Here is a 55,673-nt window from a genome sequence, read left to right as displayed (position 1 = left end):
CACTGGAGATCCCCTGCAGTCCGCACAGCGGCATCTCGCTGGAAGCGCTGGAACTGGCCGCGCAGACCTATGACAGCATCAAGGCGGTGGTGGTGGTGCCGACCCTGCAGAATCCGCTCGGCAGCATCATGCCCGACGCCAACAAGGCGGCGCTGGTGCGTTGGTGCGAGACGCGCGGCATCGTGCTGATCGAGGACGACTGCTTCTCGGCGCTGGCCGACGGCGAGACCGGCCCGGCCGCGGCCAAGTCCTGGGACCAGAGCGGCAACGTGATCTACTGCGCGTCGCTGCACAAGTTCCTGGCGCCAGGCATGCGCCTGGGCTGGATCGCGGCAGGCCGCTGGACGGCGCGCGTGGCCATGCTCAAGTTCAGCCAGTCGCGCCCCAACGAGGTGCTGGCCCAGCTCGCGGTGGCCGATTTCATGGGCAGCGGCGCCTTCGCGCGCCACCTGCGGCGGCTGCGCGACCAGTTGCGCATCCAGCGCGAATGGATGGCCGAAGCCATCGCCGGCGGCTTCCCGGCCGGCACCCGCCTGTCCACGCCGGCCGGCGGCATGCACCTTTGGGTCGAACTGCCGGCCGGCATCGATTCGGAAACGCTGTTCGAACTGGCATTGCGCCAAGGCATCCATGTGGCGCCCGGTGTGATGTTCTCCAACTCCAACCGCTTCGACCATTTCCTGCGCGTCAACTGCGGCGCGCCGCGCTCGGCGCTGCTGGAAGACGCGCTGCGGCAGCTGGCGGCGGTTGCCAACGGACTGGCGGCAGCGCGGCCGGAGCCCGCCCCGAATGTGACGCTTACATGATCTGGAGCAAGGCAGGGCATCAGGGTTCACCCTAGCATCGAGGGCATTCCTTGCATCAACCCGATCCGACGCCATGCCGCACAATGCCCCGGACCAGCCCTACTCCCTCGACGACCTGCGCACGCTGGCGCGACACCTCACCGATGGCTCCCTGCTGCAGACCACGACCCTGCTGCTGATCGCCGAGATCGAGCGCGGCGGCCGCCCCGCGCCGGCCCGCGCCAGCCGCGGCCGGCCCGACTGAGTCCCGCGCTGCCTCCCTGCCCGGCGGCGACGCGCAGCGGCCGGCACCGGTCCGATTTTTGCAACAGCGCTCCCAAATTCCCGTCCCCTGCCCTATGCTACGGCGCTGACGCGCCTGCCTGCCCGGCCGGTCACCGGGCGCCGGCCTTCCGGCCTTCTGCGGCACGCGTCCGACGGGACCCTTTGGAAGCCGCTCACATGACAGCCCAGACAACAACAACTACAACCTTCACCAGCGCCGACACCGACATCGACACTCGGATCGACGACACTCGGATCGACGACGACTACCTTTCCCTGTTCCAGCTCGCGCCCGTATCGCTGTGGCTGGAGGACTTCAGCGCCGTCAAGGCGCGCTTCGATGCACTGCGTGCCGAAGGTGTCGAGGACCTGCGCAGCCACCTGCGCGCCCACCCGAAGGAAGTCGCGCACTGCTCGGCGCTGATCCGTGTGATCGCGGTCAACCGCCGCACCCTGGAACTGTTCCGCGCGGCCGACCTGGCCGACCTGGTCGCCAATCTCGACACGATCTTCCGCGACGATATGTTCGACCAGCACGTGGAGGAACTGGGCCAGCTCTGGGATGGGCAGGCGCACTTCTCCAGCCAGACCGTCAACTACTCGCTCGACGGCGAACGCCTCGACATCCGCCTCGAAGCCCGCGTGATGCCCGGGCACGAAGACGACTGGTCGCGCGTGCTGCTGTCGATCGAGGACGTCACCGCGCGCCAGCGCGTGGAGCGCGACCTGCGGCGCAGCCAGCAATACGCGCTCGGCCTGTTCGAGCACTCGCCGGTGTCGCTGTGGGTGGAGGATTTCAGCGCGGTCAAGATGCTGCTCGACGAGGTGCGCGGGGCCGGCATCACCGACTTCCGCACCTTCCTCAACGTCCACCCCGATTTCGTGCAGCGCTGCATGCAGGAGATCCGCGTCATCGACGTCAACCAGCAGACCCTGCAGATGTTCGGCGCGCCATCCAAGGAGGTGCTGATGGCGCGCCTGGGCGACGTGTTCCGCGACGACATGCGCATCCACTTCGCCGAGCAGCTGATCGACCTGTGGCACGAAAAGCTGTGGCAGCAGCGCGAGGTGATCAACTACGCGCTGGACGGCCGCTCCGTCGACGTCTTCATGCAATGGTCGGTGTTCCCGGGCCGTGAGGCCGACTGGGACCAGGTGCTGGTGTCGCTGACCGATATCACCGCGCGCAAGAAGGCCGAGGCCTATGTCGAATTCCTTGGCAAGCATGATGTGCTGACCAAGCTGTACAACCGCGCCTTCTATGAGGACGAGCTGGCGCGGCTGGGCCGCAAGGGTCCCTGGCCGGTCAGCGTGATCGCGCTCGATCTCAACGGGCTCAAGCAGGTCAACGACCTGAACGGGCACGGCGACGGCGATGCACTGCTGCGCCGTACCGGCGAGGTCCTGAAGAAGGCCGTGGGCGAGCAGGCCTGCATCGCCCGCGTCGGCGGCGACGAGTTCATGGTGCTGCTGCCCGGCGCCGACGAACGCAGCGCTCACCTGATCATCGAACAGATCACCCAGGTCCTGGAATTGAACAACCAGTTCTACCCGGGCGCGGCGCTGTCGCTGTCGCTCGGCACCGCCACCTGCGCGCAGGGCGAGCGGCTGAGCGATACCGTCAAGGCCGCCGACGCACAGATGTACGCCGCCAAGCGGGCCTACTACGAAGCCCAGGAGACCGATCGCCGGCGCAATTGAAGGAGCGGCCCCTCAGTCGGGCGAGCACTCGCCGCGCAACAGGGCCCACTCTTCGCACTGCTTGCCGTTGGGGAAGCTGCAGGTACCCGCCTGGCCGGCGGCGGAACTGACGATCTGGAGGGTGCCACCCCGCTGTGCGCAATTGGCCGAAGCCGGATTCGGCATGCCGATCGCGGCCGGCCCCCCCGGCCGGCCGGCCGCTGCCGGGGCCACCGTCGCAGCCGTTGCCGCTGGCGGCGGCGGTGCCGCCCGGACCGGAGCCGCGCCGGGAGCCGGCGCCGTACCGCCGCAGGAGGCCATTGCCAGGGCAGCGGCAAGGGTCAGGTAGGAACGCATGCAAGGGGCTCCGCAGCGGCCCGGCGCAGGCGGGCGCTCAGTGGATAGGGATAGGACAAGGATCCGGCCGCGGCCGCTTTCGCTGCGGCACGCAAGCCGTGCGCCGTCCCGCGGCGCGCGCGGGACGGCCAGCCTTACAGATAGACGATCAGGGCAATGCCGGCCACGATCAGGCCGAACTTCACCACATAGTAGAGCGGCCGGCTCCAGGCCTTGAAGCGGCGGCGGTACTGGCCGCCCAGCCAGACGATGCGGAACAGTCGGTTGATCATGCCGGTCTGGTCCGTTTCCTCGTTAGGCGAGCTTGCCGCCGTCATCAGCTTGCGGCCCAGCCAGCGGTTGACCCGCGCCGCCCAGCCGAAGCGCATCGGGCGCTCGACGTCGCAGAACAGGATCAGGCGATTGGCCTCGCTCTTGTTCTCGGCCCAGTGCAGGTAGGTTTCGTCGAACACCACGCCAACGCCATCGCGCCAGCTGTGGCGCTCGCCATCGACTTCGATGAAGCAGCGGTCGTCATTGGGCGTGGACAGGCCCAGGTGGTAGCGCAGCGACCCGGCGAACGGATCGCGGTGCGGGTTCAGCTTGCCTCCCGGCGGCAGTTCCGCGAACATCGCCGCCTTCACGCTCGGCAGCTCGCGCAGCAGCGCGACCGTGCGCGGGCACAGCGTCTCGGCCGACGGGTGGTTCGCCTCGTACCACTTCAGGTAGAAGCGCTTCCAGCCATATTTGAAGAAGGAATTGAAGCCCGCGTCATCGTTCTTCTCGGCGGCCTTGATCTTGCGCATGGCCGCCAGCGCGAGCCCCTCGTCGCGGATCTCGGGCCAGGCCGCGCGCAGTTTCTCCAGCTCGGGAAACTGCTCGACCGGGATGTAGGGCGTGCGCGGCACGCCCGAGAAGGCATACATGAAGCAATTCAGCGGTGCCACCACCGCCGAGTGGTCGAGCAGCTGGCGCCAGATGCGCAGGCGCACCTTGCCGCGGAAATGTACGTACAGGATCGCGCCCAGATAGCCCGCGACGATAATCCACTTGATCACCCGAAGTCCTCCAAAGCCACCGCCGTAACGGCCGTGCCACCCGAGCGGAGGCCGAGCCGCCCCGGGGGCGAAAGACCGTATTCTAGCGAAATGCGGACGGACGGACAGGTGCGGCGCCCGCGCCGCTTGATGGGTGTCAACGATAGCATCGGCCGGCGCCCCACCCACCGCACCGGCGGCGTGCGCGGCCGTGAGCGCTCAGTCGTCGCCGCGGGCACGCCGCGCGATGCGGGCAATCAAGGCCTGGGCGTCCTGGGGGGTTCCCTGCAGCGTCAGCAGGCGGGCGTTCAGCACGAGGTTCTCCAGCACCAGCTTGGCCGTGGACGCCCACATGGTGGCAAGGATGGCTTCGAGGGGCAGTCCGGATGCCTCCATCTCGGTCGAGCGCTCTGCCACCAGCCGGCACACCAGCGCGCGCAGCGCATCGTCATCGAAAGGAAGATTGGCGTAGTCGATCGGGTCTTCCTTCTCGACTTCCTCGATCAGCTGCAGCAGCATGTCTTCGGTCATCAGCAAGCTCCTTGCTCGATGCGCCGGCGGTCGCGACGCGACCCGGACGGTGCGCGGGGGCACGGCCGCGCCCCCTGCGATCGACGCTAAAGCAAAGGGCCGGGGGTGTCAATGCGCCACCCGGACCTGGGGAAAATCCTCAGGCCTCTGCCTCGCGCAGGCATTGAACAAAGCGGTGTATGCTGCGGTCATACGTCCCATTCAGTCCGGGAATAGCGTCCATGACCAAGCGTCTGTTATCTGCCATGCGTCAGTACGCATGGTTCAGGGGGGTGAAGCATCATGTGGTCCAAGGCGTCGAGGCGCTGGCGGACCTGCTGAAATCCCCCTCTGCGGCGGCGCGTGCCGTTGCCGCCATCATCGCCGAGACCGAGCACGGCGTGCAGGTCTGGGTTTCGTATCTGGGCAAGCCGCTGGATCCGCACACCAATTATGTGCTATGGCCGGAGCGGCGCCTCAAGCCCGCCCGGCGTCGCGTCGCCGCCATCCCGGTGCGCCCGCAGCGTCCTCCGCACTAGGATCTCCCCACCAGCAGGCCACTCAGGCGTCGGCCCAGCGCCGCAGCAGGTTGTGATAGACACCGGTCAGGCCGACTACCGCCGCCTCCTGCTGCCCCAGCGCCTGGCCGACGCGCTGGATCTGCGTGTCGAGATCGAACAGCAGCGCACGCTGGCCATCGTCGCGCACCATGCTTTGAATCCAGAAGAACGATGAAATCCGTGCGCCCCGCGTGACCGGCGTCACGTGGTGCACGCTGCTGGCCGGATACAGCACCATATGGCCCGCCGGCAACTTGACGCGCTGCTGGCCGAACGTGTCCTCGACCACCAGTTCGCCGCCGTCATAGTCTTCCGGAGCGGTCAGGAACAGGGTCGCGGAGAGGTCGCTGCGCACGCGGAAGCTGCTCCCGCGCAGGTAGCGGATCGCGTTGTCGACATGGTTGCCGAAAGTGCCGCCGCCTTCATAGCGGTTGAACAAGGGGGGAAACACCTTGAGCGGCAACGCTGCGGAGAAGAACAGCGCATTGGCGGACAAGGCCTCCTCGATCAACGCGCCGGCCTGGCGTGCTGCCGGAGAGCCCTCGGGCAGCTGCAGGTTGCGCTTGGCCAGCGCCGACTGGAAACCCGATGTCGCATTGCCATCCTGCCACGGCGCCGCCACGATGATGGCGCGGCATTGCGCGACCTGTTGCGGGGACAGCACTTCGGGAATCTGCAGCATCATGACGTCGATCACCTTGCAAGTAGCGGGAAACGGGCCTGCACGGTGTGAAAGACACCTCTCCGGACTGGCCAGGGTGCCATTGTAGGGGAAGATCAGCCTCAAAGAAAATGCGAATCATTTCTATTTGAGGCTGAGCAAATGCGAGCCAATGCGATCACGTGCGCTGCCTGCAAGCGCATCGCGGGTGCGCGATGGGCAGCAACCCCGTTACCGGGATCGCGAAATCGAAGACCTGCCTGGGAGATTGGCCGAATCGGCCGTCTTGCCGCCTCAATGCCGCCATGCGGGCAACTTCGAGGGAACTGAAGGGAAACTGGTTGCGGGGGCAGGACTTGAACCTGCGACCTTCGGGTTATGAGCCCGACGAGCTGCCAACTGCTCCACCCCGCGTCTGAAGGAGATGCATTATGACCCATTCCGCAGCGCAATGCAAGAGCTTTCGCACCAGACCCGTGCCGGCCAGCCGTGCGGCTGCGCCGGTTTGGCGCACCGCCGCACCGAACCCGATTCAGGCGGACTGGGCCACCCGGTATTGCGAGTCTCTCCCAAGCGGACTCGGAGCAAAACAGGCAGCGCATTCCTGCAGAAGGAGAGGCTCGACGCGGTAGTGCCGCGTCACTCGCCACCCTTCGATCATTACTCCAGTGGCCCGAGGAGGCGGTCGACCAAGCCATAGCCGGCGACAAAGGCCGCCACCTCGGCGGCGTGCCGGGTGGCAAACCCGCCCGCCCCGCTCGACAGCAGATCGGTATCGCCCGCATCCGAGGGATCCGCACCCTGCTGGCAGACACGCGCCTCATAACCCCACAAGCCGCCCTGCCCTTCCGCTGCCTGCGGCCCCGGACCGGCCTGGCGACGCAACAGCGTACGGACATAGACGTCCATGCTGCGGTAGGCCTCGACACGCCAAGCGGTCTCTCTCATCGGGCTGCCTCCTGCTGCGGGGGATCGTGACTCGCGAAGCGTTCAGGCGGTCCGCGAAGGCGGACGACGACAGCCGCAGCAACGCGGACGGCCGCCACGCATCGCGTGTGCGAACAGCATGCTAGTGCCCTGATTCTTCAATACGTGGAATGACCCGGTCTGCCGGGAAGTCGCGCGGGGCCAGGAACGGAGCGTTGCGAGGCTTGGAGCCTGACGAGCACTCGCGACGATGCATTGCATTGGGCGGCTTCGTCTTCTCGACAGAAACGACAGAAACGTCACCAGCGGATTTGTGATCCAGGACACTTGCAGCCTAGTAGTCCGCGCTGGACTGCGCAAGACATGCGGGATGGCCCGCGCGCGGCGGGACACCATGCACACGGCGTCGCAATGCAAAAAGGGCTTCCGTTTCCGGAAGCCCTTTCTTCTCATAGGTGGCGCGGCTGGCAGGATTCGAACCCACGACCCCTTGGTTCGTAGCCAAGTACTCTATCCAACTGAGCTACAGCCGCACGCGAGAGAAAGATTATATCGTACTTTTCATTTTTGTGAACCCCCTTCACTCACTTTTTTGCCGGGCTGGGCCTGGGCATCCTCGCTTCCTATAATGGGAGCCCAAGCGATGTGATCCGAACATGAACAAGGCGTTTGTCAAAGAGTCGTCCGGCGATGACGATGACGACCTGCCGGAAGGCGCGGCACCGCTGCCGCCCGGCACCAAGAACTACATCACCGCGCAAGGCTACCAGCGGCTGCGCGATGAGTTGATGCACCTGATCGACGTGGATCGGCCCGACGTGGTCCAGATCGTGTCGTGGGCGGCGTCGAACGGCGACCGTTCCGAGAATGGCGACTATCTTTACGGCAAGAAGCGCCTGCGCGAGATCGACCGGCGCATCCGCTTCCTGACCCGCAGGCTGGACAAAGCCGAAGTGGTCGACCCCTCGCTGCAAGGCGACAACGACCAGATCTTCTTCGGCGCCACCGTCACTTATCTCAATGGCGCCGGCGAAGAGAACACCATCACCATCGTCGGCATGGACGAGGTGGATCTCGACCAGCATCGCGTCAGCTGGATCTCACCGATCGCCAAGGCCTTGATCAAGGCCCGCGAGGGCGACACGGTGCCGCTGCGCACACCCAACGGCGTCGAACAGATCGAAGTGCTGGAGGTCCGCTACCCGCCGCGCCGGAGCGCCGGAGAGGCGGGCACGGCCTGAGCGCGCCGCCGCGCGGCATCGCCTGGCGCACCAAGCGCCGGGCGGCATGCCGACTCAGTTGTCGTTACGGTCGCGGAAGATGCGGATCACATCCGGGTCGCGCCGCAACGCCCGCATCACGTTGGCCAGGTGCAGGCGGTTCTGCACCTGGATGATGAACTGCATGTAGGTCGCTTCCTGGTGGATGACGTTCTGCTCCATCGCCACGTGCGCGACATTGGCATCGGCCGCCGTCAGGTCGGCCGCCACGCGGGCGACGATACCCTTGACGTTGCGCACCATGACCTTGATGGAGACATCGAAGGAACGCGTGGTCTTGTGCGCCCACATGACATCGATCCAGTGCTCCGGATCCTTGCTGTGCAGCCGCTTGGCAACCTTGCAGTCCTGCACATGGATCTGCAGGCCTTCGCCCTTGCCCAGGTAGCCGACGATGGAGTCGCCGGGAATCGGCCGGCAGCAGGTCGAGAAAATCATCGACATGCCTTCGTCGCCGGTCACCGCCACCGCCGGCGCTTCTTCGCCGGCAAAGGTCTGTACCGCCGCCATCAGCGAGCTGTCGGTATCGCCTGACAGTTCCTGCAGCAGGATTTCCATGCGCTTGGCCACCACGGCCGGCACGCGGCGCCCCAGCGCCAGGTCGGCGAAGATGTCCTCGCGCTGCTTGTTGCCGGTCCACTGGATCATGCGCTCCCACACCATCGCAGGCACCGCCTTCAGGTCGATGCCGAGCTGGCGCGCGGCCTGCTCCAGCAGACGCTCTCCCAGCTGAATGGCTTCGTCGAGCTTGGTGGTCTTCAGGTAGTGGCGGATCGCGGCGCGCGCCTTGCCGGTGCGAACGAAGGCCAGCCAGGCCGGGTTGGGCTTCGAGTACGGCGCCGTCACCACCTCGACGATATCGCCGCTCTTGAGCTCGGTGCGCAGCGGCAGCAACTCGTTGTTGATCTTGACGGCGACGCACTGGTTGCCCAGGTCGCTGTGCACCGCGTAGGCGAAGTCCAGCGCGGTGGCGCCGCGCGGCAGCGCGCGGATATGCCCCTTGGGCGTGAAGACATAGACCGCGTCCGGGAACAGGTCGATCTTGACGTGCTCAAGGAATTCCTGCGAGTCGCCGGTCTGGCTCTGGATATCGAGCAGCGACTGCAACCACTGGTGTGCCTGCTGCTGGATCTCGTTGGCCTGCTCCGGCTGGTGCTTGTACATCCAGTGCGCGGCCACGCCGGCCTCGGCGATCTGGTGCATCTCGCGGGTGCGGATCTGGAATTCCACCGGCGTGCCGAACGGGCCCACCAGCGTGGTATGCAAGGACTGGTAGCCGTTGATCTTGGGGATCGCGATGTAGTCCTTGAACTTGCCGGGCATGGGTTTGTACAGCGAGTGCAGCGCGCCCAGCGCCATATAGCAGTGCATCTGCGTCTCGACCACCACCCGGAAGCCGTACACGTCCAGCACCTGCGAGAACGACAACTGCTTGTCGTGCATCTTGCGGTAGATGCTGTACAGCGTCTTCTCGCGCCCGGACAGCTCGGCCACGATGCCGGCATCGGCCAGGGACTTCTGCGCGGCCTCCAGGATGCGCTTGACCACTTCGCGGCGATTGCCCCGCGCCGCCTTGACAGCCTTTTCCAGCGTGGCGTAGCGGAACGGCGAGCCGACCTTGAACGACAGCTCGAGCAGTTCGCGATAGGTGGTGTTCAGGCCAAGACGGTGGGCGATCGGCGCGTAGATCTCCATCGTCTCGAGCGCGATCCGGCGCCGCTTCTCCGGCGGCACGAAATCGAGCGTGCGCATATTGTGCGTGCGATCGGCCAGCTTGACCAGGATCACACGGACATCGCGCGCCATCGCCAACAGCATCTTGCGGAAGCTCTCCGCCTGCGCCTGCTCGCGGCTCTGGAACTCGAGCTTGTCGAGCTTGGTGAGGCCGTCGACCAGTTCCGCGACCTTGGGACCGAAGCGCTCGGCCAGCTCGCCCTTGGTCACGCCCTGGTCTTCCATCACGTCGTGCAGCAGTGCCGCCATGATGGACTGCACATCCAGCCGCCAGTCGGCGCACAACTCGGCCACGGCCACCGGGTGAGTGATATAGGGCTCGCCGCTCTGGCGATACTGGCCGAGATGGGCCTCGTCGGAAAACTGGAAGGCTTCCCGCACCAGGGCCTGGTCGGCAGGCTTCAGGTACGACAGCTTCTCCATCAGACGGGTGATGGAGATGACCTGCTGGCGGGGAGGAACGGCCGGCTGGGAGGTCGGGCCGAAAAAGTGGCGGTAGGACTGCTCCAGCACCGCATCGATGAACAGGGCGTCGGCGGCGGCCGGGGCGGCAGCCCCTGGCGCGGGCGCGGCCGGCGCCGTCGCCTGGCTCGCCTCCTGCTGGCGCGCCTTGGCCTGCGCGATCGGCGGGACCACCGCGCGTTCGCCCACCACGTTACCGCCGAGCGGATCCGGCAGGTTGGGCGCCCCGGTACGCGCCGTCACCGGGCCCTGGCCCGGCGTGCCGCGCTTGCGGCCCGAGACGGAAGCGCCATGGGCTTCCGTCTCAGTGAGCGCTTCGCCACGCGCGCCGGCCGGCGCCACGCCGGTGCCGGGCACTGCTGATACGTGGGAAGGCTGGGAAGAAGACATCGAGGCGGCCTCCGGGATCCGGCTGGGTACGCGCATGCACCAGACTGAGTGTTACCGCAGGCCGCCCTGGCGATCAGGTCGGGACCTTCTTCAGCATCTCGATGCCGACCTGGCCGGAAGCAATCTCGCGCAGCGCCACCACGGTGGGCTTGTCCTTCGCCTCCACCTTGGGGGTATGGCCCTGCACCAGCTGGCGTGCCCGGTACGTGGCCGCAAGCGCGAGCTCAAAGCGGTTCGGGATGTGTTTCAGACAATCTTCGACGGTAATACGCGCCATATCAAATCTACCTTGGGACTAAACCTATGCGATGTCAGCCATTTTACAGCACGCGGGCGCAAGCGTTGCCAGCGCGCCCGCTCTCAGTGGATGCCGAGCTCGACAAAGAGGCCGCTGTGGCGCGCCTTCTGCGCCGAAAAGCGCAGACGGGTCGCGCGAACGACGCTGCTGAGCTCTTCGAGCGCCTGCTCGAATACCTCATTGATGATCACGTAGTCGGACTCGCTGGCATGCGCCATCTCGCTGCCGGCGGCCAGCAGGCGCCGCACGATGACGTTCGGCTCGTCCTGTCCGCGCTTATTCAGCCGCTCTTCCAGCGCCGTCAGCGACGGCGGCAGGATGAAGATCTCGACGGCATTGGAGAAGCGCTTGTGCACCTGCTGCGCGCCCTGCCAGTCGATCTCCAGCAACACGTCGTTGCCCTGCGCCATCTGCTCCTCGATCCACACGCGCGAGGTGCCGTAGTAGTTGCCGTGTACCTCTGCCCACTCGAGGAAATCGCCGCGCGCGCGCGCTGCGCGGAAGGCGTCGATACCGGTGAAGTGGTACTCGCGGCCATCCTGCTCGCCGGGGCGCGGCGCGCGCGTGGTGTGCGAGATCGACAGACGGATGCTGGGGTCGCGCGCCAGCAGCGCGTTGACCAGCGTGGACTTGCCCGCGCCCGATGGCGCCACCACCATGAACAGGTTGCCCGGATAGGCGGTGTCGAGAGTACTGGTGGTCGATTCGTTCATGATGATCCGATGTTGCCTGGTGAAGAAGTATTGCCATGCCGGCCGGCTGCCGCGCCGGGCCGGGAAAAACGGGATGCCGGAAGACGGCTTACTCGAGGTTCTGGACCTGCTCGCGCATCTGCTCGATCAGCAGCTTCAGTTCCATCGACGCATCGGCGAGTTCCTTGGCCGCGGCCTTCGAGCCAAGCGTGTTGGCCTCGCGGTTCAGCTCCTGCATCATGAAATCGAGCCGCTTGCCGACCTGCCCGCCCTTGCCCAGGATATGGCGCGTCTCGTTCAGGTGAGCCTGCAGGCGCGACAGTTCCTCGGCGATATCGATACGGATGCCGTAGACCGTGGCCTCCTGGCGGATACGCTCGGTGATCTCCTCGCGGCTCATCGACGGCATGCCGCCCGGCGCCGCCAGGTTGAATGCCTCCTGCAGGCGCTCGGTCAGCTTTTCCTGATGATGGGCGATCAACTGCGGGATGGTCGGCGTCAGGCGCTCGACGATGGCCAGCATCGCGTCGACCCGCTCCAGCAGCGCCGCCTTGAGGGCCTCGCCCTCGCGGCGCCGCGCTTCCAGCAACTGTGCCAGCGCTTCCTTGGCGGCCCCGGTCACGGCCTCGCGCAGTGCATCCTGCGACAGCTCCGGCTCGACCAGCACGCCGGGCCAGCGCAGGATCTCGCCCATGCGCAGCGAACCCGCCTCGCGGAAGGTCTCGGCCACGGTGCGCTCCAGTTCGCGGATCTGCGCCAGCAAGCCATCGTTGAGCGCCAGCGTGGCACCGCCGGCGTCGGCACGCTGCAGGTTGATGCGGCATTCCAGCTTGCCGCGCGACAGCTTGGCCATCAGCATCTCGCGCAGGGCAGGCTCGAATGCGCGGCATTCCTCCGGTGCGCGGAACAGCAGGTCGAGGAAGCGCGAGTTGACGGTGCGGAACTCGACCGAAACGGCGGCCGTGCGGCCGCTGGGCTCTCCCTGTGCGTTCGTCAGCGGCGCGTGGCGCGTAGCCACGCCATAGCCAGTCATGCTGTGGATCATCAGATATTCTCGCGAATGGGCCGGCTCGCGCCGGTGCGGCGGGGTGCCGCGGCACGCCGGGCAAAGCCGGAAAAGACGGCCGCCAGGCCCCTATTTGTATTCTTTACAAGCAAGCGATTAGCCGGGACAATCCGGAGGCAACCCCGTCACCGAAACCTATGACAGAGTCCAAGGGCACGTCACAACCGAAGAGTGCACCGCTGCCCATCGGCACGCTGCTGTCCAATTATCGTATTGTAAAGAAGTTGGCCAGCGGGGGGTTCAGTTTCGTCTATCTGGCCACCGACGAGACCGGCACGCCGGTCGCCATCAAGGAATACCTGCCGGGCGCGCTGGCCCGCCGCAGCCCCGGTGAACTGATCCCGGTGGTCCCGGACGAGAACGCCGCGTCGTTCCGGCTCGGCCTGAAGTATTTCTTCGAGGAAGGCCGCTCGTTGGCCCGCATCTCCCACCCCAGCGTGGTGCGCGTGGTCAACTTCTTCCGCGAGAATGGCACCGTCTACATGGTGATGAACTATGAGATGGGCAAGACGCTGCAGGAACACATCCTGCAGGCGCGCCAGCAGGGCCGCCCCAAGGTGCTGCGCGAGCATTTCATCCGCAGGGTCTTCCATGCCCTGATGAGCGGGCTGCGCGAAGTCCATATCCACAAACTGCTTCATCTCGACATCAAGCCGGGCAACATCTACCTGCGCGAGGACGAGTCGCCGATCCTGCTCGACTTCGGCGCCGCACGGCAGACGCTGACGATGGAGGCCGCGCGCTTCCAGCCGATGTACACGCCCGGCTTCGCCGCGCCCGAGCTCTACGGCAAGCACAGCGAACTGGGACCGTGGAGCGATATCTACAGCCTGGGCGCCACGCTCTACGCCTGCATGGCCGGCATGCCCCCGCAGGAGGCCAACCAGCGTGAGAAGGACGACCGCATGGGCGATGCCATGACCCGCCTGCGCGCCAGCTATACGGGGGGACTGGTCGACCTGGTCGAGTGGTGCCTGCGGCTTGCGCCGGCCGAGCGCCCGCAGAGCGTGTTCCGCCTGCAGAAGGAACTGCGCGAGCAGACCAATGCCCTGAGCGAGCAGGCGCCCGCGCCGGCACCCGCCGCTCCGGAGCCCGCGCCGACCACGCGCCTGATGACGCTGCTGCGCCGCCGCGAAGACCAGGCCGGCCCGGCCACCGAGCCCAAGCGCCTCGGCGGCGGCCGCGACTGACCCACGCTCCCGGAGACGTCCCGACACGCGCCCGGCGCGCATCGCAAATCACATGACCGATGCCCGCCTGGATGCCGCTATCATGAACCAGTGTGCCGGCAAGCGCCGGCAACCCTGACGCCGCCACCCACGAACCCAACCGAAACCAGCCAACATGCGATTTTCCGTTTACCAGGAAAGCCGGAAAGGCGGCCGACGCAGCAATCAGGACCGCATGGGCTACTGCTTCACTCGCGACGCGCTGTTGATGGTGCTTGCCGACGGCCTGGGCGGCCACGCGCTCGGCGAGGTCGCCGCGCAGCAGGCCCTGCAGACCCTGGCCCACCAGTTCCAGGCCCAGGCACGTCCGGCCGTGCGCAATCCGGCCGACTTCCTGCAGGACTCGATCATGCTGGCCCACCGGCAGATCCACCGTTACGCGGAAGCCAAGCGCCTGCCCGACATCCCGCGCACCACGGTGGTCTGCTGCCTGGTGCAGAACGGCCAGATCCACTGGGCCCACGCCGGCGACTCGCGGCTCTACCTGATGCGCCGCGGCCAACTGCTTACGCGCACGCGCGACCACTCCAAGATCGAGAACCTGCTCCAGCAGGAACGCGTGCTGCCGATGCACGTCGCCAACCATCCGGAGCGCAACAAACTGTACAACTGCCTCGGCTCACCCAACCTGCCGCTGATCGACATCGGCGGCCCGGTGCGGCTGGAACCCGGCGACGTGGCCCTGCTCTGCTCCGACGGCCTGTGGGGCAGCCTGGATGAAAAAGTGCTGGTGGATACGCTCAGCCAGCTCTCCGTGGTGCAGGCCATCCCCACCCTGATCGAGCAGGCGCTGCGCCAGGCCGGCGAAGGCGCGGACAACACCACCGCCATCGGCATGATGTGGGAACTGGAGGCGCAGGCCGCCAGCGAGGAAGCGGTGATGACGGACACCCTGCCGCTCAATGCCTTTACTACCTCCATCCTTGAGCACGACGGCAGCGAGGGCGATCTGCTTTCGGAAGAGGAGATCGAACGTTCGATCGCCGAAATCCGTGCCGCCATCGACAAGAGCAGCAATCTGATGCGCTAGTCGCAAGGCGCTGCCCCGCGAGGCTCCGGCCTTGCGGCACGCCGTTCCCGGGCCTGGCGCGGCTCCCGGGCGGACCGGGTTCTTCCACGAGTCCCTGGCGCCGGGCGCCGGGCGCAGCCGCGGCCGTACCTCCGGCACGGGCCGCCCGCGGGCGGTAGAATCCGGGTCTCGATACCGATTCTGAAGACAAGACAACCATGCGACCCAGTGGACGCGCAGCCGAGGCGCTGCGCCCGATCACCCTGACCCGCCAATACACCCGCCACGCCGAAGGTTCGGTGCTGAGTGCCTTCGGCGATACCAAGGTGCTGTGCACCGCCAGCGTGCTGGCCAAGGTCCCGCCGCACAAGAAAGGCAGCGGCGAGGGCTGGGTCACGGCCGAGTACGGCATGCTGCCGCGCGCCACGCACACCCGCTCGGACCGCGAAGCCGCGCGCGGCAAGCAGACGGGACGCACGCAGGAAATCCAGCGCCTGATCGGCCGCGCGCTGCGCTCGGTGTTCGACCTGGGCGCGCTGGGCGAGTACACCATACAGCTCGACTGCGACGTGCTGCAGGCCGATGGCGGCACCCGCACCGCGGCCATCACCGGCGCCTTCGTGGCCGCGCACGATGCCGTGTCGATGATGCTGCGCGACGGCCTGATCACCGCCAGCCCGATCCGCGACTTCGTCGCCGCAGTCTCGGTCGGCATGGTCGGCGGCGTGGCGGTGCTCGACCTCGACTATGCCGAGGACAGCAACTGCGATACCGACATGAACGTGGTGATGACCGGCAGCGGCGGCTTCGTCGAAGTGCAGGGCACGGCCGAGGGCACGCCCTTCTCGCGCGCCGACCTCGACGCCATGACGCGCCTTGCCGAGCAAGGCATCGCCGAGCTGGTGCGCCACCAGCGCGAGGCCCTGGCGCTCGCATGAAGGAGCACGCCATGCAACGCCTGGTCCTGGCTTCGAACAACGCCGGTAAATTGAAGGAATTCAGCGCCCTGCTCGCGCCTTACGGCTTCGACGTGGTACCTCAGGGCCAGCTCGGCATCCCCGAGGCCGAGGAACCGCACGTGACCTTCGTCGAGAATGCGCTCGCCAAGGCGCGCCACGCCAGCCGGCTGTCGGGCCTGCCCGCGCTGGCGGATGACTCCGGCATCTGCGTCGACGCACTTGACGGTGCGCCGGGTGTCTACTCGGCACGCTACGCGCAACTGGCCGGCAAGGAGAAGAGCGATGCGGCCAACAACGCCCACCTGGTCTCGCAACTGGCCGGCAAGCTGAACCGTGGCGCGCAGTACCACTGCGTGCTGGTGCTGGTACGCCACGCCGACGATCCGCGCCCCCTGATCAGCGAAGGCAGCTGGGCCGGTGAAGTCGTGGACACGCCGCGCGGCACCGGCGGCTTCGGCTACGACGCGCACTTCCTGCTGCCCGAGCTGGGACGCACTGCGGCCGAACTGAGCGCGGAGGACAAGAACCGCATCAGCCATCGCGCCCTGGCGCTGGCGGCGCTGACGGAACGCCTCGGCAAGAACGGCCTGCAGGCGGCGCAGCCATGATCCCGATCCGGCCCGTCGCGGCCGACCCGCCCTCCGCATCGCCCGCGACGCCCGACCGGGCCCGGCAGCTCTGGCTGCAGCCCGGCCAGATCGCGCTACCCGCACTGCCGCCGCTGTCGCTATACGTGCACGTGCCGTGGTGCGTGCGCAAGTGTCCCTACTGCGACTTCAATTCGCATGCGGCACCGGGAGCCGAGGGCAGCCACGAGATCCCCGAAGACGACTACCTCGATGCGCTGCGCGCCGACCTGGAACAATCGCTGCCACTGGTGTGGGGGCGCCAGGTGCACACCGTCTTCATCGGCGGCGGCACGCCCAGCCTGTTGTCGGCGCGCGGCCTCGACCGGCTGTTGTCCGACATCCGCGCGCTGCTGCCGCTGGATGCCGACGCCGAGATCACCATGGAGGCCAACCCCGGCACCTTCGAGGCCGAGCGCTTCGCCAGCTACCGCGCCAGCGGCGTGAACCGGCTGTCGATCGGCATCCAGAGCTTCAACGACCGCCACCTCGCCGCGCTCGGCCGCATCCACGGCACGGCGGAGGCGCACCGCGCGGTCGAGATCGCGCTGGCCAATTTCGACAACGTCAACCTGGACGTGATGTATGCCCTGCCCGGGCAGTCGCTGCAGGAATGCGCCCAGGACCTGGAGACGGCGCTGGGCTTCGGCACCACGCACCTGTCCCTGTACCACCTGACGCTGGAACCCAACACCCTGTTCGCCAGGTTCCCGCCCGCGCTGCCCGACGATGACCTCGCCAGCGACATGCAGGACCTGATCGAGGCCCGCACGGCCGAGTCCGGCCTGCGCCATTACGAGACCTCGGCCTATGCGCGGCCGCACCGCGAATCGCGCCACAACCTGAACTACTGGCGCTTCGGCGACTATCTCGGCATCGGCGCGGGCGCGCACGGCAAGCTTTCCTTCGCCAACCGCGTGCTGCGCCAGATGCGCCACAAGCACCCCGCCACCTACATGGCGCAGGCGAAGTCCGGCAACGCCGTGCAGCAGGCGCACGACGTGTCGGCGGACGAGTTGCCGTTCGAGTTCATGCTCAACGCGCTGCGCCTGACCGAGGGCGTGCCGGCCGCCAGCTTCCACGAGCGCACCGGCTTGCCGCTGCACACCATCAGCCGCCAGCTGGCCGCGGCCGAGGCCAAGGGGCTGCTCGAAGCGGATCTGACGCAGATCCGGCCCACGGAACTCGGCCGGCGCTTCCTCAACGACCTGCAGGAGATGTTCCTGAAGGCGTGAGCTGCCTTGGCACGGAAACGAAAACGGCGCCCGAAGGCGCCGTTTTCCTTGCTGCAGCGCCGGCCGGCGTGCGGCATCAGTAAGGCGTGGCCCTGTCGTTGGCGACCTGGGCACGCGCGCCGACACGCAGAGCACTCACGTCGCTCTGGGTCACGGTGGCCAGCCGGCCGTCGTCCAGGCGCACATTGACCCGGTAAGCGGTACTGGTCGAACTGCCCACGCGCTTCTCGACCTGGTTGCCGGCCACCGCGCCAAGCACGGCACCGCCGATGGTGGCGATGGTCTGTCCGGAACCGCCGCCGATCTGGTGGCCGACCAGGCCGCCAGCGGCACCGCCGAGCAGGGTGCCGACGATACCCGAACTCTCCCTCGTATTGGTGAGCGGTTCGATCGACTCCACGCGCCCGTAGAACACCGAGCCCGCCGGCGCCTGGTAGGTATTGCCTTGCGGCTGGCCCTGGTAGCCGGTGGTCTGCGGCGGAGGCGCGCCATAGCCGCCGCCATAGCCACCACCGTAGCCGCCGTAGCCGCCCGGCTGTGCGCAGCCGGCGAGGCCGGCGATAGCGGCCACCGCCGCAATACTGAACCAGATCTTGCCTTGCATCTATGTTTCTCCTCAAGAGCCGGGAGAATACGCTGAGATCCGCGTACCCGTACCCGAGACATGACTAGGAGCACGCCTCGGCGGCCAAGGTTCCGCATGGCCGCCGCGACCTGCCCCGGCCGGCACCGAGGCAGGCCATTACCCCTGCCTGGAACCGCCCTCCCTTGCTATAATGCGCGGCCCGGCCAGCGCCGGCTGCCGCGCTACAATGCGCGTACACTTTCAGGAGACGTGGCCGAGTGGTTTAAGGCAGCAGTCTTGAAAACTGCCGATGGGGTGACCCATCCGTGAGTTCGAATCTCACCGTCTCCGCCACCTTCAAACGGCCCGGGCCAACGCCCGGGCCGTGTCCATTGTAGAGGATGCCGGGATGCCGCCGCCGTGTCGCCCGGCCCCACCTCACGAGCGCGCCTTGCGTTCGGCGGGGCCCGGCGCCATCAGCAGGCCGAGAGCCTGCTGCACCGTGATCCCCAGGCGATAGCCGTGCGCCAGCGCCTGCGCGCAGGCCGGCACGGCATCGGGGCCCGCATGGCGGATCTGTTCCCGGTAGGCTTCGAGTTCGTAGCGCAGGCGCCAGCGGCGGCTCAGCAGATAGCACAAGGGCATCAGGCCGAAGCTGCGCCAGAACTGCCGGACGTGCACCTTTTCGTGGGCCAGCAAGGCGGCGTCCGCCCCCGGCCGCAGCAGGATCAGCGGACCGGGCGCGAACCCGTCGAAGCCGCGCGGGATGCCCCAGCGCGTTTCGACCAGCAGGCAAGGAGGAGACAACAGGACGCGGATCACCGCGCCAGCATACACGTCCCGCCAGGGCGCGGTACACCTTGCGCCGGCGGGAGTGCCTGGCGACCTGAGACGGCTATTCGAGCGTGATCTTGCCGGTTTCGATCACCGTCTTCCAGCGCTGCAGTTCCTGCTGCTCGAACTGCGCGAACTGGTCGGGAGTATTGGCTACCACCTCGAAGCCGCTCTCGCCCAGCTTGTGCCGCATGACCGGTTCGTTGAGCGCGCCCACCAGCGCCGCGTGCAGGCGCGCCTTGACGTCGGCCGGCAGGCCGCGCGGCGCCGCCACGCCCTGCCAGGAGTACACCTCGACATCCTTGACACCGGCTTCGGCCATGGTCGGCACGTCGGGCAGCACGGCGGCGCGCTTGTCGGCGGTGACCGCCAGCGCCTTGAGCTTGCCGGCCTTGATGTACTGCAGCACCGCGTTGATGTTCTGGAAGGACAGGTCGGTCTGCCCCGCGAGCAGGTCAGAGATGGCCGGTGCGCCCCCCTTGTAGGGCACGTGCAGGCCGCTGGTGCCGCTCATCTGCCAGAACAGCGCGGCGGTCAGGTGATCGGAAGAGCCGGCGCCCGAGGTGGCGAAGGCCACCTTGCCCGGATTCTTCTTCATGTAGGCGACCAGGTCGCGCACATTGCCGGCGGGAAAGTCCGTGCGTGCGACCAGCACATTGGGCGCGCGCACGGCGACCGTCAGCAGGTCGAAGTCCTTGGCCGGATCGTAGGCCAGGTGCTTCTGCAGGAAGGGATTGACCGCGTAGACGCCGATCGAGGCGACCATGATGGTGTAGCCGTCGGCCGGCGCCCGCTTGACCATGGTGGCACCGATGGCGCCGGTCGCGCCCGGCCGGTTGTCGACCACGAAGGGCTGGCCCAGCTTCTCGTTGAGCGGGGCCGCCAGCATGCGCGCGATGGTATCGGTGGAACCGCCCGCCGGGAACGGCACGACCACCGACACAGCCTTCTGCGGCCAGGCCGGCGCGGCCGCGCCGGCCGCCGTCGCATGTGCCGCCAGGGCCAGGGCGGTGCCCAGCGCAAGGGCCGAGTGGCGCGCCAGGCGGCGCACGGCCGTGATCAGGCGGCCGTCGGCCCGGCTGCCGGCGCCCAGGTTGGATGCAAGCATATTGTCTCCTCGTTGTGTTCTGTTTCGAGTGGAATGGGAATGCGCAAAGGCGCGGCCGTGCGGCCGCTGCGGATCACCTCACCATGCACGGCGCCTTGTTGTCGAAGCGCCAGCCGGGAATCAGGTACTGCATGGCGGCAGCGTCGTCGCGCGCGCCAAGGCCCAGGCGCTTGTAGCGCGCGTGTGCCAGCTCCAGCTGCGCCATGTCCAGCTCGACGCCCAGGCCGGGCGCGGTGGGAACCTTGACCTTGCCTTCCTCGATCACCAGCGGCGTGCGGGTCAGCCGCTCGCCGTCCTGCCAGATCCAGTGGGTGTCGATGGCCGTGATGCGCCCCGGCGCGGCGGCAGCCACGTGCGTGAACATGGCCAGCGAGATGTCGAAGTGGTTGTTCGAGTGCGAACCCCAGGTCAGGCCCCACTCCGCGCACATCTGCGCCACCCGCACCGAACCCTGCATGGTCCAGAAGTGCGGATCGGCCAGCGGGATGTCCACCGCGCGCAGGCGCACGGCATGGCCCATCTGCCGCCAGTCGGTCGCGATCATGTTGGTGGCGGTAGGCAGGCCGGTGGCGGTGCGGAATTCAGCCATGATCTCGCGCCCGGAATAGCCCTCCTCCGCGCCGCACGGATCTTCGGCATAGGCCAGCACGCCGTGCTTGTCGCGGCAAAGCCGCACCGCCTCCGCCAGCGACCAGGCGCCGTTCGGGTCGAGCGTGATGCGCGCCTGCGGAAAGCGCTCGGCCAGCGCCGTGACGGCTTCCATTTCCTCATCGCCGCGCAGCACGCCACCCTTGAGCTTGAAGTCATTGAAGCCATAGCGCGCATGCGCCGCCTCGGCCAGGCTCACGATCGCCTCCGGTGTCATTGCCGCTTCGTTGCGCAAGCGGAACCAGGCATTGTCCGCGTCGGCCTCGCTGCGGTAGGGCAAGGGCGTGCGCGCGCGGTCGCCAATATAGAACAGATAGCCGAGCATCTCCACCGCGTCGCGTTGCTGGCCTTCGCCCAGCAATGCGGCCACCGGCACCCCGAGGTGCTTGCCGAGCAGGTCGAGCAGGGCCGCTTCCAGCGCGGTGACGGCATGGATGGCGATGCGCAGGTCGAAGGTCTGCAACCCCCGGCCACCTGCGTCGCGGCTGGCGAAGGCGGCGCGGGCACGGTTGAGCACCGCCTGGTAGTGGCCGACCGGCTGGCCGACGACCAGCTCGCGGGCATCTTCGAGCGTCCGGCGGATGCCTTCCCCGCCGGGCACCTCGCCCACGCCGGTATGGCCGGCGCTATCGCGCAGGATGACGATATTGCGCGTGAAGAAGGGGCCGTGCGCGCCCGACAGGTTCAGCAGCATGCTGTCATGCCCGGCGACGGGCACCACGGTCAGCTCGGTGACCACCGGCGTGGCAGGGAAGGAAGCGCCGATGGTGGTGGCGGCGGTGGACTGGGATTCGGGCATGGCGGCCGGGTCTCCGGAAGGGTCGGATCCGCCATGCGGGGATCGCATCGGCATCCGGCCCATATATGTTATCAGTCGTCGTATGACTTGCCACGCAGTATAATGAGGCTATCCAGAACCGGTCAAGATCCGCCGCCACCATGTCCAACCAAGCGCTTGCCCCCTCACCTTCCCCGCGCCGCCGCGGCCGCACGCTGGCCGAGGAAGCCGTCGGCAGCCTGACCGAGCGCATCCGCCAGGGGCAGCTCAAGCCGGGTGACAAGCTGCCTACGGAATCGGAGATCATGGCCGCGCTGGGTGTCAGCCGCACGGTGGTGCGCGAAGCGCTGTCGCGGCTGCAGGCCAGCGGACTGGTGGAAACCCGCCACGGCATCGGCACCTTCGTGCTGCCGCCGCCGGCCGAGGCACCGACACCGTTCCGCCTCGACCCCGCCACCGTCGGCACGGCGATGGACGTGCTGGCCATGCTCGAATTCCGCGTCAGCCTCGAAGCCGAGGCCGCCAGCCTGGCCGCGACGCGGCGCAGTGAGGCGGAGCTTGCCGAGATGCGCCGCGCGCTCGACGAACTGGAGCGCACCGCCGCCGCAGGGCAGGATTCGGTCGGCTCCGACTTCGCCTTCCACCTGGCGATCGCGCGCGCCACTGGCAACCGCTATTTCACCGACATCATGAGCCACCTCGGCACCATGGTGATCCCGCGCAGCCGCCTGCACGTCAGCACGCCCGAGCGCGAGCAGTACCTCGAACGCGTCAATTTCGAGCACGAGAACATCTTCGACGCCATCGAGCGGCGCGATCCCGAGGCGGCCAAGGCCGCCATGCGCATGCACCTGACCAACAGCCGCGAGCGCCTGCGCAAGGCCTCCGCCGCCCTGGAGAACGAGGCCTGAGGAGGGCCTGCACGCCGCTTGCGGTGGCACATCCCATGTTGTAGGATGTCTTATCACAGGAGGCTGAACAACAGCCTGCCCGATGCCTCCGGCCGGCCCGCCCCCGGACCGGTGCCGCCAACCCCCTTGCAGGAAGACCCAGATGAACATCACCGGCGACATGCTGATCGGCGCCAGTGCCGTGCGCGGCCAGCAAACCCGACTCCACGCGATCAATCCGGCCACCGGCGAGACCCTGGCGCCGGTCTTCGGCGGCGGCGGGGAAGCCGAGGCCGAGCGCGCCTGCGCCCTGGCGGAGGCCGCCTTCGACACCTTCCGCAACACCCCGCCCGAGACCCGCGCCCGCCTGCTGGAAGCCATCGCCGACGGCATCGAGGCGCTGGGCGATGCCCTGATCGAGCGCGCCCACGCGGAAAGCGGCCTGCCGCTGGCGCGGCTGCAGGGCGAACGCGGCCGCACCGCCGGCCAGCTGCGCCTGTTCGCCCGCGTACTGCGCGACGGCCGCTGGCAGTCGGCCACGCTGGACAGCGCCCTGCCCCGGCGCACGCCGCCGCGCCCCGACCTGCGCCTGCAGAAGATCGCGGTGGGCCCGGTGGCCGTGTTCGGCGCCAGCAATTTCCCGCTGGCCTTCTCGGTGGCCGGCGGCGATACCGCCTCGGCCCTGGCGGCGGGCTGCCCGGTGGTGGTCAAGGCGCATTCGGCCCACCTCGGCACCTCGGAACTGGTCGGGCGCGTGATCCAGAAGGCAGTGGCCGACGGCGGGCTGCCGGAAGGCGTGTTCTCCCTGCTGGTCGGCTCCGGCACCTCGATCGGCACCGCGCTGGTCGCGCATCCCGCCATCCAGGCGGTCGGCTTCACCGGCTCGCGCGCCGGCGGCCTGGCCCTGGTGCAGGTCGCCAGCAGCCGCCCGCAGCCGATCCCCGTCTATGCGGAAATGAGCAGCATCAACCCGGTCTTCCTGCTGCCGGCCGCGCTGCGGTCGCGCGGCGGCCAGATCGCGCGCGACCTGGTCGATTCGCTGGTGCTGGGCGCGGGCCAGTTCTGCACCAATCCCGGCCTGGTGCTGGCACAGCAAGGTGACGCGCTGGATGCCTTCCGTGCAGCCGCGGTCGCCGCGCTGCAGGACAAGGCTGCCGCGACCATGCTGACGCCCGGCATCCATCGCGCCTACGAGCAAGGGGCCGGGCAGCTCGCCGAGGTCGAAGGCGTGCAGCGCATCGGCCTGGGCTGCGCCGCCGCGGGCCCGAACCAGGCGCGCCCGGCCCTGTTCGAGACCACCGCCGCGCGCTTCCTGGCCGACCACCGCACGCAGGCCGAAGTCTTCGGACCGTCGTCGCTGCTGGTGGTGTGCCGCGATGCCGACGAGATGCTGGCGGTGGCCCGCCACCTCGAAGGCCAGTTGACGGCCACGGTACAGGCGGATGCCGCCGACCACGCCCAGGCCGGCAACCTGCTGACGGTGCTGGAGCGCAAGGCGGGCCGCGTGCTGTTCAACGGCTATCCGACCGGCGTGGAAGTCTCGTTCGCGATGGTGCACGGCGGCCCGTTCCCGGCCACCTCCGACACGCGCGCGACCTCGGTCGGCGCCAGCGCCATCGAACGCTTCCTGCGCCCGGTGTGCTACCAGAACGTGCCGGCCGAACTGCTGCCGCCGGCCCTGCAGGACGCCAATCCGCTGAACCTGTGGCGACTCAAGGACGGCGAGCCGGTCAAGGGCTGAGCCCAGCCGGGCGGCGGCCGGAGCGCCGTGCCCCCCGCCCGATGGCACGGCCTTGTTCAATGAAAAAAAAGGGCGGACCTGCGGCCGCCCTTTCCCCAACCGGGCCGATGCGATGCCTGAGGCAGCCTCAGCCGGCCTCAGGCCGCCGCGGCCAGCACCCGCGCATTGCCCTGCGCATTGCCGCGCGAACGCCCCGAACTCAGGTAATCCGCGATCGATTCCTGCGTGACCTCGCCAAGATAGGCGCCATCCCCGTCCACCACCGGCAGCCAGCTGGTGTTGTGCTGGTACATACGCGACAGCAGGATGCGCAGGTGCTCGTCTGCCGCCGCGGCCGCGGCGAACGGCCGCAAGGCCTCGGCGCAACTGCCCTGGCGCGCGCGCGCATCGCGCCGCGCGACGTAGCCCAGCGCGCGCTGGCCGGCATCCAGCACCGGCAGGTGGCGCACGTCGTGCTCATCCATCAGGGCGAAGGCCTCGCCCAGGCTCATCTCCGGGCGGCACACCGGCGGCATCGTCGCGGCATCGCCGGCGCGCACCAGCAACAGGCGCTTCAGCGTATTGTCATGGCCGACGAAAGCCTGCACGAAGTCATCGGCCGGATGCGCCAGCAGCGCATCGGGATGGTCGAACTGCACCAGCTTGCCGCGCCGGAACACCGCCACCTTGTCGCCCAGCTTGATGGCCTCGTCGATGTCGTGCGACACCATGATCACGGTCTTGCCAAGCTGCCGCTGCATCTGGAAGAACTCGTTCTGGATACTCTCGCGGTTGATCGGGTCGACCGCGCCGAAGGGCTCGTCCATCAGCAGCACCGGCGCATCCGCGGCCAGCGCGCGGATCACGCCGATGCGCTGCTGCTGGCCGCCCGACAGCTCGCGCGGATAGCGCGACAGCATGCGATCGGGATCGAGCTGCACCATCGCCATCAGCTCGCGCGCGCGCTCGCGGCAGCGCTGCTTGTCCCAGCCCAGCAGGCGCGGCACGACCATGATGTTCTCCTCGATGGTCATATTGGGAAACAGGCCGATCTGCTGGATCACGTAGCCGATCTTGCGGCGCAGCGCCACCTCGTCGATCTCCGTGGTGTCCTCGCCGTCGATGCGCACGATGCCCGAAGTCGGCTGGATCAGGCGGTTGATCATCTTCAGCGTGGTGGTCTTGCCGCAGCCGGACGGGCCGAGGAACACGCAGATCTCCCCCTTGGGGACGGTCAGGGAAACGGCGTCGACGGCGGTCACCGCGGAGCCGTCCTTCTGCGGGAAGGATTTTGTGAGTCGGTCGAGTTCGATCATGGTCAGCGGATTCCTTTCGGTGTCAGGGCCTTCTGCAGCCACTGCAGGCAGGCATCGGCCACGATGGCGAGCAGGCTGACGAGAACGGCGCCGATGGCCAGCTTGCTCATATTGCTCTGGCTGATCGCCTGCAGGATCAGCACCCCAAGGCCGCCGGCGCCGATGAGGGCTGCGATGGTGGCCACGCCGATATTCATCACCACGGCGGTACGCACGCCACCCAGGATCACCGGCACCGCCAGCGGCAGGTCGACCAGGCGCAGGCGCTGCCACGGCGTCATGCCGATGCCGCGCCCCGCCTCCTGGATGCCGGGGTCGACATTGGCCAGCGCCGTATAGGTGTTGCGCATGATGGGCAGCAGCGAATACAGGAAGACCGCGGTCACCGCCGGCACATAGCCCAGCGCGTGGCCGAAGCGGGCGAAGACCGGGATCATCAGCCCGAACAGCGCGATCGACGGCAGCGTCAGCACGATGGTGGCCAGCGCCAGCAGCGGCGCGGCCAGGCAGCGGAAGCGGGTGATCAGGATGCCCAGCGGCACGCCGATCAGCACCGCCATGCCCACCGCCGAACCGACCAGGGCCAGATGCTCGCCGGTCAGCCGCAGCAGCATCGGCCAGCTATGTTGGAGGTAGCTCAACAGGTCCATGCCGCTCTCCTCAGATCAGGCCCTGGCTGCGCAGGAAGTCCTGCGCGACCTTGTCCACCGGCTGCTGCTCGATGTCGACCTGGTAATTCATCGTCGTCATCTTCTCGTTGTCGAGCCTGGCCGACAGGGCGTTGAGCAGGCCGGCCAGTTCCGGATGGCGCTCCAGCGTGGCCTTGCGCACCACCGGCACAGCGTTGTAGGCCGGGAAGAAATGCTGGTCGTCCTCCAGCAGCGCGAGGTCGAAGCCCTTGACGCGGCCATCGGTGGTGTACACCAGGCCCAGTTCGACCTGGTCGTTCTTCAGCGCGGTGTAGACCAGGCCCGGATCGAGCTGGATCACGTCGCGCCGCGTGAACGGCAGCTGGTAGCTGAGCTTGAGCGGCTCCAGCCCGTCGGGCCGCGCGGCGAACTCCATGTCGACGGCGAAGGGATGGCGCGTGCCCTCCCCTGCGTCGCGCATCTTCTGCGCGAGCTGCGACAGCGTGGTGACGCCGGCAGCCTCGGCGCGCCGGCGCGGCATCGCCAGCGCATAGGTGTTGTTGACGGCGGAAGCATCCAGCCACACCAGCCCGCGCGCCGCATCGAGCGCCTTGACGCGCTCATAGCTGGCCTGGGCATCGAGCTTCTCCTCCACCTTGTTGAAAACGATCAGCGCGGTGCCCGTGTAGTCCCACACCACATCGAGCTGGTCGTTCTCCATCGCCTGGCGCATCAGCGTGCTGCCCAGGCCGGTGGTCAGCTCGGTCGGCACGCCCTTGGCCTGCAGGTATTGCGAGGTCATCGAGGCCAGGATCAGCTGCTCGGTGAAGTTCTTGCCGCCCACCCTGACCACCTCGGGCTGGGCATGCGCGGCGGTGTGCACCAGCGCCAGGCCGGCGGCGGCCAGGATCAACAGGCGCGCGATGGCGCCTCGGATCGATTGCATCGGATTCTCCTTCTCGTTGGACGCCATTCAGCGCCCCAGCCCGCGCCGGCTCAGGTACAGGTGGCCGGCGGCGGCGAACAGGCCGTCCAGGGCCAGCGCCAGCAGCGCCGTGGCGGCCGCACCCAGCAGCAGCAGCGGCTGGTTGTTCAGATAGATGCCCGGGAAGATCAGCTCGCCCAGGGAATTGGCGCCGATCAGGAAGGACAGCGGCACCGTGCCGACATTGATCACCAGGCTGATGCGCACGCCGGCCAGGATCACGGGCAGGGCATTGGGCAGCTCGACGCGCAGCAGTTGCTGCGCCGGCGTCATGCCGATGCCCCGCGCGGCCTCGCGCAAGGCGGGCGAGACATGGCGCAGGCCTTCGCAGGTATTGCGCACGATGGGCAGCAGCGAGGCCAGCCACAGCGCCAGGATGGCAGGACGCTCGCCGATGCCGAACACGGCCAGCGCGAGCGCCAGCACGGCCAGCGAGGGAACGGTATTGCCCACGTTGAAGACCTGCATCAGCCGGTCCGACCAGCGCTGCATGCAGGGCCGGCTCAGCGCGATGCCGGCCGGGATGCCGGTGGCCAGCGCCAGTCCCATCGACCACGCCACCAGCCGCAGGTGATCGGCCACGTCGTACAGCAGGCGATCCTGGTAGCGGCGGATGACGTCCACGCCGATCCACGCGGCCAGGGCGGCCAGCGCGGCAAGCGTCACGCATCCCCAGGCCAGTGCCCGCACGGATTGCTTCGACATATTCCCCCTCTTTCCGGGCCGGCACGGACCAAGCACTGTCCGGCACCGGCTGGCGGATGACATGAAGGGCGCAAGCGGTCGCGGTGGGGTGCCGCCTGGCCCGGATCAGATTGCATTGCCCGCCATGACCGGCAGACAGGCCGGTGGACGAGCGGCGGACCCCAGCACGCGGCAGCAATGCACACGGCGAGAGGCCCAATTGACGGGACGCCGGCCCGGCGGGCCGGACGATCCCTGAAGCGGCGCAACCGGACGCCGGCAGATGCCGGTAACGGAAGGCCAGTGGCAGCGCAAATATGAGGTTTCCGACGCGCCGCCGGATCAATCGGCCGTTGCGGCAGGGCAAGGCGAGCGGACTCGCGACCCATGAACTCGCAGCAACGGATGGCAAAGAGACGTCTATTTTACACAACTCCATCCAATTTGTCACATTCAGCAATCTTCGCCCTTGAAACCATGCACATTGCACCCGCTCCCGTACCCTGCCGGAATGCCCGCGAGCCGAGGCTGGTCAAGGGCTGGCGCCGATCCGGAGGTGTTGCACTGCTGAATGCAATTCCTGCCGAATGATGCCGCCGATAGAACAATGTTTTGCTGCCGCCACCCCTACCGCCGGCGCGCCCAAGCCTTACATTGGGAGGGTGGATAAACCGTGGCGGCCGCGCCCCTCGCCCCCGCGACGTAACAGGAGATTCGACAACATGGAACACCGCAACCGCTTCCCCACCGTACCGGCCACCGCAGAAGAAACGGTGCGCCGCTCGCGCGCCATCGATCGCGTGGTGCGCGGCATCCCTACCTCGGACGGCGACGGCGTCAAGCTGACCCGCGTGCTCACGCACAACCTGCAGCGCCGGCTCGACCCCTTCCTGATGCTCGATGCCTTCGGCTCGGACAGCAAGGACGACTACATCGGCGGCTTCCCCGCCCACCCGCACCGCGGCTTCGAGACCATCACCTATATGCTGGCCGGCCGCATGCGCCACCGCGACAGCGCCGGCAACGAGGGCCTGCTGGAGAATGGCGGCGCCCAGTGGATGGTGGCCGGGGCCGGCGTGGTGCATTCGGAGATGCCTGAGCAGGAAGACGGCCGCATGGAGGGCTTCCAGCTCTGGCTCAACCTGCCTGCCGCCGACAAGATGGCCAAGCCCTGGTACCGCGACCTGCCCAGCGCAGCGATCCCGGGCGTGGCGCTGGCCAACGGCGCGACCGCGCGCGTGCTGGCCGGAAGTTCGCACGGCGTCGCCGGCGCGGTCAGCCGCCCGGTGACGGAACCGCTCTACCTCGACGTGCACCTGCCGGCGGGACAGGCGTTCGCGCAGGCGCTGCCCGACGGCCACAACGCCTTCGTCTACGTCTACGCCGGCGAGGTCACGGTCGGCGAAGGCGCGGACGCGGCGGTACTGGAAGCCCAGCGCATGGGCATCCTGGACAATGCCGAGGGCGCCGACGGCGTGGTCGTGCGCGCCAGCCAGGATGCGGCCTTCCTGATCATCGCCGGGCGCCCCCTGGGCGAGCCGATCGCGCAGTACGGCCCCTTCGTGATGAACACGCAGGAGCAGATCTACGAAGCGCTGGCCGACTACCGCGACGGCCGCTTCGCCCAGATCCCGGCGACTGCCGGCGCCTGATCCCGCACGGCCCCGCCCCGGGGCCCGCACCGGACGCGCCCGGAGTCCCGCCACACACGGCGGGCTCCGGGCGTTTTGTCTTTATCCCGCCCGCCGCGCCGGCACCCCGGGGCGGCATGCCGGCGCAGGCAGTACGCCCCTTCCCCTCCCCAGCCGGCCGCCGATGCCCGGCATGCGACTTGCAACCTCCCTGCAACCGTTGCGGGGCCTGGAAACGACCGAGAAACAACAGGCCGCGGCCCCGCCCGCTTATATAATCCGAGCAAAATGACAGGCATCACGGAAGCATGATGAATGCTGCAATGCGTCGCCGCCATGCTGCGCTCGCACTGCCGCGTTTTCCGCCATACCGACAATACGTTGCTGCCCATACGAAACGAGCCGCCTCAGTGACACAACCCACCACCCCAAGGCTGGCGCTTGCCCATATCACCAAGCGCTACCCCGGCGTGACCGCCAATGACGACGTCAGCCTCAGCGTCGCGCCCGGCGAGATCCACGCTGTCCTCGGCGAAAACGGCGCCGGCAAGTCCACCCTGATGAAGATCATCTTCGGCGCCGTCAAACCCGATGCCGGCGAGGTGCACTTCAACGGTGCCACCGCCGCCATCTCCAGCCCGCACGATGCCCGCAACCTGGGCATCGCCATGGTGTTCCAGCATTTCTCGCTGTTCGACACGCTGACGGTGGCCGAGAACATCGCGCTGGGCCTGCCGCAGGGCAGCCGCGGCACCGGCATGAAGCAGCTCGCCGAGCAGATCCGCACCACGGCGGAGCGCTACGGCCTGCCGCTCGAGCCCAACCGCCACGTGCACACGCTGTCGGTCGGTGAGCGCCAGCGCGTGGAAATCGTGCGCGCCCTGCTGGCCAGGCCGCAGTTGCTGATCCTCGACGAGCCGACCTCGGTGCTGACACCGCAGGCCGTGGAAACCCTCTTCGTCACGCTGCGCCAGCTGTCGGACGAAGGCACCAGCATCCTCTACATCAGCCACAAGCTCGACGAGATCCGCGCGCTCTGCCATCACGCCACCGTGATGCGCATGGGCAAGGTGACCGGCGTGTGCGACCCGCGCCAGGAAACCGCGGCCTCGCTGTCGCGCCTGATGATAGGCGGCGAGCCGCCTCGCGAGGCGCGCATCGCCACCGAGCGCGGACCGGTGCGCCTGACCGTGCGCGGCCTGTCGCTGCCGCGCGCGCATGCCTTTGCCACCGAACTGGAGAAGATCGCGCTGGACGTCCACGCCGGCGAGATCGTCGGCATCGCGGGCGTCTCGGGCAACGGCCAGCAGGAACTGCTGGGCGCGCTGTCCGGCGAAGATACGCGCGCCGACCATGGCGCCGTGGCGCTGGCGGGCAAGCCGGTAGGCCGGCTCGACGCGCGCGCGCGCCGCCGCGCCGGCCTGTCCTTCGTGCCGGAAGAGCGCCTCGGCCGCGGCGCCGTACCGGGCATGAGCCTGGCGGCGAACACGCTGCTGTCGCACCAGGCGCCGCCCTATGTGCGCCACGGCCTGGTCTCGCCGAAAGCTGCCGCCGGGCTGGCGGCCGCCGTCATCAGCCGCTTCCGCGTCAAGGCCGCCGGGCCGCAGGCGCTGGCCAAGAGCCTGTCGGGTGGCAACCTGCAGAAGTTCATCGTCGGCCGCGAGATCGAGAGCGGCCCCAAGGTCCTGATCGTGGCCCAGCCCACCTGGGGCGTCGACGTCGGCGCCGCGGCGCAGATCCACAACGAGATCCTGGCGATGAAGGCGACCGGCTGCGCGATCCTGGTGGTATCCGAGGAACTCGATGAGCTGTTCGCCATCTGCGACCGGCTGCATGTGATCGCCAAGGGCAGGCTGTCGCCCTCCATCCCCACCGAGCAGGCCACGCGCGAGCAGGTGGGACTGTGGATGAGCGGCCTGTGGGAAGGCGGGCCGGCCAGCCGGCACGAAACCGCGGAGGTGGCCCATCATGGCTGACCTGCTGCCCTTCGCGCTGGCGCCGCGCGGCGAGCCCTCGCGCCGCATGGCCTATGCCTCGCCCGTTTTCGCCCTGCTGCTGACCCTGGCCTTCGGCGCGCTGCTGTTCGTGCTGCTGGGCAAGGATCCGGTGGCCGCGCTCAAGGTCTTCCTGGCCGACCCGCTCAAGGACAAGCGCGCCATCGGCGAGGTGCTGCTGAAGACCGTGCCGCTGGTGCTGTGCGCGCTCGGCCTGTCGGTCTGCTACCGCGCCAATGTGTGGAACATCGGCGCCGACGGGCAGCTGATCGTCGGCGGCATCTTCGCCGGCGCCACCGTGCTGTGGTTCGACGTGCCTGGCCACACCATCAACGGCACCGTGGTGCTGGTCCTGGCATCGCTGGCCGGCATTGCCGGCGGCATGCTGTGGGCGTCGCTGACGGCGGCCCTGCGCGACCGCTTCAACGCCAATGAGATCCTGGTCTCGCTGATGCTGACCTATATCGCCCAGCAGGCCATGCTGTACGTGGTCAACGGCCCGCTCAAGGACCCCAACGGCATGAACTTCCCGCAGTCCAAGGTGTTCTCGCCCGAGTTCCTGCTGCCCAACCTGCTGCCCGGCTCGCGCCTGCACGCGGGCTTCGCCGTGATGCTGGTGCTGGTGGTGCTGATGACGGTGTTCATCTTCCGCAGCTTCGCCGGCTACCGGCTGCAGGTCGGCGGCACCGCGCCGCTGGCGGCGCGCTATGCGGGCTTCTCGGCACGGCGTTCGCTGTGGAACGCGCTGCTGGTGTCCGGCGGCAGCGCCGGGCTGGCCGGCGCCTTCGAGGTCACCGGGCCGATCGGCCAGCTGCTGCCGTCGATCTCGCCGGGCTACGGCTTCACCGCCATCATCGTCGCCTTCGTCGGCCGCCTGCACCCGGTGGGCGCGGTGTTCGGCGGCATCGTGATGTCCCTCTTCTACATCGGCGGCGAGATGGCGCAATCGCGCCTCGGACTGCCGTCGGCCATCGGCTGGGTCTTCCAGGGCATGCTGCTGTTCTTCCTGCTCGCCTGCGACACGCTGATCGAGAACCGCCTGCGCTGGCGCACCCGGACTGCCTGAACCCGACCCATGGAACAACTCGCTCCCCTCATCGCCACCGCCATCAACGCAGGCACGCCGCTGCTGCTCGCGGCGCTCGGGCTGCTGATCAACGAACGCGCCGGCGTGCTCAACCTGGGTGCCGAAGGCATGATGCTGGTGGCCGCCGCGCTCGGCTTCATGGTCGGCTACCAGACGCAGTCGCCGATGCTCGGTTTCCTCGCCGGTGCCGCCGCCGGCATGCTGATGGCCACGCTGTTCTCCTGGCTGGCGCTGGTACTCGCCACCAACCAGGTCGCCACCGGGCTGGCGCTGTCCATCTTCGGCACCGGGCTGTCGGCCTTCATGGGCCAGCGCTTCGTCGGCTACGCCATGCCGGCCCAGGCCAGGTCCATCCCCGGCCTGGCCGACCTGCCCTTCTTCGGCCCCGCCTTCTTCCAGCAGCACTGGATGGTCTATGCCAGCGTGCTGCTGTGCTTCGCCATCATGTGGTTCCTGTTCCGCACGCGCGCCGGCCTGGTGCTGCGCGCGGTCGGCGAATCGCCCGAGTCGGCGCACGCGCTCGGCTATCCGGTGCGGCTGATCCGCTTCGGCGCGCTGCTGTTCGGCGGCGCCTGCTGCGGCCTGGCCGGCGCCTACCTGTCGCTGGTCTACACGCCCATGTGGGTGGAGAACCTGGTGGCCGGGCGCGGCTGGATCGCGCTGGCGCTGACCACCTTCGCCACCTGGCGCCCGGGGCGCGTGCTGGTCGGTGCCTGGCTGTTCGGCGGCGTCACCATCCTGCAGTTCTACCTGCAGAGCATCGGCGTGTCGGTACCGTCGCAGGTCCTGTCGATGCTGCCCTATGCCGCCACCATCGTCGTGCTCGCGGTGATCTCGCGCAACCCGGCCTGGATCCGCCTCAATATGCCCGCCTCGCTGGGCCGCCCATTCCGGCCCGGCAGCGCCTGAGCCCGCCCCCCTTTCACTGCCTACACAACAGCCATTACCACAAGGAGAAATCGAATCATGATCATGACGCGCAGGAAGACCCTGGCAGCCCTGGCCGCCACCGCGCTGCTGGCCCTGGCCGGCTGCGGCAAGAAGGAGGCCGAGAAGCCGGCCGAGACCGCGGCGCCCGCCTCCGCTCCGGCGGCCGAGCAGAAGGCCGAGCCGCTCAAGGTCGCCTTCGTGTACATCGGACCGGTCGGCGATGCCGGCTGGACCTTCGCCCACGACGTGGGACGCAAGGCGGTGGAAGAGAAGTACGGCGACAAGGTCAAGACCACCTTCGTCGAGAACGTGCCCGAATCGGCCGCCGACGCCGAGCGCGTGTTCCGCGACCTGGCCAGCCAGGGCAACAAGCTGATCTTCGGCACCAGCTTCGGCTTCATGGAGTCGATGCTGAAGGTGGCCAAGGAATTCCCGGACGTGAAGTTCGAGCATGCCACCGGCTTCAAGACCGCCGACAACCTGGCCCAGTACGACGTGCGCACCTATGAGGGCGCCTACCTGGCCGGCGTGGTGGCCGGCAAGATGAGCAAGACCGGCAAGATGGGCGTGGTGGCCTCGGTACCCATCCCCGAGGTGATCCGCAACATCGACTCGTTCACGCTGGGCGCGCGCAGCGTCAACCCGAAGGCGACCGTCAAGGTGGTCTGGGTCAACAAGTGGTTCGATCCGGGCAAGGAACGCGAAGCGGCCACCACCCTGATCGGCCAGGGCGTCGACATGCTGATGCAGAACACCGACTCGGCGGCCGTGGTGCAGACCGCCCAGGAAAAGGGCGTGCATGCCTTCGGCTGGGACAGCGACATGAGCAAGTTCGGCGACAAGGCCCACCTGGCCGCGTCGGTGATCTCCTGGGGCGTCTACTACAACAAGGTGGTCGGCGACGTGCTCGACAACAAGTGGACCAACGGCACCAGCTGGTGGGGCCTGAAGGAAGGCATGATCGACCTGAAGGCGTTCAACGCCGACGTGACGGATGACGTCAAGGCGCTGGTGGAAGCGCGCAAGAAGGGCATCGTCGACGGCACCGCGCCGATCTGGAAGGGTCCGCTGAAGGACAACACCGGCAAGGAACAGCTGGCCAAGGACCAGGTCGCCGACGACGGCTTCCTGCATGGCATCAAGTTCTACGTCGAAGGCGTGGAAGGCAAGATCCCGGGCTGATGGCCGCCCTGCCATGGCGGACGGTGCATGCCTGCGGGCATGCACTATCAGCCACGCTCTCCGGCGGCGCAGCTTGCCGGAACTTGAAAGCGCCGCCTGCGGACCAAGATAGTCCGCAGGCGGCGTTTTTCATGGTGCCCACCGGCTTGGCCGCCTTCGCATGTGAAGGAGCCCTCTCAAATGTGGAAAAGATTTTCCGCCCTGCTGACGCTGGTGCGGCGTGACGGCCGCCTGCTCTGGCACGCGCTGCGCCATCCCGACGCACCGGCCTGGCTGCGCCCCGCCACCGCCGGCCTGGTGCTGTACGCGCTGTCGCCGATCGACCTGATTCCCGACTTCATCGCCGGGCTGGGGCTGGTGGACGACGTGGTGCTGATTCCGCTCGCCGTCCACTTCATGCTCAAGCGCCTGCCGCCCCACGTGCTGCGGCAGGCCGAGGCGCGCGCCGGCGCCACCACGGTGCGGGCGCGCTGAGCGGGCCCTTGAGCGGGCCCGCACCGCGGCCGGCGCGCAAGGCCGGCCCGATGAGGCTCGGGCTCAGGCCCAGGGCAGCAGCACGGTGGAGCCGGTGGTCTTGCGGCCCTCCAGGTCGCGGTGCGCCTGCGCTACCTCGGACAGCGCGTAGCGCTGGTTGACCTCGATCTTGACCTTGCCCGAAGCCACCACCTCGAACAGCTCGGCCGCCATCGGCTCCAGCAGTTCGCGGTGCACCACGTAGGTCATCAGCGTCGGCCGGGTCAGGCGCAGCGAGCCCTTGTTGCCGAGCACCGAGATATCCACCGGCGGCACCGGGCCGGAGGCGTTGCCGAAGCTGACCATGGTGCCGCGCGGCGCCAGGCAGTCCAGCGAACCGTTGAAGGTGTCCTTGCCGATCGAGTCGTAGACCACCGGCACGCCTTTGCCGCCGGTGATCTCCTTGACCCGGTCGACGAAGGATTCGCTGGTATAGAGGATGGTATGGTCGCAGCCGTGGGCGCGCGCCAGGGCCGCCTTCTCTTCGCTGCCGACCGTGCCGATCACGGTCGCACCCAGGGCCTTCAGCCATTGGCAGGCGATCAGGCCGACGCCGCCGGCGGCCGCGTGGAACAGCACGGTATCGCCGGGCTGCACGCGATAGCTGTCGCGCAGCAGGTACTGCGAGGTCAGCCCTTGCAGCATCATGGCGGCGCCCTGCTCGAAGGAGATCGACTCCGGCAGCCGCACCACGATGTCGGCGGGCATCACGCGCACCTGTGCGTAGGCACCGGTCGGGCGACCCGCATAGGCCACGCGGTCGCCGGCCTTCAGGTGGCCCACGCCCGCGCCCACCGCCTCGACCACGCCGGCACCTTCCATGCCCAGGCCAGCCGGCAGCGGCTGCTTGTACAGGCCGGTACGGAAATAGACGTCGATATAGTTCAGGCCGACCGCCTCGTGGCGCACGCGCACCTGGCCGGGGCCGGGCTCGCCCACCTCGACGTCGACCCACTGCATCACCTCGGGACCGCCGGTCTCCGTGATACGGATGGCTTTGCTCATCACAGTTCTCCTCTCGTTGGCATACGGCATGGCAGGAGACCGTCCGGCGCCTGCGCGGCGCGGACGGCCGGGAAGACTCACGCCGTCCGTTCGGCGGCGGCGTGCCGCCGGCACAGTTCGGCGATCAGCAGGTCCGCGGTGGCCACGTTGGTGGCGCAGGGCACGTTGTGCACGTCGCAGGCGCGCACCAGCGCGTTGATGTCGGGTTCGTGCGGCTGCGGCGTCATCGGGTCGCGCAGGAAGAACACCGCCGCCACCCGGCCCTCGGCCAGGCGCGCGCCGATCTGCAGGTCGCCGCCCCAGGGGCCGGACAGCATGCGCGTGACCTCGAGGCCGAGCTCGTCGGCCAGCCGGCCGCCGGTGGTGCCGGTGGCCACCAGCTCGCACTGGGCGAGGAAATCGCGGTGGCGGCCGGCGAAGGCGACGATATCGTCCTTCTTGTGATCGTGGGCGATCAGCGCGATGCAGGGGCGGGTCATCTCATTTCCTCATGGCAAGACAGGGCGCGTGCCGCGCGCCGGGGCGCGGCCCCGGGTACGCGGCTCGGAAAACGGCAGCTCTGCAAGTACCCGCTCAGAAGGTGCCGGGATACGCGCCGCCATCGAGCAGGATGTTCTGCGCGGTGATGTAGGCGGCCTGGCGGCTGCACAGGAAGGCGCAGGTGGCACCGAACTCGGCCGGATCGCCGAAGCGGCGCGAAGGATTCAGCGCGGCCCGCTTGCTGGCCACCTCCTCGACGCTCAGGCCGGCCTTCTTGGCACCGCCCTCCATGGTCTTGAAGAGGCGGTCCGTGTTGAACGGGCCCGGCAGCAGGTTGTTGACGGTCACGCCGTGCTGGGCCACTTCGCGCGCCAGGCCGGCAATGAAGCCGGTCAGGCCGGAACGCGCGCCGTTGGACAGGCCGAGCACGTCGATCGGCGCCTTGACCGCGCCGCTGGTGATGTTGATGATGCGGCCCCACTTGCGCGCGATCATGCCGTCGACGGTGGCCTTGATCAGCTCGATCGGGGTCAGCATATTGGCGTCCAGCGCGGCCAGCCAGTCGTCGCGGCCCCAGTCGCGGAAGTTGCCCGGAGGCGGCCCGCCGGCATTGTTGACCAGGATGTCCAGGTCGCCCAGCTTGGCCACCGCCTCCAGCGCGGCCTGGCGGCCGGCCGAGGTGGTGATGTCGGTGGCCACCGCCACCACGCGGCGGCCATGCCGGGCGCGCAGGTCGGCCGCGGCCTTCTCCAGCGCCTCGGCGCCGCGCGCCACGATCACCACGTCGACACCCTCCGCCGCCAGCGCGTCCGCGCAGGCGAAGCCGAGGCCCTTGCTGGCGCCGCACACCAGCGCATGCTTGCCACGCAGTCCGAGATCCATCTCACTCTCCTTGTCTTGTTCGTCAGGTTCGGGAATGCCGCCGCGCTGCTCAGGCCTTGCGCGCCGACAACAGGTACATGCCGCCCAGCACCAGCGCGCTGCCGGCCAGCTGCGCGCCGGAGATCGGCTCGCCCAGCAGCCAGAAGCCGAGCAGCAGCGTGGAGACCGGCCCGATCATGCCGGCCTGGGATGCCATCGGCGCGCCGATGCGGGCCACCGCCACCATGGTCAGCGAGACTGGCAGCACGGTACAGAACACCGCATTGACGGCCGACAGCCAGAGCACCGGCGCGGGCTGGGTCAGCTCACCGAGCGTGCGGCCCAGCAGCAGGTATTGGAGCGCGCAGCAGGCCGTGGAAACGCACATGGCGTAAGCCACCAGGCGCAGCGAGCCGACGCGCCGCACCAGTTCGCCACTGGCGATCAGGTAGATCGCATAGGTGGCCGCGCTGCCCAGTACCAGCGCGCCGCCCAGCCACACGCCGTTGCCGCTGACATCGAGGTCGTGCGCGAACACCAGCACGATGCCGGCGTAGGCGAGCAGCAGCGACAGCCACTGGCGCGGGGCGATCGAGCGCTTGAACAGCAGAGCGGTGGCCAGCAGCACGAAGGATGGCGTCAGGAACAGGATCAGGCGTTCCAGCCCCGCGGTGATGTACTGCAGGCCGAGAAAATCCAGGAAGCTCGACAGGTAGTAGCCGATGAAGCCGAGAAAGACCACGCGGCCGCGGTCGGGCCAGGACAGTGCCGGCAGCCGGCGCGACTGCCACCAGCCGATCGCCATGAAGAGCGGCACGGCGAACAGCATGCGCAGCGTGATCACCATCACCGCGTCGACCTGGTAGCGGTACATCAGCTTGGCGACGATGGCCTTGGCGGAGAACAGCACCGCGCCGATGGCGGCAACGGCCAGTCCCCCGCGCGAGGGCGCATGGGCCTCGGCCGGCAGGGTCAGGGTTTTGGGGGACGCGGGCACGGCTAGGATGGCTTCACCGCCGCGCCGGGGCGATGGCGTGCGGTCGTAAGTGAGTCGGTGCAAAACAGGGTCGGACGGACGACGCGACGATTGTATGCGAAAAGCGCCGCGTGCATCGGCCGTCCCTCGCCCCCCCGAAACACCTTCCCTTGACCATCCCTGCGCCGCCCCGGTGCGACGGCTGGCAGCGCTGCGCGCGGTGCCGTATGCTGTGCGCCCTGCCTCGCTTCGCGGCGCGGCCTGCCCCGGCAGAAACAATGCCAGACAATACCAAGCAAGGAGAGACTCCCAGATGGCAACCCTGTCCGCACCCACACTGCATCCGCACCAGCCTGCCGCGTCCGGCACGTCCGGCACGTCCGGCGCCCCGGCACGCCGGCGCCGCCGGCTGCTGACGGCGGCGCTGGCCGGCACGCTCGGCGGCGGCCTGGCGGCGCTGGCGCTGCCGGCCGCGCATGCCGCCGGCGACTTCCCCGCCAAGCCCATCCGCTTCATCGTCCCCTACGCCGCCGGCGGCACCACCGACCTGGTGGCGCGCACCGTGGGCGAGAAGGTCGCGCAGAAGCTGGGCCAGCCGGTGGTGGTGGAAAACCGGCCTGGCGCCGGCGGCAACATCGGCATGGACGCGGTGGCCAAGGCCGCGCCGGATGGCTATACCATCGGCTTCGGCGCCATCTCGACCAACGCCCTGAACCCGCACATCTACCAGCACGTCCCCTTCGACCCGCGCAAGGACTTCACCGCCATCAGCCTGCTGGGCAACTCGACCATCGTGCTGGAGGTCAGCCCCTCGCTGCCGGTCAAGAGCGTGCCCGAGCTGATCGCCTACGCCAAGGCCCATCCCGGCCTGACCTTCGCCACCGCCGGCGCCGGCACTTCGATGCACCTGGCCGGCGCGATGTTCTCGCAGATGACGCACACCAGCCTGGTCCACGTGGCCTACAAGGGCAGCAGCCCCGCCATCAACGACATGCTGGGCGGCCACGTGCAGGTGATGTTCGACAACCTGCCGGCCTCGCTGCCGCACATCCAGGCCGGCAAGCTGCGTCCCCTCGCGGTGGCGGGCAAGAACCGCTCGCCCTCGCTGCCCAACGTGCCGACCCTGGCCGAGGCCGGCCTGCCCGGCTACGCGGTCGATCCCTGGTTCGGCGTGTACGGCCCGGCCAACCTGCCGGCGCCGGTGGTGCAAGTGCTCAACGCTGCCTTCGTCGAGGCACTGGGCCAGGCTGCCGTGCGCGAGAAGCTGGTGCAGGCCGGCTTCAGCCCGCAGGGTTCCAGCGCGGCGGCGCTGCAGGCGCTGACGCTGCAGGAGTACGAGCGCTTCGGCAAGGTGGCCAAGAGCGCGGGTATCACCGTCGACTGAACCCCGCCCGGGTGCCCGACGACGCAGCCGGTCCCGCAGCGGGCCGCGCTGCGTCACCGGCACGCCTTGCCGGGATCACGCATCGGCATCATGCCTTCGTCGGTATACTCGGGGCACTCCTCTCTCGCACCACGATCGACGTGCCCTCTTCTCCCGACCAGCCCGCCGGCCAGGCCGACACCGGCTACGACTTCACCGAGCAGGTGGGCCACCTGCTGCGCCGCGCCTACCAGCGCCACGTGGCGATCTTCCAGCAGACCATCCCGGATTCGCAGCTGACCGCCGCGCAGTTCGTAGTGCTGTGCGCGGTCAATGAGCGGCAATCCTGCTCGCTCAACGAGATCGTGCGCGCCACCGCGATCGACCAGGCCACCGTGCGCGGCGTGATCGAACGGCTCAAGGCGCGCAAGCTGATCGCGGTCTCGCACGATCCCAACGACCGCCGCAAGGTGGTGGTCACGTTGACGCCGGCCGGCCTCGACCTGGTGCGCGAGACCGTGCCGTTCGCCCAGCGCATCTCCGAGCAGACCTTCGGCGGCCTGAACCCGGCCGAACGCGTGGCGGTGACCTACCTGCTGCGCAAGATGAGCGAATTCGACGAGCGCGGCGGCGCCGACGACGAACGCTAGCGCCAGCCCCGCCTCAGCCTCCGCGCTCGCCGTGATCGCGGGCCGCCAGCGCGGCCTGCACGGCCTCGGGGGTGAACGGCGGCCGGCACAGGCGCAGGCCGGTGGCATCGAACAGCGCGTTGGCCACGGCCGGCGCGCCCGGCAGGGAGGCGGATTCTCCCGCCCCCAGCGGCGGCTCCGCCTGGCGCGGCACCAGCACCACCTCGATCGGCGGGATCTCCGGGAAGGTCAGCAGGGGGTAGCTGCCCCATTCGCGGCTGGCCACGCCGGCACCGTCGAAGCGCACCTGCTCCTTCAGCACGCGGCTCAGTGCCTGCACCACATTGCCGTGGACCTGGTGCCTCACGCCGTCCGGGTTGACCATCATGCCGGTGTCCTGGCCCACGACGATCCGTTCGACGCGGATGCTGCCGCTGGCCGCATCGACGCAGAGATCGAGGATCCACGCCGCCCACGCCGCGCCGAAGCCCGGGAAGCGGCTGTGGATATAGCGGGCGTAGGCCACGCCGCGTCCGCGCAGGCGCCCGTCGGCGTCCGGCACGCCACGCGAGCCGCGCGCGCCGCGTTGCCAGCCCGCCGCCCGGGCCACGGCGCGCACCAGTTCCGCGGCGCGCTCGTCTGGCAGATGCCGCAGGCGGAAATCCAAGGGATCGGCGCCCGCCGAGGCCGCCAGTTCATCGATCATGGCTTCGTGCGCGAAGGTGTTCGGCAATGCCGAGACGCCGCGCAGCCACGAAGCACGCACGATGGCCGGGGTGTCATCGCAGGCGATGCGGCGGCTGGCATAAGCGTAGGGCGGCACGGCGGTGCGATCGCCCATCTCGAGCGTGCGCGGTGCGTTGGACACCTGCCCGGTGAGCAGCAACGCCAGCGTCGGGGCATCGTTGGACGGATAGCGGCTGACGAAGTCGTAAGCCAGCAGTTCGCCGCCGGCGCCCAGCGTGGCGCTGACATCCATCAGTTGCGCCGCGCCCTTCGGCTCCCACAGGTGCTCCTGCTCGCGCGATAGCTGCACGCGCACCGGACGGCCCACGGCACGCGACAACAGCACCGCATCGGCACTGGCGTCGTCGGCACAGTTGCGGCCATAGCAGCCGGCCGCCTCCATGCGCACGATCTCGATGTGCGCCTCGTCCAGCCCGCACAATCGTGCCAGGTCGATGCGCAGCACATGCGGATTCTGCGTGCCGGACCAGACCGTCAAGCCTTCATCGCGCCAGTCGGCGAGCGCGCACGAGGGCCCGATGGAGCCGTGCATCTGGTAGGGCCAGACGAAGCGCCGCGCCAGCGTGGCGGCGGCCCCCGCCGGCACCGTTGCGCCCTCGTCCAGCAGCGCGCGGCGCGTGGCGGGATTGGCGCACAGCGCGGGCTCGGGGTCGTCGAGCGCGGGCAGCGGCGGCACCGGCTTCCAGCGCACGCGCAGGCGGCGGGCCGCCAGCACCGCATGCTCCTCGCGCTCGGCCACGACGCCGACGAAGTCGCCCTGCACCACCACCGCGACCAGGCCTGGCACCCCGGCGACGGAGGCTCGGTCGACCTCCAGCAGGCTGGTGCCGACGAAGCCGCCACTGTCGCGGCCGGCATACGGCGGGCGCACCACCCGTCCATGCAGCATGCCGGGCACACGCACGTCGTGCACGAAGGTCAGCTCGCCATATACCTTGCCCGGGATGTCGACGCGCCCCGCCGCGCGCCCGACGATGCGGTAGGACTCGACCGGCTTGGTGGGCACGTCGTCGGCCAGCGGCAGCTCGATATGCTCTCCCGCCACCAGCGCCCCGTAGCCGATCCGTTCCCGCGTCCCGCACGGATCCGCCGGACCCGCTACGCGCCATGCGCCGTCCTCGGCCTCGAGCGCGTCGGCAGGCACACCGAGCCGCTGCGCGGCGCGCGCCTGCAGCCACGCACGCGCCTGCGCCGCGGCGCGGCGCAGCGGTATGGCGGAGATCTGGATCGAGGCGCTGGCGATGGTCGGCCCCTGGTTGGGGGTCGCCTCGGTATGGCCCAGCACCATGCGCACGCGCGACAGCGGCACATCCAGTTCCTCGGCCACGATCTGCGCCAGCGCGGTGCGGATACCGGTGCCCAGGTCCACGTGGCCGTTGAAGGCCAGCACCTCGCCGCTTTCGCGCACCGCCACGAAGATGTCCGGCAAGGCCGGCACGTAGTCCGAGGCGGCGCCCGGCTGGCCCGGCGCCGGCCGCGCCGCCGCCTGCGGCGCACGCGTCACCAGCAGCACGCCGCTGGCCTGCAGCAGCGCCAGGCGCTGAGCGCGCGGGGAGGAGCTCGTCGCAGCGGCATCGTGCCGGGGATCGTGCCGGGGATCGGGATTGGTGTCGAAGAGAGTCGCCGTCATGGATCCTGGATGCTTTACCGCCGGGCACCGGCCACCGCGCGGGCGGCCATGGCTGCCGGTATCCTGCCATAGCTTGGGTACGACGACGCGCCGGACCAACTGGAAGCATGAGGCCAGGCCCGGCGCGCGCGGTGCCGCTCAGGCTTCGGCACGCCTGCCCGCCGCGCCGTTCCGCGCAGATTGCGCAATCTGCGCAATCTGCGCGATCTGTGCCAGCGCCTCGTCGCGGCTGAGCACCGTGGCGTACTTCTGCTCCATATCGAACAGATTGGCCGCGTGCGGGCCCAGCGCGCGGTCGCCCACGCAGTCCGAGACCACCAGCGGGCGGAAGCCCAGCGACATCGCGTCCACCACGCTGGCGCGCACGCAGCCGCTGGTGACGCAGCCGGCCACCAGCAAGGTCCGCACGCCGCGCTGCGTCAGCCAGGCCGCCAGCGCGGTGCCGAAGAAGGCGGATGGCACCGTCTTGCGCACCACCAGTTCGCCGGCGACCGGAGCCAGCTCCGGCACGATGGCACTGTTGTGGCCGTGCTCCTTCAGCGTCAGCATGCCGGGTACCTTCAGCGTGAAGATATTGTGGTCGGCATCGTCGTCGGCGAACACGATGCGGCTGTGCGCCACCGGCCAGCCCTGCTCGCGCGCCGCCCGCAACAGCGGCTGCGTGCGGCGGATGGCCTCGGGGATATTGCCGCCGCCGAAGACCGCGGGGTCGGCGAAGCCATTGACGAAATCGATGACCAGCAGCCCGAACGGCGGCACGATCTCCATCGCGGTGCCGAAGCCCTGCCGCTGGTAGGTCTGGACCTCCTCATGCATGGCGCTTCTCCTTGAACCGTGTGGCGACGGGTGCGTGGTGTCCATCCATCACCTGGCCGCGCACCACTACCGGCTCACCATCCAGGCTCACGGTGCAGCGGCGCATCGGGATATCGATGTGGCAGGCGGTGGTGCGGCTGCCGCCCGCTTCGTTGTTGGGGCCGAACGAGCAGAGGAAATTGCCTTCGTAGGCGCGCGCGTCCATGCCGATGGTGGCCTCGCGGTCGTACATGGCCAGCGCCGCCCAGCTCGCGCGCGGCTGCAGGCCCCAGCCGACATGCGACATCGCATAGGCCTCGGGATCGTTGAACGAGGCCATGTAGTCGGCCAGCAGTTCGGCATCCAGGCCGCCTTCGATGGCGGTCACGTAGCCGGCCTCCACCGTGACGCGGATCGGTGCCTGCACATAGGACTTCATCGGCAGCAGGATGTCGCCGCGGTCCAGCACGATGGTGCCGTCGGTGCCCCCCTCGTCCGGCCAGGTCAGCACGAAGCCGCTCGGCCAGTGGTCCCAGCGGCCGGCTTCGTCGACGAAGCCGTATTCGCTGATGGCCGGGAACTCACCCAGGCGGCAGCACAGGTCGGTGCCGGCGTCGGAGACGACCTGCATCCGGCGCGCGCGCGCCAGGCGTGCCGTGGCAGCCTTCACGCGCGCGCGGTCCGCTGCCGTCGGCACCATGCGCACGAGCACCTCGGGCGGCTCCACCGCCAGCAGGATCCGGGTGCCGGCGGAGAGGATGTCATGCTGCTCGGGCGAGAACAGCAGTGTCATCAGGTCGAGCACCAGGTCGCTCGCCTTGAGCGCAGCGATGGCGGCCGCGTTGCCGGTCAGCGGCGTGGTGCCGAGGTAGGCCAGCGCATCGCGGCTCAGTGCCTTGTCGCCGTTGACCGGCGGCAGGTCCAGCCGGTTGACGATGGCGCCCATCGATGCGGCCGCCACCAGCGCGGTGCGCAGCGTCTGCGGATGCGTGGCGGCACCGGTCAGCACGGTGACGGTCTGGCCGGGCTCCAGCTTCGACAGTGCCAGCACCTGCTGCCACGCCCGGGTCAGGTCGTAGTCGCTTACGGACATCTCTGTTCCTCCGAAGGCAAAGATCAGGCCGAAGCCACCAGCGCAGCACCGAGGAAGTCGCCGAAGGCGCGGTAGAAACCCGCCTCGTCGTCCCACGGGATCATGTGGCCGGCATCCGCCACATGGCTGACCTGCACGCCCGGCAGCAGCGCACGGATTTCCTGCACGTCCTGCGCGCCCACCACGTCGCCGCGGCCGGCGGTCATCAGCAGCGTGGGCACGGCCACGTGCGGCAGGTCGCCGTGGATATCGTCCTGGTGGAAGCCGTCGAAGCTGGCCAGCACCGCGCGCTCGTCGCAGGTGTGCAGCCACTCGGCGCGCAGGCGCAACTGCTCCTCGGTCCACGTCGGGCAGAAGCGGCGCATGCCCTCCGCATCGGTGCCCGCGCGCGCCAGGCGGATGGAGTCGATGTACCAGGGCAGTTGCGCGGGATACGCCCGGCGCCCCGGACCGGAGACCGGCGGATCCACCATCACCAGCCGCGTCAGCCCGGCCGGCTGCTGGCGTGCGGCGCGCACGCCGATGCGCCCGCCCATCGAGTGGCCGACGATGGCATAGCGCTGCAGGCCCAGCGCCCCGGCCAGCGCGATCACGTCGGCGGCCTGCGCGTCCAGGCTGTAGTCGAGCGTGTCGCCGGCCGCGGACAGGCCGCGCCCGCGCACGTCGATGACATAGGTATCGAAGCACTGGCCGAAGCGCTCGCCGACGAAACCCCAGGTGATGGCCGGGCTGGTGATGCCCGGCACGATGATCACGGCATCGCGCGCGGCGCGCGCGCCCTCGCTGCCGCCATAGCGCAGGTAGTGCTGGCGGATGCCGTTGGCCAGGACGTTTCCGCCATACAGGAAGGTGCTCATGGTCCGGTCCTCAGTAGGCGCCCGACAGCAGCGCGCCCGCGCCCGGCACCACCGGCTCGAGGTCCAGCGCGCGCAGCATCGCATAGGTGGTGGCAATGGCGGCGGTGACCACCGGCTTGCCGGTCATCGCCTCCACCTTCGCCACCGCGGGCAGCGACGGCATCTGCACGCAGGCCGACAGCACGATGGCATCGGCCTCGGCAATGTCCATCTGGGCGACGATGCCCGGCAGCCTGGCCGGATCGTGGCGGCCTACCTCGAGGTTGTCGGGAATCTCCAGCGCGCGGTAGTCCACCACCTCGTAGCCTTCATGGCGCAGGTAGTCGACCACCAGCTCGGTAAGCGGTTTCATATAGGGCGCGACCACGGCGATGCGCCTGGCGCCGATCACCTTGAGCGCATCGACCAGCGCGCCCGCGCTGGTGATCACCGGCGCCGCCCCGCCGTTCCCGGCGGTATGCGCCTGCAGCCGCCGCTCAGATTGGCGGTGGTAGCCATGGCCCATCGCCATGATGGCCACCAGGCAGGCGTAGCCGAGCACGTCCACGCGCGCGTCGGACAGCTCCACGGCGCAGCGGTCGGACTCCGCGTCCATCGCGGCCAGTTCCTCCTTGACCACCTTCTTCATGCGCATGCGGCTCGAATGGAAGGTGAAGCGCTCGGGGCGGATCTGTTGCCGCGCAGTGAGCATGGCGGGGATCTCGGTCTCCATGGTCGTATTGGAGCTCGGCACGATCTGGCCGATTCGGAAAACGTTCTGCACTGTCGACTCCGTCATCTTGTCTGTTCCGGGGAATGCCTACCCGCCGCTCCGATCCATCGCGCCAGGCGCCTGTCTGCGGCTGCGGTCGATTGTAGTGTACACACTCTATATAAGCAAACAGATTCCACGCCAGCAAGGCGGCACTCATTCAGTGCACGCTGAATATTCGATTCCCCGTTTTCGCGGTTAAATTCGCCAATATTGCGCAGCAACATGCCGACCCCATCTAAGCATCAGGGTTTTCCATAGGTTCATTGCATTGTTCCTTTACCTAGCATTTTTGAGTGTGTACACTCTTTTTCAATGCGGGGGCACACAGCGCTCCCCACACCATCCACCCACCTGTCATTGCCAGGAGAAAGAACGTGCAAGGCAAACCGCGAATCGCAATCATCGGCGCCGGGCTCGGCGGGACGGCCGCCGCGGCCCTGATGCAGCGCGCCGGCCTCCAGGTCCGGCTCTACGAACAGGCACCGGCGTTCTCGCGCCTTGGCGCCGGCATCCACGTGGGACCGAACGTGATGAAGATCATGCGGCGCATCGGCATCGAGGATGCCCTCAATGCCATGGGCTGCCACCCGGACTACTGGTACAGCCGAGAAGGTGTGAGCGGGGAAGTGATTGCACAGATTCCATTGGGCGACTACGCGCTGCGGCACTACGGCGCCAGCTACCTGACCGTGCACCGGGGCGATTTCCATGCGCTGCTGACCGAAGCCGTGGCCCCCGGCACGCTGCACTTCGACAAGAAGCTGGAGCGCGTCAGCGACCAGGGCGACGTGGTGCACCTGCACTTCACGGACGGCACGATGGAGGCAGCGGATATCGTGATCGGCGCCGACGGCGTGAACTCGCGCATCCGCGAAACCCTGCTGGGTGCCGAACCGCCCAAGTACACGGGTTATGTGGCACATCGCGCGGTATTCCCGATCGCGCGCGTCAAGGGCTTCACGCATGACCGCTGCACCAAGTGGTGGACCGATGACCGCCACATGATGGTCTACTTCGACACCGGCAAGCTGGACGAGATCTACTACGTAACGGGCGTGCCCGAGCCCGACTGGGACCTGAGCAAGAGCTGGGTGCCCAGCAGCATCGAGGAAATGCGCGCCGCCTTCGACGGCTGGCACGCGGGCGTGCAGTCGCTGATCGAGGGCACGGTGGAGGTCACCAAGTGGCCCCTGCTGGAGCGCGATCCGCTGCCGCTGTGGAGTCGCGGCCGCCTGGTGCTGCTGGGCGATGCCTGCCATCCGATGAAGCCGCACATGGCCCAGGGTGCCGCCATGGCGATCGAGGATGCCGCCATGCTCACACGCTGCCTGGTCGAAGTCGGCGCGGACGACTACGCGAACGCGTTCGCCCTCTACGAAGCCAACCGCGCCGAACGCGCCGGCAAGGTCCAGCTGGTCTCGCACAACAACACCTGGCTGCGCTCCAACGAGAACCCCGACTGGTGTTTCGGCTACGATGCGTTCCACGTGCCGCTGGTACCGGCAGGGCGCCCGGCGCTTTCGGCGGCCGCGTGATGTCCGCCTGAACCACCCAGCCGGCGCACCGCGACCACGCGGTACCGGTGCCTGGCGCCGCATCCCCTCGCTCATGAAGGGGAACGGCGCCGCGACGCGTGCAGTGCAAACCGCCCCCTTGCTCCGATGAACACGCCCCGCCCCCTGACCCTCGATGTCAACCACGCCGAGCACACGCTCTGCGTGGCGCCCGACACGCCACTGCTCTATATCCTGCGCAACGACCTCGCCTGCAATGGCCCGAAGTACGGCTGCGGACTGGGCCAGTGCGGGGCCTGCACGGTGCTGGTGGACGGCCTCGCCGCGCGCGCCTGCGTGCTGCCGGTGAAGGCCGTGCTGGGGCGCGCCGTCACCACGCTGGAGGGACTCGGCACGCCGCAGCGGCCCGACCCGGTGCAGCAGGCCTTCATCGACGAGCAGGCCGCGCAGTGCGGCTACTGCCTCAACGGCATGATCATGACCGCCAAGGCACTGCTGGCGGACAACCCGGCCCCGAGCGAGGACGAGATCCGCGAGGCCCTGCGCTTCAACCTGTGCCGCTGCGGCACGCATGTCGAGATCGTGCGCGCGGTGCAGCGCGCCGCATTGCTGCAGCGCAGGAACGAAGCAGGAGCGCAGCCGTGAACGACACCCAGGCTCCGCACCCGGCAGCGCCCGCCACGTGGCCAGGAGACCAGCCGCCTCCGGCGCACAGCCTGGCCGCGCATGTGTTGCGCCCGCCCGGCCTGCGCTGGTCGGGCGGGCGGCCGCTCGTGGCACGCCTGCTTGGCGCGGATACGCAAGCCGCTGCGGCTGCGCCGGGCGCGCGGACGGTGGTCGTGCGCCAGGACTTTGCGGGCGTGGTGGCCGATTCGGCCGAGCAGGCCGCGCAAGCCGCCAAGGCGCTGTGCGCCCGCTGGGCTCCGCCGCCCGCGCCGGACCCTGCGCCGGTGCCACGGCGGACGCTGGCGCGGCACGGCAACGCCGCCGCCGCATTCGAGCAGGCGCAGACGCGCCAGTCGCGGCGCTACCGTTGGCCGCTGGCCGGCATGCAGCCGGACTCCGCTACCTGCACCGCGATCGCCGACTGGCGCGACGGCACATTGCGCGTCTGGCTGCCCAGCACCCGCCCGGGCGCCTTGCGCGCCGAACTCGCCGCCCTGCTCGACATCGACGAGCGACAGGTCACGCTACTGTGCTGGCAGAGCGCGCACGATGGCGCCGACACCGCCCTGCTCGCGCACCATGCCGCCGCCGACGCCGCGCTGCTGGCACAGGCGGCGCAGGCATGCGTGCGGCGAACCCTGAGCGCAGCCGATGCCGGCCTCGCCGATGCCACGCTCGACTGGCGGATCGACAGCGCGCACAGCGGTGCCGCGCTCCACGCCTATGCCGCCACGCTCGGCGGCACCCGTGCCCCGGCCGTACCGCTGGCGCTCTGGCTGACGCGCACGGCGGCACCGGTCGCCGACGTCGCCGAGTTCGACGAGTTCGCCGAAACCATCGATAGCGGAAACGCGTGTGCGCCCAGCACAGCGCTGCTGCCCTATCGCATCCCCCATATCGAGATCCACGCCGCCGGCACCGACGCGAGCGCGGCCGGCACGCGATCGGCCGATGGCCGGGGCGACAGCCTGGCCAACGCACGCGCCCGGGTCTTCGCCCAGGAGTCGCATTTCGACGAGATCGCCGTCGGCGCCCGGGTCGACCCGGTGTCGCTGCGGCTCGACCACCTCGACGACGCGCGCGGCGCGGCACTGATCCGCGAGGTGGCGCAGCGCGCCGGATGGTCCTCGGAGCCACCGCCCGTCCGCGCGACGGGCGGTGGCGGCAATGTGCGCCGCGGCCGCGGCTTCGCTTACGCGCATGCAGTGGAAGACGAGGCGGCGCCGAGCTGGTCGGCCTGGGTGGCCGAAGTGGAGATAGACGGCACCACCGGTGAGCTCGCGGTCACGCGTGTCACCGTCGGCCACGACAGTGAAGCCGCGGCGCCCGGACCTACCTCCGCGACCTCGCCGCCGATGGAGCAACTGGCAGCGCAGACCGCACAGCAACTGACCGCTCCGCCGCCGGCGTTCGACACCTGGGCGGCATCAGGGGCACCGTGGACTCCGGCCGCCTCGGCACTGCAGGCGCCGGCCACAGCCGCTCTCCCTGCCACCAGGACCAGGGCGCCGGACATCCGCATGGCCGGCGCCCTGGCCTCGCGCCCCACGCTGGCGGCGGGTGCCGCGGCCACGCTGCCGGCCGCCGCGGCAGTGGCCAACGCCATCTTCGACGCCACCGGCGTGCGCCTGCGCGAACCGCCGTTCAGCGCCGACCGCCTGCGCCTGGCGCTGGCGGCGCAAGCTGCCGGCAAGGCGCGCCGCCGGCGCGGCTGGCTTGCCGCCGGCGCGGCAGCGGCGGCGAGCCTGTGCGCCACCGTGCTGCCCTGGCGCGCACCGCTCGCACCGGTGGCGCCACCCGAACCGGGCTTCTACTCCGCGGCCACGCTGGAGCGCGGCCGGCTGGTGGCGGCCGCGGGCGATTGCGCCGTCTGCCATACCGCTCCCGGCGGCCCGAAGAACGCCGGCGGGCTGGCGCTCGAAACGCCGTTCGGCACGGTGTACAGCACCAATATCACCCCCGATGCCGAGACCGGCATCGGCACCTGGTCGTTCGCCGCCTTCGAGCGCGCCATGCGCGAAGGCGTGCACCGCGACGGCCACCGCCTGTATCCCGCCTTCCCCTATACGGCCTTCGCCAAGATCAGCGATGCCGACCTGCAGGCGCTGTACGCCTACCTGATGTCGGCCGAGCCGGTGCGGGCCACCGCACCCCGCACCGAACTCGCCTTCCCGTTCCAGCTGCGGCCGCTGCTGGCGGGCTGGAACCTGCTGTTCCACCGCAACGCGCCATTCCGCCCCGACGCCGCGCGCTCGCCGCTGTGGAACCGCGGCGCCTACCTGGCGGAAGGCCTGGGCCATTGCAGCGCCTGCCATTCGCCGCGCAACGCGCTCGGCGCGGAAAAAGGCGGCCGCCACTACCTGTCGGGGGGCAGCGCCGAGGGCTGGGAAGCGCCCGCCCTGACCGCCCTGTCGCGCGCACCGGTGCCGTGGACCGAGGAGGCCTTGTTCACCTACCTGCGCGGCGGCTACGCCGCCCATCATGGCGCCGCCGCCGGCCCGATGGCGCCGGTGGTGGAGGAACTCACCCAGTTGCCCGCATCTGACGTGCAGGCCATCGCCCACTACATCGCCTCGTTCGCCGCGCCGCCTCCCGCACCCGAGCGCATCGACGCGCTGGCCGCGCAGGCCGAGCGGCGCAGCGCGCAAGCCGCCGCCTCGCTCAGCGGCCCCGCTGCGCGCCTGTACCAGAGCGCCTGCGCGGTATGCCACCAGTCCGGGCAGGGCATGCGCCAGTTCGGCGTGAAACCTTCCCTGGCGCTGAACACGAACCTGCACGCCGACCGCCCCGACAATGTGATCCAGGTGCTGCTGCAAGGCATGCCGGCGCCGCCCGACAGCGCGCTCGGCGCGATGCCGTCCTATGCGGACAGCCTGGACGACGGCCAGGTCGCCGACCTTGCAAGGTACCTGCGCGCACGCTTTGCCCCCGACAAACCCGCGTGGCAGGACGTCGATGCCACGGTTGCGCGCCTGCGCGCCGCTCCCGCTCACCGCCCCTGACGGAGATCCGCGCGGCAGGCTGGCCGCGCACCGCCTTCCCGCGCAGGCGCCACCACGGAACGAGCGAAGCGAAGCCGGCCTGCCGGCGATCGACCTTACCGCACCCCTCATGTAGCGCACACTGAATCGATATGTAGCGAGCACTACATACATGCAGCGAGACGCGCCACGGTGCATGCCGGCACAAGGACGGCGCACAGGCGTGGCGTACCGGCCCGGAGACAAGACGAGAAACGCACCATGGGTAGACAACAAGGAGAGACGATGACGTATCCGTATCACATGCGCCCGATGAACCCGCTGCCGGCGCCCCCGGCATAGTTCTCGCTTTTCCAGACTGCAGTCGTCACCACGTTTCATTGCGATGTGGCGCGCATGGCATCATGCGCCCGGCCTCGCCGCGATGGACGTTGGCTTCCGGATTCAGGAACCAGCCTTACAGAACAGGTGGACAATATGTCATCATCCATTTCATCCCTGCCATCCCCGACCATCGCAGAGGCGACGATCGGCTCCCCCTCCCAGCCAGGCCCGAGGCCGGCGATGTCGCACACCATCACGATCGAGCAAGGTATCCGCGCGGCCGGCGTCGGCAAGTTCCAGTATCGCCTGTTCGTCATCTTCGGCCTGGTCTGGCTGGCCGACGCGATGCAGGTGCTGTCGATCGGGTTCACCGCGCCTTCGATCGCCTCGACCTTCGGCATCCCGGTTCCGACAGCCTTGCAGACCGGGACGATGTTCTTCGTCGGCATGCTGGTCGGCGCCTTCGTGTTCGGCCGCCTGGCCGACCGCATCGGGCGCCGCCCGGTGCTGATGATGGCCGTGGTGATCGACGCGGCCTGCGGCGTCGCCTCCGCCTTCGCGCCGGACTTCCAGTGGCTGCTGCTGCTGCGCCTGCTGACGGGCATCGGCGTCGGCGGCACCCTGCCGGTCGACTACACCATGATGGCCGAGTTTCTCCCCGCCGACCGCCGCGGCCGCTGGCTGGTCCTGCTGGAGTCGTTCTGGGCGGTCGGCACCATCCTGCTCGCCGTGCTGGCCCTGATCGCCACCACGCATGGCGACAGCGCCTGGCGGCTGATCTTCTTCGTCACCGGCATCCCGGCCCTGGTCGGCGTGGTGTGCCGCCTCTTCGTGCCAGAATCGCCGCTCTACCTGAACCGCTCGGGCCGTTCCGACGAAGCGCGCGCGGTGTTGCGGCGCGTGGCAGCCGCCAATCGCGTCAGCGCCGAGATCCCGCCGCTGGAACCGCAGCAGGCCGAGCGCAAATCGGTCCTGGCGCTGTTCGCCGCGGGATGCCGGCGCCGCACCCTCTGCCTGCTGGCCGCCTGGATGCTCATCTCTGTCGCCTACTACGGCGTCTTCGTCTACCTTCCGGTGAAGCTGGCAGGCCAGGGCTTCGGCTTCATGCGTGGCCAGGTCTTCCTGATCCTGCTGGCGCTGGTACAACTGCCCGGCTTCGCGCTGGCCGCCCACGGCGTCGAGCGCTGGGGCCGCAAGCCGACCCTGATCGGCTTCCTGCTGCTCAGCGCAGCGGGCTGCATGCTCTACAGCCTGGGCCAGTCCCCCGCCATCGTGGTCGGCTCGACCTTGCTGATGAGCTTCGCGCTGCTCGGCACCTGGGGCGCACTCTATGCCTTCACGCCCGAGGTCTACCCGACCGACCTGCGCGCCAGCGGCATGGGCACCGCTGGCGCGATGGCGCGCTTCGGCGGCCTCTTCGCCCCCTCCATCGTCGCCCCCATCATGGCCAGCCAGTTCACGCTCGCGCTGGCGCTGCTGTCATCCTTCCTGGCCGTGGCGGCCCTGGCCATCTTCCTGGTGGACATCGAGTCGAAGAACCGCGCGCTGGACTGAGACAGGATCCCGGGGGCGGTCCCGGAGGAAGGCGGGCCGGCCGACCGCGCGGCGGCCGGCTTCCATTACAATCCGCCTACACCGGCGCGGCGGCCCGGTCGCCCCGACCCGGCCGCCCGCCTCCCCTCTCCCGCCGAGCCCTCGCCGTCGCCATGAAACAAGATCCGCGCTTTCCCAACCTGTTCATCCTCGATCACCCGCTGATCCAGCACAAGCTCTCGCACATGCGCGACAAGGAGACTTCCACGCGCACCTTCCGCGAACTGCTGCGCGAGATCACGCTGCTGATGGGCTACGAGATCACCCGCGAACTGCCGCTGACCACGCGCCGCATCGACACCCCGCTGGTCACCCTGGACGCCCCCGTGATCGCCGGCAAGAAGCTGACCATCGTGCCCGTGCTGCGCGCCGGTGTCGGCATGAGCGACGGCCTGGTCGAACTGATTCCCTCGGCACGCATCGGCCATATCGGCGTCTACCGCGACGAGCAGCACCGTCCGGTGGAATACCTGGTACGGCTGCCCGACCTGGAAGACCGCAGCTTCATCCTGTGCGACCCGATGGTGGCCACCGGCTATTCCGCCGCGCATGCCGTCGACGTGCTCAAGCGGCGCGGCGTCAAGGACGAGGCCATCACCTTCGTGGCGCTGGTGGCCGCGCCCGAGGGCGTGGAAGTGTTCCAGAAGGCCCATCCGGGCGTGAAGCTGTTCGTGGCTTCGCTGGACAGCCACCTGAACGAGGATGCCTACATCGTGCCGGGGCTCGGCGACGCCGGCGACCGCCTGTTCGGCACCAAGAACTGAGACTGAGCGCCGCAGGCGCCATTCGCGGCGGGCTTGACGGACCTCAAGGTCCGCAGCCCGCGAATCCTTACACTCGTCCCTTGAGCGCCGTACAAGCCTGCGGCGCCGCAGTCGCCCCCTGACCGCAGTGCGCGGTATGCCGCGCAAGGAGCAAGGAGACGAGACATGGCAGCCATCAAGATCCTGTTCACCACCGATGTCGGCCTGATGAGCCTGGGCGTCATCGCCTTCATCATCGGCATGGGCACCTTCTTCGCCCGGCTGTTCCGCAGGAAGATGCGCGAGGACGCGGCGCGCGCCGCCGCAGGCGGGAACTGAACGGCAACCGGAGCAGACCTGGGGCGACAACGCAGCAGCAATGGAGCGGCGCGCTGCCGCTCCGGCAGGGCCGCCGGCCTTGCCCGCTGCGCCTACTTCTTCTTGCCCGAGCCGAGCAGGCTGCCGAGCACGCCGCGGATCAGCTCGCGCCCGACCTGCGAGCCCACGGTACGCGCCGCCGACTTGGCCATCGACTCCAGGATGGAATCCCCGCGCCCGCTCTTGCCGGTGCCGCGCGTCAGCGTGCCGAGGATTTCGCCGGCCTGGCCGAGCCAGCCGCCGGTTCCGCCACCGTCGCCCCCAGTTGCCTCGCCTGCGGGAGCCGCGGCCCCGCCGGTCGCCGGGGCCGCGCGGCCCTTGAGCTTTTCATAGGCCGATTCGCGGTCGATGGCCTGGTCGTAGACGCCGGCCACCAGCGACGTCGCCATCAACTGCTTGCGTTCCGCATCGCTGATCGGGCCGATGCGGCTGCCCGGCGCCAGCACCCAGGCGCGCTCGGTCACCCCGGGCGTGCCCCTGGCGTCGAGCAGCGACACCAGCGCCTCGCCCACGCCCAGTTCGCCGATGGCCTGTTCCAGGTCCAGCGCGGGGTTGGCCCGCATGGTGGTGGCGGCCACCTTGACGGCCTTCTGGTCGCGCGGGGTAAAGGCCCGCAAGGCATGCTGGACGCGGTTGCCGAGCTGGCCGAGCACGGCGTCGGGAATGTCGGCCGGGTTCTGCGTGACGAAATACACACCCACGCCCTTGGAGCGGATCAGCCGCACCACCTGCTCGATCTTGTCCAGCAGGGCCTTGGGGGCATCGTTGAAGAGCAGGTGCGCCTCGTCGAAGAAGAACACCAGCTTGGGCTTGTCGAGGTCACCTGACTCGGGCAGCTTCTCGAACAACTCGGACAGCATCCACAGCAGGAAGGTGGCATACAGCTTGGGCGAGTTCAGCAGGCGGTCGGCCGCGAGGATGTTGACCACGCCCTGGCCCTTGTCGGTCTGGATGAGATCCTCCAGGTTCAGCATCGGCTCGCCGAAGAAGACATCGGCGCCCTGCGATTCGAGCGCCATCAGGCTGCGC

53 protein-coding genes and 3 tRNA genes (2 of these 56 only partly in view) are annotated in these 55,673 nt (G+C 69.0%); 27 read left to right on the top strand and 29 right to left on the bottom strand.

The genetic code is table 11. From position 1 onward, the window contains the following. The 3 genes from BKK80_RS06895 to BKK80_RS06890 all read left to right on the top strand — a co-directional run. Window positions 1–806: the 3' portion of an aminotransferase-like domain-containing protein gene (locus tag BKK80_RS06895; protein WP_071068768.1), read on the top strand. It extends 676 nt beyond the left edge of the window; the window shows 806 of its 1,482 coding nt (coding positions 677–1,482); the start codon falls outside the window, past its left edge; it ends in the stop codon at window positions 804–806. A gap of 73 nt (window positions 807–879) precedes the next feature. Beyond that, window positions 880–1,050 carry a hypothetical protein gene (locus BKK80_RS36270; protein WP_156811168.1) on the top strand — a complete coding sequence of 57 codons (171 nt, stop codon included), beginning with the start codon at window positions 880–882 and terminating at the stop codon, window positions 1,048–1,050. A 197-nt stretch (window positions 1,051–1,247) separates the two neighbouring features. Next, window positions 1,248–2,771, top strand: coding sequence for a sensor domain-containing diguanylate cyclase (locus BKK80_RS06890; protein WP_083383997.1), 1,524 nt, complete (start codon window positions 1,248–1,250; stop codon window positions 2,769–2,771). A 12-nt stretch (window positions 2,772–2,783) separates the two neighbouring features. Here the strand turns inward: BKK80_RS06890 and BKK80_RS37340 are convergent, their stop codons facing one another. The 3 genes from BKK80_RS37340 to BKK80_RS06875 all read right to left on the bottom strand — a co-directional run bounded on the left by BKK80_RS37340 (window position 2,784) and on the right by BKK80_RS06875 (window position 4,654). Then, a complete protein-coding gene (locus tag BKK80_RS37340) occupies window positions 2,784–2,936 on the bottom strand; it encodes a putative hemolysin (protein ID WP_231907998.1) in 153 nt (50 codons plus the stop codon). A 305-nt stretch (window positions 2,937–3,241) separates the two neighbouring features. Continuing rightward, window positions 3,242–4,144 (bottom strand): lipid A hydroxylase LpxO, encoded by a 903-nt coding sequence (gene lpxO, locus BKK80_RS06880; protein WP_071011781.1) that lies wholly within the window; start codon window positions 4,142–4,144, stop codon window positions 3,242–3,244. Between the two features lie 198 nt (window positions 4,145–4,342). After that, a complete protein-coding gene (locus BKK80_RS06875) occupies window positions 4,343–4,654 on the bottom strand; it encodes a hypothetical protein (RefSeq protein WP_071068767.1) in 312 nt (103 codons plus the stop codon). A 221-nt stretch (window positions 4,655–4,875) separates the two neighbouring features. On the opposite strand from BKK80_RS06875, the gene BKK80_RS06870 reads away from it, so the two are divergent. Then, on the top strand, window positions 4,876–5,172 hold the full coding sequence (locus BKK80_RS06870) for a hypothetical protein (protein ID WP_071011778.1): 297 nt from the start codon (window positions 4,876–4,878) through the stop codon (window positions 5,170–5,172). A gap of 22 nt (window positions 5,173–5,194) precedes the next feature. Here BKK80_RS06870 and BKK80_RS06865 read toward each other — a convergent pair whose 3' ends face one another. The 4 genes from BKK80_RS06865 to BKK80_RS06850 all read right to left on the bottom strand — a co-directional run bounded on the left by BKK80_RS06865 (window position 5,195) and on the right by BKK80_RS06850 (window position 7,314). After that, window positions 5,195–5,878 (bottom strand): Fe2+-dependent dioxygenase, encoded by a 684-nt coding sequence (locus BKK80_RS06865; RefSeq protein ID WP_071068766.1) that lies wholly within the window; start codon window positions 5,876–5,878, stop codon window positions 5,195–5,197. A gap of 314 nt (window positions 5,879–6,192) precedes the next feature. Then, window positions 6,193–6,268, bottom strand: a tRNA-Met gene (locus BKK80_RS06860). 246 nt (window positions 6,269–6,514) lie between these two features. Then, on the bottom strand, window positions 6,515–6,802 hold the full coding sequence (locus tag BKK80_RS06855) for a hypothetical protein (RefSeq protein WP_071011777.1): 288 nt from the start codon (window positions 6,800–6,802) through the stop codon (window positions 6,515–6,517). A gap of 435 nt (window positions 6,803–7,237) precedes the next feature. Further along, window positions 7,238–7,314: transfer RNA gene (locus tag BKK80_RS06850), tRNA-Arg, on the bottom strand. Between the two features lie 123 nt (window positions 7,315–7,437). Between BKK80_RS06850 and greB the strand changes: the two genes are divergently transcribed. Next, the gene (gene greB, locus BKK80_RS06845) at window positions 7,438–8,022 is read left to right on the top strand and encodes a transcription elongation factor GreB (RefSeq protein ID WP_071011776.1); all 585 of its coding nucleotides are present in this window, start codon (window positions 7,438–7,440) and stop codon (window positions 8,020–8,022) included. Window positions 8,023–8,076: 54 nt separating this feature from the next. Here the strand turns inward: greB and BKK80_RS06840 are convergent, their stop codons facing one another. The 4 genes from BKK80_RS06840 to BKK80_RS06825 form a co-directional block, all read right to left on the bottom strand. Next, window positions 8,077–10,500 (bottom strand): RelA/SpoT family protein, encoded by a 2,424-nt coding sequence (locus tag BKK80_RS06840; protein WP_071070737.1) that lies wholly within the window; start codon window positions 10,498–10,500, stop codon window positions 8,077–8,079. A 220-nt stretch (window positions 10,501–10,720) separates the two neighbouring features. After that, window positions 10,721–10,924, bottom strand: a complete 204-nt coding sequence (gene rpoZ / locus BKK80_RS06835) for a DNA-directed RNA polymerase subunit omega (RefSeq protein WP_006578656.1) — start codon at window positions 10,922–10,924, stop codon at window positions 10,721–10,723. A gap of 83 nt (window positions 10,925–11,007) precedes the next feature. Beyond that, window positions 11,008–11,658, bottom strand: coding sequence for a guanylate kinase (gene gmk, locus BKK80_RS06830; protein WP_071011774.1), 651 nt, complete (start codon window positions 11,656–11,658; stop codon window positions 11,008–11,010). An 88-nt stretch (window positions 11,659–11,746) separates the two neighbouring features. Further along, window positions 11,747–12,682, bottom strand: a complete 936-nt coding sequence (locus BKK80_RS06825; protein WP_071037282.1) for a YicC/YloC family endoribonuclease — start codon at window positions 12,680–12,682, stop codon at window positions 11,747–11,749. Between the two features lie 158 nt (window positions 12,683–12,840). Here BKK80_RS06825 and BKK80_RS06820 point away from each other — a divergent pair, with 158 nt between their 5' ends. From BKK80_RS06820 to hemW, 5 genes are all read left to right on the top strand, one after another. Further along, on the top strand, window positions 12,841–13,893 hold the full coding sequence (locus BKK80_RS06820; RefSeq protein ID WP_071011771.1) for a serine/threonine-protein kinase: 1,053 nt from the start codon (window positions 12,841–12,843) through the stop codon (window positions 13,891–13,893). A 154-nt stretch (window positions 13,894–14,047) separates the two neighbouring features. After that, on the top strand, window positions 14,048–14,962 hold the full coding sequence (locus BKK80_RS06815) for a PP2C family protein-serine/threonine phosphatase (protein ID WP_071011769.1): 915 nt from the start codon (window positions 14,048–14,050) through the stop codon (window positions 14,960–14,962). A 197-nt stretch (window positions 14,963–15,159) separates the two neighbouring features. Next, window positions 15,160–15,879 (top strand): ribonuclease PH, encoded by a 720-nt coding sequence (gene rph, locus BKK80_RS06810; protein ID WP_071011767.1) that lies wholly within the window; start codon window positions 15,160–15,162, stop codon window positions 15,877–15,879. An 11-nt stretch (window positions 15,880–15,890) separates the two neighbouring features. Continuing rightward, window positions 15,891–16,508 carry an RdgB/HAM1 family non-canonical purine NTP pyrophosphatase gene (gene rdgB, locus BKK80_RS06805; RefSeq protein WP_071016200.1) on the top strand — a complete coding sequence of 206 codons (618 nt, stop codon included), beginning with the start codon at window positions 15,891–15,893 and terminating at the stop codon, window positions 16,506–16,508. Then, entirely contained in the window at window positions 16,505–17,761 is a 1,257-nt protein-coding gene (hemW, locus tag BKK80_RS06800; protein WP_071011765.1) for a radical SAM family heme chaperone HemW, read from the top strand. The genes rdgB and hemW overlap by 4 nt, the downstream gene beginning before the upstream one ends. 76 nt (window positions 17,762–17,837) lie before the next feature. On the opposite strand, the gene BKK80_RS06795 is transcribed toward hemW, so the two are convergent. Next, window positions 17,838–18,365, bottom strand: coding sequence for an outer membrane lipoprotein (locus BKK80_RS06795; RefSeq protein WP_071011763.1), 528 nt, complete (start codon window positions 18,363–18,365; stop codon window positions 17,838–17,840). A 225-nt stretch (window positions 18,366–18,590) separates the two neighbouring features. Between BKK80_RS06795 and BKK80_RS06790 the strand changes: the two genes are divergently transcribed. Further along, window positions 18,591–18,680 (top strand) — tRNA-Ser (locus BKK80_RS06790). 84 nt (window positions 18,681–18,764) lie between these two features. Here BKK80_RS06790 and BKK80_RS06785 read toward each other — a convergent pair. The 3 genes from BKK80_RS06785 to gudD form a co-directional block, all read right to left on the bottom strand. Then, window positions 18,765–19,148, bottom strand: coding sequence for a hypothetical protein (locus BKK80_RS06785; RefSeq protein WP_071016198.1), 384 nt, complete (start codon window positions 19,146–19,148; stop codon window positions 18,765–18,767). 73 nt (window positions 19,149–19,221) lie between these two features. Beyond that, entirely contained in the window at window positions 19,222–20,268 is a 1,047-nt protein-coding gene (locus BKK80_RS06780; RefSeq protein ID WP_084545503.1) for a Bug family tripartite tricarboxylate transporter substrate binding protein, read from the bottom strand. 73 nt (window positions 20,269–20,341) lie between these two features. Further along, window positions 20,342–21,715, bottom strand: a complete 1,374-nt coding sequence (gudD, locus tag BKK80_RS06775) for a glucarate dehydratase (protein ID WP_071037283.1) — start codon at window positions 21,713–21,715, stop codon at window positions 20,342–20,344. Between the two features lie 140 nt (window positions 21,716–21,855). On the opposite strand from gudD, the gene BKK80_RS06770 reads away from it, so the two are divergent. Next, on the top strand, window positions 21,856–22,605 hold the full coding sequence (locus tag BKK80_RS06770) for a FadR/GntR family transcriptional regulator (RefSeq protein WP_071011759.1): 750 nt from the start codon (window positions 21,856–21,858) through the stop codon (window positions 22,603–22,605). A 142-nt stretch (window positions 22,606–22,747) separates the two neighbouring features. Next, window positions 22,748–24,325 (top strand): aldehyde dehydrogenase (NADP(+)), encoded by a 1,578-nt coding sequence (locus BKK80_RS06765; RefSeq protein ID WP_071068765.1) that lies wholly within the window; start codon window positions 22,748–22,750, stop codon window positions 24,323–24,325. A gap of 137 nt (window positions 24,326–24,462) precedes the next feature. Here the strand turns inward: BKK80_RS06765 and BKK80_RS06760 are convergent, their stop codons facing one another. The 4 genes from BKK80_RS06760 to BKK80_RS06745 are packed head-to-tail and all read right to left on the bottom strand — an operon-like array spanning window position 24,463 to window position 27,939. Next, window positions 24,463–25,620, bottom strand: a complete 1,158-nt coding sequence (locus BKK80_RS06760; RefSeq protein WP_071068764.1) for an osmoprotectant ABC transporter ATP-binding protein OsmV — start codon at window positions 25,618–25,620, stop codon at window positions 24,463–24,465. A gap of 2 nt (window positions 25,621–25,622) precedes the next feature. Beyond that, window positions 25,623–26,270 carry an ABC transporter permease gene (locus BKK80_RS06755; protein WP_071011754.1) on the bottom strand — a complete coding sequence of 216 codons (648 nt, stop codon included), beginning with the start codon at window positions 26,268–26,270 and terminating at the stop codon, window positions 25,623–25,625. Between the two features lie 10 nt (window positions 26,271–26,280). Beyond that, a complete protein-coding gene (locus BKK80_RS06750) occupies window positions 26,281–27,195 on the bottom strand; it encodes a glycine betaine ABC transporter substrate-binding protein (protein WP_197523951.1) in 915 nt (304 codons plus the stop codon). A gap of 27 nt (window positions 27,196–27,222) precedes the next feature. Continuing rightward, window positions 27,223–27,939, bottom strand: a complete 717-nt coding sequence (locus tag BKK80_RS06745) for an ABC transporter permease (protein ID WP_071011751.1) — start codon at window positions 27,937–27,939, stop codon at window positions 27,223–27,225. A 701-nt stretch (window positions 27,940–28,640) separates the two neighbouring features. On the opposite strand from BKK80_RS06745, the gene BKK80_RS06740 reads away from it, so the two are divergent. From BKK80_RS06740 to BKK80_RS06715, 6 genes are all read left to right on the top strand, one after another. Continuing rightward, the gene (locus tag BKK80_RS06740) at window positions 28,641–29,570 is read left to right on the top strand and encodes a pirin family protein (protein WP_071068763.1); all 930 of its coding nucleotides are present in this window, start codon (window positions 28,641–28,643) and stop codon (window positions 29,568–29,570) included. 389 nt (window positions 29,571–29,959) lie between these two features. Next, window positions 29,960–31,525, top strand: a complete 1,566-nt coding sequence (locus BKK80_RS06735; RefSeq protein WP_071011747.1) for an ABC transporter ATP-binding protein — start codon at window positions 29,960–29,962, stop codon at window positions 31,523–31,525. Next, on the top strand, window positions 31,518–32,609 hold the full coding sequence (locus BKK80_RS06730; protein WP_071068762.1) for an ABC transporter permease: 1,092 nt from the start codon (window positions 31,518–31,520) through the stop codon (window positions 32,607–32,609). Before BKK80_RS06735 ends, BKK80_RS06730 begins: the two co-directional genes overlap by 8 nt. Before the next feature lie 9 nt (window positions 32,610–32,618). Beyond that, window positions 32,619–33,539 (top strand): ABC transporter permease, encoded by a 921-nt coding sequence (locus BKK80_RS06725; protein ID WP_071011743.1) that lies wholly within the window; start codon window positions 32,619–32,621, stop codon window positions 33,537–33,539. A 57-nt stretch (window positions 33,540–33,596) separates the two neighbouring features. Beyond that, on the top strand, window positions 33,597–34,742 hold the full coding sequence (locus tag BKK80_RS06720; protein WP_071011742.1) for a BMP family ABC transporter substrate-binding protein: 1,146 nt from the start codon (window positions 33,597–33,599) through the stop codon (window positions 34,740–34,742). A gap of 180 nt (window positions 34,743–34,922) precedes the next feature. Beyond that, the gene (locus BKK80_RS06715; protein ID WP_071011740.1) at window positions 34,923–35,216 is read left to right on the top strand and encodes a YkvA family protein; all 294 of its coding nucleotides are present in this window, start codon (window positions 34,923–34,925) and stop codon (window positions 35,214–35,216) included. A 63-nt stretch (window positions 35,217–35,279) separates the two neighbouring features. On the opposite strand, the gene BKK80_RS06710 is transcribed toward BKK80_RS06715, so the two are convergent. From BKK80_RS06710 to BKK80_RS06695, 4 genes are all read right to left on the bottom strand, one after another. Continuing rightward, complete coding sequence (locus tag BKK80_RS06710; RefSeq protein ID WP_071011739.1) at window positions 35,280–36,260, bottom strand: quinone oxidoreductase family protein; 981 nt, start codon at window positions 36,258–36,260, stop codon at window positions 35,280–35,282. A gap of 77 nt (window positions 36,261–36,337) precedes the next feature. Beyond that, window positions 36,338–36,739 carry a methylglyoxal synthase gene (locus BKK80_RS06705; protein WP_071011737.1) on the bottom strand — a complete coding sequence of 134 codons (402 nt, stop codon included), beginning with the start codon at window positions 36,737–36,739 and terminating at the stop codon, window positions 36,338–36,340. Between the two features lie 94 nt (window positions 36,740–36,833). After that, the gene (locus BKK80_RS06700) at window positions 36,834–37,622 is read right to left on the bottom strand and encodes an SDR family oxidoreductase (protein WP_071011736.1); all 789 of its coding nucleotides are present in this window, start codon (window positions 37,620–37,622) and stop codon (window positions 36,834–36,836) included. 49 nt (window positions 37,623–37,671) lie between these two features. Beyond that, window positions 37,672–38,598, bottom strand: coding sequence for a DMT family transporter (locus tag BKK80_RS06695; RefSeq protein ID WP_157903165.1), 927 nt, complete (start codon window positions 38,596–38,598; stop codon window positions 37,672–37,674). A 292-nt stretch (window positions 38,599–38,890) separates the two neighbouring features. On the opposite strand from BKK80_RS06695, the gene BKK80_RS06690 reads away from it, so the two are divergent. Continuing rightward, window positions 38,891–39,961 (top strand): Bug family tripartite tricarboxylate transporter substrate binding protein, encoded by a 1,071-nt coding sequence (locus BKK80_RS06690; RefSeq protein WP_084545502.1) that lies wholly within the window; start codon window positions 38,891–38,893, stop codon window positions 39,959–39,961. 140 nt (window positions 39,962–40,101) lie between these two features. Next, window positions 40,102–40,590, top strand: coding sequence for a MarR family winged helix-turn-helix transcriptional regulator (locus BKK80_RS06685; RefSeq protein ID WP_071011734.1), 489 nt, complete (start codon window positions 40,102–40,104; stop codon window positions 40,588–40,590). Between the two features lie 13 nt (window positions 40,591–40,603). Here the strand turns inward: BKK80_RS06685 and BKK80_RS06680 are convergent, their stop codons facing one another. The 5 genes from BKK80_RS06680 to BKK80_RS06660 all read right to left on the bottom strand — a co-directional run bounded on the left by BKK80_RS06680 (window position 40,604) and on the right by BKK80_RS06660 (window position 46,469). Further along, the gene (locus BKK80_RS06680; RefSeq protein WP_071068761.1) at window positions 40,604–42,946 is read right to left on the bottom strand and encodes a xanthine dehydrogenase family protein molybdopterin-binding subunit; all 2,343 of its coding nucleotides are present in this window, start codon (window positions 42,944–42,946) and stop codon (window positions 40,604–40,606) included. Window positions 42,947–43,084: 138 nt separating this feature from the next. Next, on the bottom strand, window positions 43,085–43,762 hold the full coding sequence (locus tag BKK80_RS06675) for an N-carbamoylsarcosine amidohydrolase (RefSeq protein ID WP_071068760.1): 678 nt from the start codon (window positions 43,760–43,762) through the stop codon (window positions 43,085–43,087). Then, window positions 43,755–44,834 carry a 2,5-dihydroxypyridine 5,6-dioxygenase NicX family protein gene (locus BKK80_RS06670; RefSeq protein ID WP_071011729.1) on the bottom strand — a complete coding sequence of 360 codons (1,080 nt, stop codon included), beginning with the start codon at window positions 44,832–44,834 and terminating at the stop codon, window positions 43,755–43,757. Before BKK80_RS06670 ends, BKK80_RS06675 begins: the two co-directional genes overlap by 8 nt. A 23-nt stretch (window positions 44,835–44,857) precedes the next feature. Continuing rightward, window positions 44,858–45,691, bottom strand: coding sequence for an alpha/beta fold hydrolase (locus BKK80_RS06665; RefSeq protein WP_071011728.1), 834 nt, complete (start codon window positions 45,689–45,691; stop codon window positions 44,858–44,860). Between the two features lie 10 nt (window positions 45,692–45,701). Beyond that, the gene (locus BKK80_RS06660; RefSeq protein WP_071068759.1) at window positions 45,702–46,469 is read right to left on the bottom strand and encodes a maleate cis-trans isomerase family protein; all 768 of its coding nucleotides are present in this window, start codon (window positions 46,467–46,469) and stop codon (window positions 45,702–45,704) included. A 350-nt stretch (window positions 46,470–46,819) separates the two neighbouring features. Between BKK80_RS06660 and BKK80_RS06655 the strand changes: the two genes are divergently transcribed. From BKK80_RS06655 to BKK80_RS06630, 6 genes are all read left to right on the top strand, one after another. Further along, a complete protein-coding gene (locus BKK80_RS06655; RefSeq protein WP_071011725.1) occupies window positions 46,820–47,980 on the top strand; it encodes an FAD-dependent monooxygenase in 1,161 nt (386 codons plus the stop codon). Window positions 47,981–48,106: 126 nt separating this feature from the next. Beyond that, a complete protein-coding gene (locus BKK80_RS06650; RefSeq protein ID WP_071011724.1) occupies window positions 48,107–48,604 on the top strand; it encodes a (2Fe-2S)-binding protein in 498 nt (165 codons plus the stop codon). Then, a complete protein-coding gene (locus BKK80_RS06645; RefSeq protein ID WP_071068758.1) occupies window positions 48,601–51,627 on the top strand; it encodes a cytochrome c in 3,027 nt (1,008 codons plus the stop codon). The genes BKK80_RS06650 and BKK80_RS06645 overlap by 4 nt, the downstream gene beginning before the upstream one ends. Window positions 51,628–52,170: 543 nt before the next feature. Continuing rightward, the gene (locus BKK80_RS06640; RefSeq protein WP_071037292.1) at window positions 52,171–53,484 is read left to right on the top strand and encodes an MFS transporter; all 1,314 of its coding nucleotides are present in this window, start codon (window positions 52,171–52,173) and stop codon (window positions 53,482–53,484) included. 152 nt (window positions 53,485–53,636) lie between these two features. After that, window positions 53,637–54,287, top strand: a complete 651-nt coding sequence (upp, locus tag BKK80_RS06635) for a uracil phosphoribosyltransferase (protein WP_071011719.1) — start codon at window positions 53,637–53,639, stop codon at window positions 54,285–54,287. A gap of 165 nt (window positions 54,288–54,452) precedes the next feature. Then, on the top strand, window positions 54,453–54,605 hold the full coding sequence (locus BKK80_RS06630; protein WP_071011718.1) for a DUF3149 domain-containing protein: 153 nt from the start codon (window positions 54,453–54,455) through the stop codon (window positions 54,603–54,605). Between the two features lie 92 nt (window positions 54,606–54,697). On the opposite strand, the gene BKK80_RS06625 is transcribed toward BKK80_RS06630, so the two are convergent. Then, window positions 54,698–55,673 carry the 3' portion of a helicase HerA-like C-terminal domain-containing protein gene (locus BKK80_RS06625; RefSeq protein WP_071068757.1) on the bottom strand. The gene runs 551 nt beyond the window's last position, so the window shows 976 of its 1,527 coding nt (coding positions 552–1,527); its start codon lies beyond the right edge, outside the window; the stop codon is at window positions 54,698–54,700.

The organism is Cupriavidus malaysiensis, from assembly GCF_001854325.1.
Classification (GTDB): domain Bacteria; phylum Pseudomonadota; class Gammaproteobacteria; order Burkholderiales; family Burkholderiaceae; genus Cupriavidus; species Cupriavidus malaysiensis.
This window is presented reverse-complemented; position numbering and strand designations above follow the sequence as displayed.

What these genes read in the sequence shown, in the direction of transcription:
- BKK80_RS36270 (WP_156811168.1), top strand. Translation starts at nt 880, where the DNA reads ATGCCGCACAATGCCCCGGACCAGCCCTACTCCCTCGACGACCTGCGC.
- BKK80_RS06890 (WP_083383997.1), top strand. Translation starts at nt 1,248, where the DNA reads ATGACAGCCCAGACAACAACAACTACAACCTTCACCAGCGCCGACACC.
- BKK80_RS37340 (WP_231907998.1), bottom strand. Translation starts at nt 2,936, where the DNA reads ATGCCGAATCCGGCTTCGGCCAATTGCGCACAGCGGGGTGGCACCCTC.
- BKK80_RS06875 (WP_071068767.1), bottom strand. Translation starts at nt 4,654, where the DNA reads ATGACCGAAGACATGCTGCTGCAGCTGATCGAGGAAGTCGAGAAGGAA.
- BKK80_RS06870 (WP_071011778.1), top strand. Translation starts at nt 4,876, where the DNA reads ATGACCAAGCGTCTGTTATCTGCCATGCGTCAGTACGCATGGTTCAGG.
- BKK80_RS06865 (WP_071068766.1), bottom strand. Translation starts at nt 5,878, where the DNA reads ATGATGCTGCAGATTCCCGAAGTGCTGTCCCCGCAACAGGTCGCGCAA.
- BKK80_RS06855 (WP_071011777.1), bottom strand. Translation starts at nt 6,802, where the DNA reads ATGAGAGAGACCGCTTGGCGTGTCGAGGCCTACCGCAGCATGGACGTC.
- greB (WP_071011776.1), top strand. Translation starts at nt 7,438, where the DNA reads ATGAACAAGGCGTTTGTCAAAGAGTCGTCCGGCGATGACGATGACGAC.
- rpoZ (WP_006578656.1), bottom strand. Translation starts at nt 10,924, where the DNA reads ATGGCGCGTATTACCGTCGAAGATTGTCTGAAACACATCCCGAACCGC.
- gmk (WP_071011774.1), bottom strand. Translation starts at nt 11,658, where the DNA reads ATGAACGAATCGACCACCAGTACTCTCGACACCGCCTATCCGGGCAAC.
- BKK80_RS06825 (WP_071037282.1), bottom strand. Translation starts at nt 12,682, where the DNA reads ATGATCCACAGCATGACTGGCTATGGCGTGGCTACGCGCCACGCGCCG.
- BKK80_RS06820 (WP_071011771.1), top strand. Translation starts at nt 12,841, where the DNA reads ATGACAGAGTCCAAGGGCACGTCACAACCGAAGAGTGCACCGCTGCCC.
- BKK80_RS06815 (WP_071011769.1), top strand. Translation starts at nt 14,048, where the DNA reads ATGCGATTTTCCGTTTACCAGGAAAGCCGGAAAGGCGGCCGACGCAGC.
- rph (WP_071011767.1), top strand. Translation starts at nt 15,160, where the DNA reads ATGCGACCCAGTGGACGCGCAGCCGAGGCGCTGCGCCCGATCACCCTG.
- rdgB (WP_071016200.1), top strand. Translation starts at nt 15,891, where the DNA reads ATGCAACGCCTGGTCCTGGCTTCGAACAACGCCGGTAAATTGAAGGAA.
- hemW (WP_071011765.1), top strand. Translation starts at nt 16,505, where the DNA reads ATGATCCCGATCCGGCCCGTCGCGGCCGACCCGCCCTCCGCATCGCCC.
- BKK80_RS06795 (WP_071011763.1), bottom strand. Translation starts at nt 18,365, where the DNA reads ATGCAAGGCAAGATCTGGTTCAGTATTGCGGCGGTGGCCGCTATCGCC.
- BKK80_RS06780 (WP_084545503.1), bottom strand. Translation starts at nt 20,268, where the DNA reads ATGCTTGCATCCAACCTGGGCGCCGGCAGCCGGGCCGACGGCCGCCTG.
- gudD (WP_071037283.1), bottom strand. Translation starts at nt 21,715, where the DNA reads ATGCCCGAATCCCAGTCCACCGCCGCCACCACCATCGGCGCTTCCTTC.
- BKK80_RS06770 (WP_071011759.1), top strand. Translation starts at nt 21,856, where the DNA reads ATGTCCAACCAAGCGCTTGCCCCCTCACCTTCCCCGCGCCGCCGCGGC.
- BKK80_RS06765 (WP_071068765.1), top strand. Translation starts at nt 22,748, where the DNA reads ATGAACATCACCGGCGACATGCTGATCGGCGCCAGTGCCGTGCGCGGC.
- BKK80_RS06760 (WP_071068764.1), bottom strand. Translation starts at nt 25,620, where the DNA reads ATGATCGAACTCGACCGACTCACAAAATCCTTCCCGCAGAAGGACGGC.
- BKK80_RS06755 (WP_071011754.1), bottom strand. Translation starts at nt 26,270, where the DNA reads ATGGACCTGTTGAGCTACCTCCAACATAGCTGGCCGATGCTGCTGCGG.
- BKK80_RS06750 (WP_197523951.1), bottom strand. Translation starts at nt 27,195, where the DNA reads ATGCAATCGATCCGAGGCGCCATCGCGCGCCTGTTGATCCTGGCCGCC.
- BKK80_RS06745 (WP_071011751.1), bottom strand. Translation starts at nt 27,939, where the DNA reads ATGTCGAAGCAATCCGTGCGGGCACTGGCCTGGGGATGCGTGACGCTT.
- BKK80_RS06740 (WP_071068763.1), top strand. Translation starts at nt 28,641, where the DNA reads ATGGAACACCGCAACCGCTTCCCCACCGTACCGGCCACCGCAGAAGAA.
- BKK80_RS06730 (WP_071068762.1), top strand. Translation starts at nt 31,518, where the DNA reads ATGGCTGACCTGCTGCCCTTCGCGCTGGCGCCGCGCGGCGAGCCCTCG.
- BKK80_RS06725 (WP_071011743.1), top strand. Translation starts at nt 32,619, where the DNA reads ATGGAACAACTCGCTCCCCTCATCGCCACCGCCATCAACGCAGGCACG.
- BKK80_RS06720 (WP_071011742.1), top strand. Translation starts at nt 33,597, where the DNA reads ATGATCATGACGCGCAGGAAGACCCTGGCAGCCCTGGCCGCCACCGCG.
- BKK80_RS06715 (WP_071011740.1), top strand. Translation starts at nt 34,923, where the DNA reads ATGTGGAAAAGATTTTCCGCCCTGCTGACGCTGGTGCGGCGTGACGGC.
- BKK80_RS06710 (WP_071011739.1), bottom strand. Translation starts at nt 36,260, where the DNA reads ATGAGCAAAGCCATCCGTATCACGGAGACCGGCGGTCCCGAGGTGATG.
- BKK80_RS06705 (WP_071011737.1), bottom strand. Translation starts at nt 36,739, where the DNA reads ATGACCCGCCCCTGCATCGCGCTGATCGCCCACGATCACAAGAAGGAC.
- BKK80_RS06700 (WP_071011736.1), bottom strand. Translation starts at nt 37,622, where the DNA reads ATGGATCTCGGACTGCGTGGCAAGCATGCGCTGGTGTGCGGCGCCAGC.
- BKK80_RS06690 (WP_084545502.1), top strand. Translation starts at nt 38,891, where the DNA reads ATGGCAACCCTGTCCGCACCCACACTGCATCCGCACCAGCCTGCCGCG.
- BKK80_RS06680 (WP_071068761.1), bottom strand. Translation starts at nt 42,946, where the DNA reads ATGACGGCGACTCTCTTCGACACCAATCCCGATCCCCGGCACGATCCC.
- BKK80_RS06675 (WP_071068760.1), bottom strand. Translation starts at nt 43,762, where the DNA reads ATGCATGAGGAGGTCCAGACCTACCAGCGGCAGGGCTTCGGCACCGCG.
- BKK80_RS06670 (WP_071011729.1), bottom strand. Translation starts at nt 44,834, where the DNA reads ATGTCCGTAAGCGACTACGACCTGACCCGGGCGTGGCAGCAGGTGCTG.
- BKK80_RS06665 (WP_071011728.1), bottom strand. Translation starts at nt 45,691, where the DNA reads ATGAGCACCTTCCTGTATGGCGGAAACGTCCTGGCCAACGGCATCCGC.
- BKK80_RS06660 (WP_071068759.1), bottom strand. Translation starts at nt 46,469, where the DNA reads ATGACGGAGTCGACAGTGCAGAACGTTTTCCGAATCGGCCAGATCGTG.
- BKK80_RS06650 (WP_071011724.1), top strand. Translation starts at nt 48,107, where the DNA reads ATGAACACGCCCCGCCCCCTGACCCTCGATGTCAACCACGCCGAGCAC.
- BKK80_RS06640 (WP_071037292.1), top strand. Translation starts at nt 52,171, where the DNA reads ATGTCGCACACCATCACGATCGAGCAAGGTATCCGCGCGGCCGGCGTC.
- upp (WP_071011719.1), top strand. Translation starts at nt 53,637, where the DNA reads ATGAAACAAGATCCGCGCTTTCCCAACCTGTTCATCCTCGATCACCCG.
- BKK80_RS06630 (WP_071011718.1), top strand. Translation starts at nt 54,453, where the DNA reads ATGGCAGCCATCAAGATCCTGTTCACCACCGATGTCGGCCTGATGAGC.